The 45,524-nt window shown below is 67.9% G+C and carries 34 protein-coding genes, 1 tRNA gene and 1 rRNA gene (1 of these 36 cut by a window edge); 10 read left to right on the top strand and 26 right to left on the bottom strand.

What is annotated here, in order from left to right; all coding sequences use genetic code 11:
• A 16S ribosomal RNA gene (locus METUNV1_RS19865) occupies nt 1–243 on the bottom strand; the annotation flags it as partial.
• A 211-nt stretch (nt 244–454) separates the two neighbouring features.
• Nucleotides 455–531, bottom strand: a tRNA-Met gene (locus METUNV1_RS19860).
• A gap of 140 nt (nt 532–671) precedes the next feature.
• On the opposite strand from METUNV1_RS19860, the gene METUNV1_RS19855 reads away from it, so the two are divergent.
• From METUNV1_RS19855 to METUNV1_RS19845, 3 genes are all read left to right on the top strand, one after another.
• Nucleotides 672–1,697: a sensor histidine kinase gene (locus METUNV1_RS19855; RefSeq protein WP_232416286.1), complete on the top strand. Its 1,026-nt coding sequence runs from the start codon at nt 672–674 to the stop codon at nt 1,695–1,697.
• Complete coding sequence (locus METUNV1_RS19850) at nt 1,694–2,353, top strand: response regulator (RefSeq protein ID WP_008064960.1); 660 nt, start codon at nt 1,694–1,696, stop codon at nt 2,351–2,353. Before METUNV1_RS19855 ends, METUNV1_RS19850 begins: the two co-directional genes overlap by 4 nt.
• Nucleotides 2,354–2,531: 178 nt before the next feature.
• Nucleotides 2,532–4,784, top strand: coding sequence for a TonB-dependent receptor (locus METUNV1_RS19845; RefSeq protein WP_008064932.1), 2,253 nt, complete (start codon nt 2,532–2,534; stop codon nt 4,782–4,784).
• A 115-nt stretch (nt 4,785–4,899) separates the two neighbouring features.
• On the opposite strand, the gene METUNV1_RS19840 is transcribed toward METUNV1_RS19845, so the two are convergent.
• From METUNV1_RS19840 to METUNV1_RS19795, 10 genes are all read right to left on the bottom strand, one after another.
• On the bottom strand, nt 4,900–5,205 hold the full coding sequence (locus tag METUNV1_RS19840) for a hypothetical protein (protein ID WP_008064930.1): 306 nt from the start codon (nt 5,203–5,205) through the stop codon (nt 4,900–4,902).
• 12 nt (nt 5,206–5,217) lie between these two features.
• A complete protein-coding gene (locus METUNV1_RS19835; protein ID WP_008064929.1) occupies nt 5,218–6,255 on the bottom strand; it encodes a formate dehydrogenase subunit gamma in 1,038 nt (345 codons plus the stop codon).
• A 10-nt stretch (nt 6,256–6,265) separates the two neighbouring features.
• Nucleotides 6,266–6,490 carry a lipoprotein gene (locus METUNV1_RS19830; RefSeq protein WP_008064927.1) on the bottom strand — a complete coding sequence of 75 codons (225 nt, stop codon included), beginning with the start codon at nt 6,488–6,490 and terminating at the stop codon, nt 6,266–6,268.
• The gene (gene fdh3B, locus METUNV1_RS19825) at nt 6,487–7,116 is read right to left on the bottom strand and encodes a formate dehydrogenase FDH3 subunit beta (RefSeq protein ID WP_008064925.1); all 630 of its coding nucleotides are present in this window, start codon (nt 7,114–7,116) and stop codon (nt 6,487–6,489) included. The genes METUNV1_RS19830 and fdh3B overlap by 4 nt, the downstream gene beginning before the upstream one ends.
• Before the next feature lie 28 nt (nt 7,117–7,144).
• Nucleotides 7,145–10,066, bottom strand: coding sequence for a formate dehydrogenase subunit alpha (locus METUNV1_RS19820; protein WP_043360384.1), 2,922 nt, complete (start codon nt 10,064–10,066; stop codon nt 7,145–7,147).
• Between the two features lie 16 nt (nt 10,067–10,082).
• Nucleotides 10,083–10,283 carry a formate dehydrogenase gene (locus METUNV1_RS19815; RefSeq protein WP_008064921.1) on the bottom strand — a complete coding sequence of 67 codons (201 nt, stop codon included), beginning with the start codon at nt 10,281–10,283 and terminating at the stop codon, nt 10,083–10,085.
• Nucleotides 10,284–10,347: 64 nt separating this feature from the next.
• Nucleotides 10,348–11,004 carry a TorD/DmsD family molecular chaperone gene (locus tag METUNV1_RS19810; RefSeq protein ID WP_008064919.1) on the bottom strand — a complete coding sequence of 219 codons (657 nt, stop codon included), beginning with the start codon at nt 11,002–11,004 and terminating at the stop codon, nt 10,348–10,350.
• Complete coding sequence (locus METUNV1_RS19805; protein ID WP_008064918.1) at nt 11,001–13,097, bottom strand: 4Fe-4S binding protein; 2,097 nt, start codon at nt 13,095–13,097, stop codon at nt 11,001–11,003. The genes METUNV1_RS19810 and METUNV1_RS19805 overlap by 4 nt, the downstream gene beginning before the upstream one ends.
• Before the next feature lie 65 nt (nt 13,098–13,162).
• On the bottom strand, nt 13,163–13,885 hold the full coding sequence (locus METUNV1_RS20065) for a DUF3306 domain-containing protein (protein WP_232416287.1): 723 nt from the start codon (nt 13,883–13,885) through the stop codon (nt 13,163–13,165).
• Nucleotides 13,824–14,354 carry a DUF3305 domain-containing protein gene (locus tag METUNV1_RS19795; RefSeq protein WP_232416288.1) on the bottom strand — a complete coding sequence of 177 codons (531 nt, stop codon included), beginning with the start codon at nt 14,352–14,354 and terminating at the stop codon, nt 13,824–13,826. Before METUNV1_RS19795 ends, METUNV1_RS20065 begins: the two co-directional genes overlap by 62 nt.
• Nucleotides 14,355–14,420: 66 nt before the next feature.
• Between METUNV1_RS19795 and moaA the strand changes: the two genes are divergently transcribed.
• The 5 genes from moaA to METUNV1_RS19770 all read left to right on the top strand — a co-directional run bounded on the left by moaA (nt 14,421) and on the right by METUNV1_RS19770 (nt 19,130).
• Nucleotides 14,421–15,509 carry a GTP 3',8-cyclase MoaA gene (gene moaA, locus METUNV1_RS19790; protein WP_008064915.1) on the top strand — a complete coding sequence of 363 codons (1,089 nt, stop codon included), beginning with the start codon at nt 14,421–14,423 and terminating at the stop codon, nt 15,507–15,509.
• Between the two features lie 61 nt (nt 15,510–15,570).
• Nucleotides 15,571–16,389 (top strand): formate dehydrogenase accessory sulfurtransferase FdhD, encoded by an 819-nt coding sequence (locus METUNV1_RS19785; protein WP_043360473.1) that lies wholly within the window; start codon nt 15,571–15,573, stop codon nt 16,387–16,389.
• On the top strand, nt 16,386–16,979 hold the full coding sequence (gene mobA, locus METUNV1_RS19780) for a molybdenum cofactor guanylyltransferase MobA (protein ID WP_008064913.1): 594 nt from the start codon (nt 16,386–16,388) through the stop codon (nt 16,977–16,979). Before METUNV1_RS19785 ends, mobA begins: the two co-directional genes overlap by 4 nt.
• Entirely contained in the window at nt 16,976–18,211 is a 1,236-nt protein-coding gene (moeA, locus tag METUNV1_RS19775) for a molybdopterin molybdotransferase MoeA (RefSeq protein ID WP_008064912.1), read from the top strand. The genes mobA and moeA overlap by 4 nt, the downstream gene beginning before the upstream one ends.
• A 1-nt stretch (nt 18,212) precedes the next feature.
• The gene (locus METUNV1_RS19770) at nt 18,213–19,130 is read left to right on the top strand and encodes a helix-turn-helix transcriptional regulator (RefSeq protein ID WP_008064909.1); all 918 of its coding nucleotides are present in this window, start codon (nt 18,213–18,215) and stop codon (nt 19,128–19,130) included.
• 22 nt (nt 19,131–19,152) lie between these two features.
• Here METUNV1_RS19770 and METUNV1_RS19765 read toward each other — a convergent pair whose 3' ends face one another.
• From METUNV1_RS19765 to METUNV1_RS19705, 13 genes are all read right to left on the bottom strand, one after another.
• Nucleotides 19,153–19,389 (bottom strand): thioredoxin family protein, encoded by a 237-nt coding sequence (locus tag METUNV1_RS19765; protein ID WP_008064906.1) that lies wholly within the window; start codon nt 19,387–19,389, stop codon nt 19,153–19,155.
• A gap of 17 nt (nt 19,390–19,406) precedes the next feature.
• On the bottom strand, nt 19,407–20,990 hold the full coding sequence (locus METUNV1_RS19760; RefSeq protein WP_197315226.1) for a permease: 1,584 nt from the start codon (nt 20,988–20,990) through the stop codon (nt 19,407–19,409).
• 117 nt (nt 20,991–21,107) lie between these two features.
• Nucleotides 21,108–31,688, bottom strand: a complete 10,581-nt coding sequence (locus METUNV1_RS19755) for a two-partner secretion domain-containing protein (protein ID WP_008064903.1) — start codon at nt 31,686–31,688, stop codon at nt 21,108–21,110.
• A 118-nt stretch (nt 31,689–31,806) separates the two neighbouring features.
• A complete protein-coding gene (locus METUNV1_RS19750) occupies nt 31,807–33,414 on the bottom strand; it encodes a ShlB/FhaC/HecB family hemolysin secretion/activation protein (protein WP_008064901.1) in 1,608 nt (535 codons plus the stop codon).
• Nucleotides 33,415–33,532: 118 nt separating this feature from the next.
• The gene (locus tag METUNV1_RS19745; protein WP_008064899.1) at nt 33,533–35,089 is read right to left on the bottom strand and encodes a hypothetical protein; all 1,557 of its coding nucleotides are present in this window, start codon (nt 35,087–35,089) and stop codon (nt 33,533–33,535) included.
• A gap of 65 nt (nt 35,090–35,154) precedes the next feature.
• Nucleotides 35,155–35,994, bottom strand: a complete 840-nt coding sequence (locus tag METUNV1_RS19740; protein WP_043360381.1) for a PEP-CTERM sorting domain-containing protein — start codon at nt 35,992–35,994, stop codon at nt 35,155–35,157.
• 336 nt (nt 35,995–36,330) lie between these two features.
• Nucleotides 36,331–36,990, bottom strand: a complete 660-nt coding sequence (locus METUNV1_RS19735; RefSeq protein WP_008064897.1) for a hypothetical protein — start codon at nt 36,988–36,990, stop codon at nt 36,331–36,333.
• Nucleotides 36,991–36,992: 2 nt separating this feature from the next.
• Entirely contained in the window at nt 36,993–38,642 is a 1,650-nt protein-coding gene (locus tag METUNV1_RS19730) for a putative porin (protein ID WP_008064896.1), read from the bottom strand.
• A gap of 33 nt (nt 38,643–38,675) precedes the next feature.
• Complete coding sequence (locus METUNV1_RS19725; RefSeq protein ID WP_008064895.1) at nt 38,676–39,380, bottom strand: TonB family protein; 705 nt, start codon at nt 39,378–39,380, stop codon at nt 38,676–38,678.
• Nucleotides 39,380–39,784: an ExbD/TolR family protein gene (locus METUNV1_RS19720; RefSeq protein ID WP_008064893.1), complete on the bottom strand. Its 405-nt coding sequence runs from the start codon at nt 39,782–39,784 to the stop codon at nt 39,380–39,382. The genes METUNV1_RS19725 and METUNV1_RS19720 overlap by 1 nt, the downstream gene beginning before the upstream one ends.
• Before the next feature lie 23 nt (nt 39,785–39,807).
• Nucleotides 39,808–40,218: an ExbD/TolR family protein gene (locus tag METUNV1_RS19715; protein ID WP_008064891.1), complete on the bottom strand. Its 411-nt coding sequence runs from the start codon at nt 40,216–40,218 to the stop codon at nt 39,808–39,810.
• A 15-nt stretch (nt 40,219–40,233) separates the two neighbouring features.
• The gene (locus tag METUNV1_RS19710; protein ID WP_008064889.1) at nt 40,234–41,913 is read right to left on the bottom strand and encodes a DUF2341 domain-containing protein; all 1,680 of its coding nucleotides are present in this window, start codon (nt 41,911–41,913) and stop codon (nt 40,234–40,236) included.
• A gap of 459 nt (nt 41,914–42,372) precedes the next feature.
• Nucleotides 42,373–43,116, bottom strand: a complete 744-nt coding sequence (locus tag METUNV1_RS19705; protein WP_008064888.1) for a pseudouridine synthase — start codon at nt 43,114–43,116, stop codon at nt 42,373–42,375.
• 291 nt (nt 43,117–43,407) lie between these two features.
• On the opposite strand from METUNV1_RS19705, the gene METUNV1_RS19700 reads away from it, so the two are divergent.
• Nucleotides 43,408–44,748, top strand: coding sequence for a sensor histidine kinase (locus METUNV1_RS19700; protein ID WP_008064887.1), 1,341 nt, complete (start codon nt 43,408–43,410; stop codon nt 44,746–44,748).
• A 149-nt stretch (nt 44,749–44,897) separates the two neighbouring features.
• On the top strand, nt 44,898–45,170 hold the full coding sequence (locus METUNV1_RS19695; RefSeq protein WP_008064886.1) for a hypothetical protein: 273 nt from the start codon (nt 44,898–44,900) through the stop codon (nt 45,168–45,170).
• A 24-nt stretch (nt 45,171–45,194) separates the two neighbouring features.
• Here the strand turns inward: METUNV1_RS19695 and METUNV1_RS19690 are convergent, their stop codons facing one another.
• Nucleotides 45,195–45,524, bottom strand: partial view of a DUF1415 domain-containing protein gene (locus tag METUNV1_RS19690; RefSeq protein ID WP_008064885.1) — the 3' portion only. Its footprint extends 231 nt past the window's final position; 330 of the gene's 561 nt are visible here — the last part of the coding sequence; its start codon lies off the right edge, out of view; it ends in the stop codon at nt 45,195–45,197.

Raw genomic sequence — 45,524 nt, 5'->3', positions numbered from 1 at the left:
AGCTAATCTGACATCGGCCACTCCAATCGCGCGAGGTCTTGCGATCCCCCGCTTTCTCCCTCAGGACGTATGCGGTATTAGCACTTCTTTCGAAGTGTTATCCCCCACGACTGGGCATGTTCCGATGTATTACTCACCCGTTCGCCGCTCGCCACCAGGGTTACCCCCGTGCTGCCGCTCGACTTGCATGTGTAAAGCATTCCGCCAGCGTTCAATCTGAGCCAGGATCAAACTCTTCAGTTTAATTCCCAAAACTCGTCAGAATTCACAGGTATAAGCTTTCGCTTAAAACCTTTGATTCGTATGAGCACTTCAATTTAGTTGTCATGCGATCAACCACCGCCCCAAGTTACCCTGAAACGACAGCTGCTCGCCATCTCAACTACAACGTGCCCACACCTATCGGCTGTTTGTTTTGTTAAAGAGCGCACTTCAAACCAGACCAGCTCATCGCTGGTTGCGGGGACAGGATTTGAACCTGTGACCTTCGGGTTATGAGCCCGACGAGCTGCCAGACTGCTCCACCCCGCGTCAGGGAGAAAAAGATTATGGCAGGGCGAAGGGGGCCGGTCAACACCTTTCTTCAAATTCTTTTCATCGGCCCTGTTCACCCCCTGCATCCGATAGCCGCCCTTGTGGCAGCATCGACGCTCCACAAGCAGGGAGCGTCGTTGTCGCTCGACACCATGCATATATATAGAGAGGCGTTGCCCAGTCCCCGGGCGACAATCCGACGCCGGCAGCTCGAGCTGCTGATGATTGCAGCCGCGGCGGTGCTCACCTTTCTGGTCAGTTCCCGTACCGAGCTGTACGAAAGTCTGCATACGGCGCTGGAACAATACGAGGGCTTCCAGGCCGACGAGCTGGTATTCGTCCTGCTCAGCCTGCTGGCAGGCCTGTCAGTGTTTTCGCTGCTGCGCTGGCGCGAGGCCCGGCGCGAGCTGCTGTCGCGCATTTCCGCCGAACGCGCTTTGCAGCGCCTGGCGGCCCGCAATCGTGAACTGGCGCAGACGCTGATCGGTCTGCAGGAGGCAGAGCGCCGTCGCATCGCGCACGAACTTCACGACCATTTCGGCCAGAGCTGCAACGCGATCCGGATCGATGCGGTGTTCCTGTGCAAGGCACTGCCCGAGGGAAACGGCGAGCAGGCAGCTGCCCTTCGAATTGCAGACACCGCGGACGAGCTTTACCAGACGGTACGCGGTCTGCTGTATGAACTCCGGCCGGCGGCGCTGGACAGCCTCGGTCTGGTCGGCGCACTGCAGTCGCTGTGCGAAGCGTGGGAGGAGCGCACCGAAGTGAGCTGTGCGCTGCTGCCATCCGGGAATCTGTCGGACCTGGGAGAGCAGATCAATATTGCGCTGTTCCGCATCGCACAGGAGTCGCTGTCCAATGTGGTCAAGCACGCCCGCGCCAGCCACGTGCGGATATCGTTGCGCCGGGAGAGCGACGCGGGCTCGATCGAACTGGATATCGAGGATGACGGCGTCGGGCATGATGCGGCGAGCGTGCGGGCCGGCCTCGGGTGGCTCGGCATGAAGGAACGCGCGTCCATGCTGGGTGGAGAACTGACGATAGGCCAGAGCCGTCTGGGCGGCGTCTTGGTGTGCTGCCGGGTTCCCCCGGCAGCACATCATCCGCTCGCACCCCATATATACATAGATACAGAGATGGCGACCGAGGAGGAAAACCGATGATCGATGTGCTTCTGGTAGATGACCACCCGGTGGTGCGATCCGGCTACGCGCGCCTGCTGGAAACCGGCGGCGACATCCGGGTCACGGCCGAGGCAGCGGATGCGGATGCCGGCTACGCCGCTTACATCCAGCACGCCCCCGGCGTCACGGTGACCGATCTGTCCCTGCCCGGATCCAGCGGCATCGACCTGATCCGTCGCATCCGCGCCCGCGACCCGGGCGCACGGGTACTGGTGTTCAGCGTGCATGACGAGGCAGTGGTCGTGGACAAGGCGATACAGGGCGGTGCCTGTGGCTTCATCAGCAAGCGCAGCGCACCGGAAGTACTGCTGGAAGCGGTCCGTGCGGTCGCCCGTGGGGAACGCTACTTCAGCGAAGACGTGCGCAAGGTGGTCGAAATGCGGGCGCCGGATTCCGAGCGGGCGGTGATCAACGCCCTGTCGCCGCGGGAATTCGAGGTTTTCCGCCTGCTGGCGCGGGGCCTGTCCGCCGCCGAATGTGCCACCACGCTGAATCTGAGCCAGAAGACGGTCGCCAACTACCAGGCGCTGATCAAGGAAAAGCTCAACGTAAGCACTTCGGCCGCTCTGGTGCACCTTGCGCTGCGCCTGGGCATCGTCTCCGGGACCCCGGACAGGCTGGTTTCCGAGGACTGATTTCCGGTCGGTTCGCGCCCGAAACACAGCCTTATCGCCCCCGGACGCATCTCGGGAAAATTTCCCGAGATGCGTCCCCTCCTCTCCGCTATCGTCCATCGCGACTTCCGGTCAGCCGTGTCGTCACTGCGAGCACGCCATCAGAACGTGCAGCCCCCGAAACGAGAGGAGTGAAAACGTGAGCACCCACCACGGCGCAGCCGCACTGCGCCTGACGCCGATAGCCGCACTGATCGGTACCGCCTTCGCCCTGGCGCCGCTTTCCGCGGCCAACGCCCAGACCGTCGCCCCCGCAGTCGAAATCGTCGGTACCTCGCCGGTGCCCGGTCTAGATCGCCCGAAGGACGAAATTCCGTCCAACGTGCAGTCGATCCGCCGTGACGCGCTGCGTGACACCGGTGCCGCCGGCCTGCCGGAACTGCTGGGCAGCCAGCTCATGAGCGTCAACGTCAATGAAATCCAGGGCAACCCCTACCAGGCCGACGTCAATTACCGCGGCTTCACCGCCAGCCCGCTGCTCGGCACGCCGCAGGGCCTGTCGGTGTACCAGGACGGCGTGCGGATAAACGAACCTTTCGGCGACATCGTGAACTGGGATCTGATCCCGCGTAACGCGATCGCCTCGATCGATCTCATCCCCGGCTCGAACCCGCTGTTCGGTCTGAATACGCTGGGCGGCGCACTGTCGATCCGCACCAAGGACGGCTTCAGCCACGCCGGTACCGGCATCGAGGCGTACGCCGGCAGCTTCGGCCGGCACGCGGTCACCGCCGAGCACGGCGGCAACAACGGCGAACTGGGCTGGTACTTCACCGCCACCCGCTTCAAGGAAGACGGCTGGCGCGACCTGTCACCGTCGGACGTGAACCAGTTCTTCGGCAAGATTTCGCACCGCTCGGCCAAGCACGAGCTCGATCTGAACATCACCCACGCCAACAGCGACCTGATCGGCAACGGCCTCACGCCGCTGTCCTTCTACGAACAGCGCAAGCGCTCGATCTTCACGTCGCCGGACAACACCCGGAACCAGATGACCATGGTGTCGCTGACCGGCGGCTACTGGCTGGACGACGAACAGAAGCTGTCGGGTACCGTCTATGTGCGCAAGAACAATGTGCGCACGCTGAACGGCGACGTGAATGACGAGTTCGCGGCGCCGGGCGACCCGCAGGGCGTGCTGAACCGCACCCGCACCCGCCAGACCGGCTACGGCTTCAGCGCGCAGTGGGCGCAGATCCGCGACGACCGCCAGCTGGCGGTGGGCACGACCTTCGATCACAGCCGCACCAAGTTCCAGCAGACCGAACAGGAGGGCGATTTCCTGCCGGACCGTTCGGTCACGCCGACCGCTGCCGAAGAGGATCCTGATCCGAAGCTGCGTGGCCGCAGCCAGACCTGGAGCCTGTTCGCCACCGGCACCTGGAAACCGATCACCGACGCCACGGTTTCGCTGTCCGGTCGCTACAACCACACCAGCGTGCGGACGATGGACCAGCTGGACGCCACCTCCAGCCTGAACAGCGATTACACCTACAGCAAGATCAATCCGGCCCTCGGCGCCACCTATGCGCTTTCGCCGGCCGTCACGCTGTACGCGAACGCCCAGCAGGGCAACCGCGCGCCCAGCCCGATCGAACTGGGCTGTTCCGACCCGGCCCAGCCCTGCAAGCTGCCCAACGCGATGCAGGCGGACCCGCGCCTCGACCAGGTGGTCACCCGCAGCATCGAAATCGGTGCTCGCGGCATTGCAGGGCCGGTGCGCTGGAACGTGGCCGCCTTTGGCGCGATCAACCGCGACGACATCCTGTTCGTGGCCAGCAACACCGTCGGTCAGGGCTATTTCAAGAACTTCGGCAAGACCCAGCGCAACGGCGTCGAGCTCGGCCTCTCCGGCGACTACGGCCGCTTCGGCTGGCACGCAGGCTACACCTGGGTCGATGCCACCTACCGCTCCAGCGAGTGCATCGTTTCGGCAGAAAACTCCGCTGCAGGCACTCAGGGCTGCGGAGTGGACAACATCCGGGTCGAATCCGGCGACCGCATTCCGGGCATCGCCGAGCACTCGTTCAAGCTGGGTCTGAACTGGCGCGCCACCGAGTGGCTCACGCTGGGCTCGGACGTGGTCAGCCACTCCGGCGTCTACGCCCGCGGCAACGAAAACAACGAGCACGACGAGAACGGCAAGACCTCCGGCTTCACCGTGGTCAACATGGTGGCGGATGCCCGTCTCGGCGGCGGCTGGTCGGTGTTCGCGCGGGTGAACAACGTGTTCGACAAGCGCTACTTCACCGCCGGCCAGATCGGCGAGAACCCCTTCGTCGGGCCGAACAACAGCTTCGACACGACCGGCGGTTCGCGTGACGAAACCTTCTACGCACCGGGCGCCCCGCGCGCCGGCTGGGTGGGCGTGCGCTACCGCTTCGGCGGCTGACCTGAGGCCACGGTGTATCGCCTCGCGCGATACACCGTCCGCAGAAAGACAGAAGGCACCGCAAGGTGCCTTCTGTCTTTTCAGGAACCCGATCGGTGATCGGGCCTTAATCCATCTACTTCGCTGCAGGCGCCGCGGCCGGTGCGGCCGGAGCCGGTACGGGCGCGGCCGCCGGCGGCGCCGGGGGCACGACCGGCGTGGGCGTCACGGTGACGCCCTTCGCCTTCATCTGCTCGATGTACTTGCCGGCCACCCTGTCCTGCGCCACGGCGAGCTGCTCATTCGCCTTCTTGGTCGCTTCGTCGGCCTTCGCCTTCTTCTCCGCCGCGGCCGCCTTCTGTTCCTCGGTCAGCTCAGGCAGCTTGGCCCAGGCCGCCGAAGTCAGCACTGCGCCCAGCAGCAGCACGATCAGTCTGTTCATTCGATCTCTCCTCTAGGTCCTGACGGCCGCCGGCGCCGACAGGCCGCCCGGCGTCTGTTCCATGCCCTGGTTCTGACGGGCGGCGTCGTACCACAGCTCGTGGTGCTCCTTCGCCCAGGTCTCATCGACATAGCCGGTCTGCATGCCTTCGAGCGCGCCTTCCATGCCCAGCGTACCAATGTAGATGTGCGCCAGCGACAGCGTCATCACGATCAGTCCGCCGATCAGATGCACCAGATTCGCGGTCTGCATCACCGCCCGACCCTGTTCGAAGTTCGGGAAGTTCAGCACCAGTCCGCTGGCGCCGACGGTGAGCGACAGGAACACCACGCCCAGCCAGAACCAGGTTTTCTCGCCGAAATTGAAACGGTGCGAGGGCACATGCTCGCCGCTGAGCAGACCGCCCGCCTTGCGTATCCACAGCGCGTCGATGGCCTGCCACACGTTGTCCTTCACGAACAGCACGATGAACAGCAGCACCGACAGGATGAATACAGGGCCGACGAAGTTGTGGATGTTCTTGCACACCATGGCGACCACCGCGAACAGCGAATAGCCGAACACCGGCAGCAGCACGTGCTTGCCGAACAGCATGATCAGCCCGCTCACCATCAGCACGCAGAACGAGATCGCCATGGTCCAGTGCGACATGCGCTCCAGCGTCGTGAAACGCTGGATCAGCCGGCCGGTCTTCGGCTCGCTGAGCCGGATCTGGCCACGCAGCTTGAAGAACAGCGCCAGCAGCACCAGCATGGCCGAGAAGGCGATGCCGCCGTACAGCGTAATCGGGCCGTTGCGCAGCGCCCGCCAGGTCTGTCCGCCGGACTGGATCAGCACACCTGTCTCCACACCCTTCACCGTAGTGAAGTGCGCTTCACCGGAGCGTACTTCGCGCCAGACCGGGGCGTTGTTCAGCGGCTGCACCTGCTGGCGCAGCGCCTGGTCGGTGGGCGGCGGCGGATCGGCCGCAAAGACCGGTCCCGCGGCCAGCGCGCACAGCGTGAGCAGCGCACACAGCAGTCGCCGCCATACCGTCATGTCGTAAGCCATGAACGCTCTCCTAACCGTTGATGCGGCGATATTCGTTCTGGCTCTGGTTGCGCGCCTTGATGGCGGTTTCCCAGTTGCCCTTGTCGCCGGAGAAGGCCTCGTTGTCCCAGGGCTTGCCGTCCGCCTTGCCCTGGTACTGGCCCTGCTTGTACACCACCACCTGCGACTTCTCGCCGCAGCCGGCCAGGCCGGCGGCGAGCGCGATCACACAGGCCGTCGCGATCAGCGGCTTCATGATTTGCCTCCTGCTGACGGTGCCGGGGCAGCGGGTGCGTCCGGCTTTCCGTAGGCGGTGGACCAGCCCCAGATTTCGGCGCCCTTGCCGCGGGTGAGCACACGCTGGCGGTAGATGTCGGCCAGCACGTCTGCGTCGCCGCCGAGCAGCGCCTTGGTCGAGCAGACCTCGGCGCACAGCGGCAGCTTGCCTTCCGCCAGCCGGTTGCGGCCGTACTTGCGGAACTCCTCTTCCGAGCTGTTCGCTTCCGGGCCGCCGGCACAGAAGGTGCACTTGTCCATCTTGCCGCGCAGGCCGAAAGCCCCCGCCTGCGGGAACTGCGGCGCGCCGAACGGACAGGCGTAGAAGCAGTAGCCGCAGCCGATGCACAGGTCCTTGTCGTGCAGCACCACGCCCTCGTCGGTGCGGTAGAAGCAGTCGACCGGGCACACCGCCATGCAGGGCGCGTCCGAACAGTGCATGCAGGCGACCGACATCGAGCGCTCGCCCGGCACGCCGTCGTTGATGGTCACGACGCGCCGCCGGTTCACGCCCCAGGGCACTTCGTGTTCGTTCTTGCAGGCCGTGACGCAGCCGTTGCACTCGATGCAGCGCTCGGCGTCACAGATGAATTTCATTCTTGCCATGGTGTTCTCCTGTGTCTGCGTTGCGCCGTCAGGCCTTCATGATCTGGCAGACCGTGGTCTTGGTTTCCTGCATCATCGTCACCGAGTCGTAGCCGTAGGTGGTCGCGGTATTGACCGCCTCGCCCCGCACTACAGGTGCCGCGCCTTCCGGATAGCTGTCGATCAGGTCCTTGCCCATCCAGTGACCGGCGAAGTGGAAGGGCAGGAACACGGTGTCCGGCCCGACCCGCTCGGTCACCATGGCCTGCACCTTGATCTGCGCGCCGCTCGGCGACTTCACCCACACCATGTCCTTGTCGCGGATGCCCCGGTCGTTGGCGGCCTTCGGGTTGATCTCGACGAACATGTTCTGCTGCAGTTCGGCCAGCCAGGGGTTGGAACGCGTCTCATCGCCACCGCCCTCGTACTCGACCAGACGGCCCGAGGTCATGATGAGCGGGTAGTCCTTGCCGACGTTGGCGAACTGGTCCTGCACGCTCTTGTACAGCGTGGGCAGGCGCCAGAAGGCCTTCTTGTCCTCGTGCGTGGGGTACTTGGCGACCAGATCGGCACGCGGCGAGAAGATGGGTTCGCGATGCACCGGCACCGGGTCCGGGAAGTTCCACACCACCGCGCGCGCCTTGGCGTTGCCGAAGGGGTGGCAGCCGTGGTTCTTCATCGCGACGCGGATGATGCCGCCCGAGGGGTCGGTCTTCCAATTCTTGCCTTCGGCCTTCTTCTTCTCGTCCTCGCTCAGTTCTTCCCACCAGCCCAGCTTCTTCAGCAGCACGTGGTCGAACTCGGGGTAGCCGAACTGCAGGTCGGCCCCCTTCGACGCCGAGCCGTCGGCCGCCAGCAGGCTGGCGCCGTCCTTCTCCACGCCGAAGTTGGCGCGGAAGTTGCCGCCGCCATCCATCACGTGCTTCGAGGTGTCGTACAGATTGGGCGAGCCCGGATGCTTCATTTCCGGCGTGCCGTAGCACGGCCACGGCAGGCCGAAATACTCGCCATCGAGCACGTAGCCGGTTTCCTTGTCGATGCCGCCCTTGGCCTTCAGCGTCTTCGGATCGAACACCTGCATGTTGCGCATGTGGATCTTCAGCCGCTCCGGCGACTGGCCGGTGTAGCCGATGGTCCAGGTGCCGCGGTTGATTTCGCGCAGGATGTCTTCGACGCTGGGCTCGTTGTTGGTCACCTTCACGTTCTTGGTCAGCTGCTCGGCAAAGCCGAACTTCTGCGCGAACAGGTACATGATGGTGTGGTCCGGCTTGGATTCCCACAGCGGCTCGATCACCTTCTCGCGCCACTGGATGGAGCGGTTCGACGCGGTGCAGGAGCCTTCGGTCTCGAACTGGGTCGCCGCCGGCAGCAGATAGACGCCGTCCTTGCGGGCGCTGGCCGCCATCGCCGCGGTGGCCGACGGATAGGGATCGATCACCACCAGGGTGTCGAGCGCCTTCATCGCCTCCAGCATGTCCTTGCCGCGGGTCTGCGAGTTCGGGGCGTGGCCCCAGAACACCACTGCGCGCAGGTTCGGGTCCTGGTCGATCAGTTCGTTCTTCTCGGTCACGCCGTCGATCCAGCGCGACACCGTGATGCCCGACTTCTCCATCAGCGCCTGCGACGCGTAGCGACCCTTCAGCCACTCGTAATCGACGCCCCACACGTTCGCCCAGTGCTTCCACGAGCCGGTCGCGATGCCGTAGTAGCCGGGCAGCGAATCCGGGTTCGGGCCGACGTCGGTCGCGCCCTGCACGTTGTCGTGGCCGCGGAAAATGTTGGTGCCACCGCCGGCCACACCGACGTTGCCGAGCGCCAGCTGCAGGTTGCACATCATGCGCACGATGGCGTTGCCGGTGGTGTGCTGGGTCTGGCCCATGCACCACACCACGGTGGACGGCTTGTTCTTGGCCATCGTCTCGGCGATCAGCTTCACCTGGTCATCCGGCACGCCGCTCACTTCCTCGACCTTGTCGGCGGTCCACTTCATCGCCTCGTCGCGGATCTTGTCCATGCCATAGACGCGATCCTCGATGTACTTCTTGTCTTCCCAGCCGTTCTCGAAGATGTGGCGCAGCACGCCGTACAGGATGGCAATGTCGGAACCCGAGCGGATGCGCACGAAGTGGTCCGCCTTGGCCGCGGTGCGGGTGAAGCGCGGGTCGGCCACGATGATCTTCGCGCCGTTCTCCTTCGCGTGCAGGATGTGCAGCAGCGACACCGGGTGCGCCTCGGCGGCGTTCGACCCCATGAAGAAGATCGCCTTCGAGTTCTGCATGTCGTTGTAGGAGTTGGTCATCGCGCCATACCCCCAGGTATTCGCGACGCCGGCCACCGTGGTCGAGTGGCAGATGCGCGCCTGGTGGTCGCAGTTGTTGGTGCCCCACATCGACACGAACTTGCGCAGCAGGTAGGCCTGCTCGTTGTTGTGCTTGGACGAGCCGATCCAGTACACACTGTCCGGACCGCTTTCCTCACGCAGTTTCAGCAGGCGGGCCGACACCTCGTTGAGCGCGTCGTCCCAGGACATGCGCACCCACTTGCCGTCGACCAGCTTCATCGGATAGCGCAGCCGGTGCTCACCGTGGCCGTGCTCGCGGATGGAGGCGCCCTTGGCGCAGTGCGCGCCCATGTTGATCGGGCTGTCGAACACCGGCTCCTGGCCCACCCACACGCCATTCACCACTTCGGCGTCGATGGCACAGCCAACCGAACAGTGGGTACAGACGGTGCGCTTCACTTCCACCTTGGCGCCGGCCGCAGAGGCGGTCGAGGCCTCGGCGCGGCCAACCATCGAGAACGGAAGCGCGGACGCGAAGGCGCCGGCGCCGGCGGTCATGCCGGAGCGCTTCAGGAAGGCGCGGCGGTCCATCGTGCGCGGCGCGGAGGTGGCCGTCTGGGCCGGACGGGCCAGGCGGGCAGCGCTGCGGCCGCCCCGTTCGGCCGCCGGGAGTTTGCGGGTCAATGTCATGTCGGCTCTCCTCGGATCAGACGCGGGCGGTGCGGTAGTAGGCCGCCACGTGCTCGGTCAGGCGGTATCCGCCCTGGTCGGCCTGCGCCGCGGTGTCGGTTTTCGCGGCATCGCTGCCGCCCGATTTCACCGCGACCACGGCCGCCGCGGCGCTCACGCCGCCGACGCCCGCGGTCAGCAGGAACTGACGTCGTTTCAGGTTGGCTTTGTCGGTCATTGCTCTGTCCTCCTGGTGATGACTGCCCGGTTTCGGGGTATGGCGCTCTTCAGTTGTTGTGAGGTCATGGTTCTATGCTCAGCGCCGCTTTCTCGACCTCGAAAAAGCAGCGTGCGTACTGCGAAACACGTCGATAGAAATTGGCGCCGGCGGCGGCCTCGACCGCATCGCACAGCGCGCCGTACCAGGGCTGAACATGGCGGGCGAAGAAGCGGTCCTGCAGCGCCGTACGGTCTGCGGCGGTGCGGCTGGCATCGCTCAGCAGCAGGCGCATCACGTCGCACACTGCGGCGATGTGGTCCTCCGGCAGCGCTTCGCCCGGCGCGCGGGCAAAGCCCAGTTCGGCCAGGTCGCCACGCAGCGCGGCCAGCGGCTTTTCATTGACGAAGCCGGCCAGATAGAAGGAGCCGAACACCGTGACCGCCGGCCGGCCGACGCCGCCGAACAGCGCGTCGAATTCCAGTCGGGCGGCTTCGGCGTCCATCGCGGAGCAGGCGCCGCACAGCGCATTCCACGCCTCGGCCATGCGCACCGCCTCGACGGCCGGCGCGTCCTCGTCGATCAGCCAGTCGCCGGACGCGGCCATCATGTCCAGCAACGCGTCGTCCGGCGCCGCATGGAACAGACGCGAAATCAGCGCGTAGTGGTTGGCGCGCGCCAGGTCCTCGTCGCTGACCGGGTCGCGCACGAACTGCAGCGGTTCGGTGGTGTGCGCGCTCATGTGTCGAACACCGTGGTTTCGCCGCCCTTCGCCTTCATCAGGTCGATGACGCGGCAGTCGGCGCACATCTGCAGGCGGCGCAGCGCATCACCGCCGGCGAACATCGAGTGCGCGGACAGGCGGCCGGTCATCGCGTCGATCATCTGCTTCGTGCCGAAGGGCGTGCCGCAGCTGATGCAGTGGAAGGGTTCGGCTTCGTTCAGGGTGCGCTCGCGCCGCACCGCGTCGCCGATCAGCAGACGCGGTTCGAGCGACAGCGCGTTCTCCGGACAGGTATTCACGCACAGGCCGCACTGCACGCAGTTGCGCTCGAGGAAACGCAGTGCCGGCCGCTCGCCGCCGTCCATCAGCGCCGAAGCCGGACAGGCGCCGACGCAGCTCATGCACAGCGTGCAGGCGTCCTTCCTGATGCTGACCGCGCCGAAGGGCGCACCGGCCGGCAGCGCGATGGCGTCTACCTTCAGCGGCGCGTGGCGGGCCAGGTGATCGATGCAGAACTCGAGCGCACCGCGCTTCTCGACCGGCAGCGCAAAACTGGCAGGCGGACAGGACCACTCCGGTGCGGCGACGCTTCCCAGCGCATGGGTGAGCACCGCCGGCTCGTCCGCCGTGATCGCGGCCAGTGCGGCCGCCGGATAACCGAGCGCGTCCAGCACGGTGCGGCCGAGCGCAATCTGGCCCGCAGTCGCTTCGCGATAGGCGTCCGGCTGATCGTCGTGCGACAGAATGACGCATTGTGCAGCGCCGTAACACAGCGCCGCGAGCATCAGCTCCAGCCCGACCGACGCGACGTCATGCACCGCCACCGGCAGCACGTCGGCGGGCAGGCCGCGCCGGCGTCCGGTCAGCGCAAGCAGCGCCTCACCCTGCTCGCCGCTGTGGAACAGCACGCGCGGGGCGTGGCCGCCTGCGGCACGCCATGCCTGCAGGCCTGCCTTCACGCGCACCGCAACATCGGACGCGGACGGATAGGCGTAGCGCATGGCTCCACTGGGACAAACTGTCGCACAGGCACCGCAACCCATGCACAGATGCGGCTCGACGAACACGCCGTCGCCGTCGGCGCGGATGGCCGCGGTCGAACAGGTGTCGATGCAGCGGTTGCAGCCCTGCTTGCTGTTGCGGCTGTGGGCGCACACCGACTTGCGGTAGGTGAAGAACTTCGGCTTTTCGAATTCGCCCACCAGGCCGGCGAGCCGCTGCAACGCCAGCGACTGGTCGAGCGGATCACGGCCGGGCGCGGCATAGCCCTGCGGCGGATGCGGCATGCGCAGCAGCGGCGGGTCATTGAGGTCCAGCACCAGGTCGTAGCGCTCGCTCTGCCCCGCACCGATGGCGGCGAAATCGATGGCGCCCACGTCGGCACAGGCCGTCACGCAGGCGCGATGGCCGGTGCAGCGGTCCGGATCGATCTGGTAGTCGTAGCCGATGGCGCCTTCGGGACAGGCGTCGATGCAGGCGTTGCAGCGCACGCAGCGGTCGAGGTCGATGGCATTGGCACGCGACCAGCTCACGTCGAAGGCGCCGAGCCAGCCGCTCACCGCCACGTCGCGCCCGCTCACGACCGGCCAGTCACGGCGCAGCGGCAGTTCGCTGCCGTCGCGCGCGGTGATCAGCACATTGACCGCGATGTCCTCGCCGTACTGACGCTGTGCTTCCGCCGCCCAGCCCAGCGCCGCACCGGCCGGGCCGATGATGAGCAGCTGGCCGCCCGAGACGTAGCTCACCGCAGGTACCGGCGCCGGCTCGGCCAGTCGCGCGATGGCCAGACGGGCAGCCATCGCCGGCGTGGCGTCGCTGCCGCGCGGGCTGCGGCCACCGATGTCGCGCAGATTGACGAAGGTGATGCCCGCCTTCGCCTCGGCATCGTCGGCCAGCGCGCGCAGCAGCGCTGCTTCCTGGGTACAGCCGACGATCACGTCGTCGCTGCCCAGCGAAGCGGCAAAGGCGTCAGCGTCGCGGCCGCACAGCTGTCGGGCGGGCTGGAATGCGGACGGGTCCGCGCCGTCCAGCGCGTCCCCCAGTCTTCTGATGTCGATCTCGACCGTGCCATTGCAATCGCACAGCCGGACCGACTTGTGTGTATGGGTCATTCAGTCGGGCTCCTCAGGCAAGGCTTCTGCAGCCTTCGTGCCAGAGCACCCGAGAAAGGAACGGACTATTCCGACCCTGAATGACTTCCCTCAACCCCGGGCGACACGACCCCCTGCGACACCTCTGCGGACGAGACGGGCTGAACCGCCCGGGCGTTGTCGTCCGTGCCGACCCGAGGCAGCGCTTCCGGGTCGTCCGCACCGGCTTCGCCGCCCTCCACCGCAGCCGTCGCCCCGGCAGCGTCGCTGTCGTCGGTCGGAGCGACCGGCAGTTCGGCGGCGTCCGCAGACGACCGGCTGTCCGGCGTGGCGGTGAGCCAGTCCGCCGGCAGCGTGGGATTCAGCGTTTCCTTCGCGTGCGCGAGCTGCGACACCATGGACGCCGGCAAGGGCTCGTACAGATTGAAGTCCTCGATGTAGACGTCCAGCCCGTCCATCGTGTTGAAGTGCGGCGTGTGGAACAGCTTCTTCAGCGCCGCGCGCTTCAGCCCCTCATCCACCTTCTGGCCGAGGAAGGCGCGATAGTCAGAGTCGAAGCCCAGCGATTCGAGCGGCGGGGGGGCGGCATCCTCGGTCAGCGCCGGCGCCGCGGACGGTAGCGGTGCCGCGGCATTCGCAGCGTCCGCCTCCGGCGGCTTTACCGCCGGAGGTACCGGCGTCACCGCATCGGCCGCCGCAGCTTCGCGTTTCAGCCGTGACCAGCGGCCGAGGAAGCCCTTGACCGGATCATCGCTCACGTTCAGCTCCACCCGCGCCTGCGCGCACGCCGCCATAGTGCGTGTTGCCATCGCCGGTCTTCGCGAAACGCTTAGGCTTGCGCGGTTCGGGTGGTTTCTGGAAGCGGCGCGCGAAATCCTCGACCCAGTCGCGCATGTCGGCCGGCATCGGCAAGCCATCGACCTTCTCGCCCGAATCCATCCAGCGCGCCGCCTCGCCGTAACTGGCGCTGATCTGCATCGGCCGCACCGGCGGATCGAAGTCCTCGTCCGGTCGCCACATGACGAAGATGCGCGGCTCGGCGGCGGTCACGTTGAGCAGGTAGTTGTCGGCCTCGTCGGTGTAGAGCGTGAGGTCGAGCGGCGGGAAAATCCACTGGGTCGATTCGGCGGACTGCGCAAAAACCCTTGGCGCATCAGGGCTTTCCGGACCTTCCGGAAGAAGGCCGCGCGCTTCCCATGCATGGTCTGTCCACTTGTTGTGCAGTACCCTGCGCTCCATAATCACGGCCAACCTGAGGGTGACGGGGCTGGTTTCCACGAAATCTTCCTCTGCCTTTCTGTCAAACGGAGCCGGAGCACGCAAACGGCTCACGCCGCACCGCCCATGAGCGAAAAGATCATACATCTGCTGGACATCCGCACCGCCGGCCGCGCCGCGGCGGTGGTGCCGGCCACGCCGATCCCCGCGACCGGCACGCTGCTCGACACGCGCGGCCGGCCGGTACGCGACCTGCGCATTTCGGTCACCGACCGCTGCAACTTCCGCTGCGTCTACTGCATGCCGAAAGAGGTGTTCGACAAGGACTACCCCTATCTGGCACGCCGCGAGCTGCTGAGTTTCGAGGAAATCGAACGCATCGCGCGCATCTTCGTCGCGCACGGCGTAAACAAGCTGCGCATCACCGGCGGCGAGCCGCTGCTGCGCAAGGACGTGGAAAAGCTGATCGAGCGTCTGGCGAAACTGCCGGTGGAGCTGACGCTGACCACCAATGGCGCGCTGCTGAAACAGAAAGCGCGTGCGCTGCGCGACGCCGGCCTCACCCGCGTTACGGTCAGTCTGGACGCGATCGACGACCCGACCTTCCGCATGATGAACGACGTCGATTTCCCGGTCGAGCGCGTGCTCGAGGGCATAGACGCCGCGCATGCCGCCGGCCTGACACCGGTCAAGGTGAACATGGTGGTCAAGCGCGGTACCAACGACCACGCCATCGTGCCGATGGCCCGCCATTTCAAGGGCAGTGGGCACATCGTGCGCTTCATCGAGTTCATGGATGTGGGCTCCAGCAACGGCTGGAAGATGGACGAAGTGCTGCCCAGCGCCGACGTGATCGCCCGCATCGACGCCGACATGCCGCTCGAGCCGATCGACCCGAACTACCCGGGCGAAGTCGCGCAGCGCTGGCGCTACCGCGACGGCAGCGGCGAGATCGGCGTCATTTCGTCGGTCACCCAGGCCTTCTGTTCGTCCTGTACCCGCGCACGGCTGTCGACCGAAGGCAAGATATTCACCTGTCTTTTCGCGACCGAAGGGCACGACCTGCGCGCGCTGCTGCGCGAAGGCCGCAGCGACGACGAACTGGCCTCGGCCATCGGCGCCATCTGGCAGCAGCGCGGCGACCGCTATTCTGAAATCCGCACCGCCGAAACCGCCGCGGCACGCAAGATCGAAATGTCCTACATCGGCGGCTGAGGCCCAGCCAAGGCCCATGCCGCCGCACAGCGAAGCACTGCGACAGAGCGCAGTCCACGACATGCACAGACCCGCCCTCACAGACGCCGCACGCCCGGCCACGATAGAGATTCCCGCGATCAACGAGCGCGGCGAAACCGTGCCCACCGCGATCGCCGGCGAGCACCCGCTGACCGTGTATCTCGACAAGCGCGAACTGGTCACGCTGATGACCCTGGGCGGCGCGCCGGAGGCGCTGGTGATCGGCTATCTGCGCAACCAGCGCCTGCTGCCGTCGATCGAGGACATCCTGTCGGTGCAGGTAGATTGGGACGTGAACGCCGCCGCCGTCACCACGCGCGCCGGTGTGGCCGACCTCGACGCGCGCATGGCGACCAAGACGGTCACCACCGGCTGTGGCCAGGGCACCGTGTTCGGTGACCTGATGGACGACATTGAACGCATCCGCCTGCCGGAAGACGCGCGCCTGACCGAATCGACGCTGTACGCGATGCTCGACGTCGTCCGCAAGCACGAAACCATCTACAAGCAGGCGGGCGCGGTGCACGGCTGCGCGCTGTTCCGCGGCGACGAACTGCTGTACTTCGTCGAGGACGTCGGCCGCCACAACGCGGTCGATGCGATCGCCGGCCACATGTGGCTGGATGGCGTCGAGGGCGGCGACAAGATCTTCTACACCACCGGCCGGCTCACCTCGGAAATGGTGATCAAGGCGGCGCAGATGGGCATCCCCTTCCTGGTGTCGCGCTCCGGGCTGACGAAGATGGGTTACGACATCGCGCAACAGGTGGGCATCACGATGATCGGTCGCTCGCAGGGCAGGCACTACCTGCTGCTGACCGGCATGCAGCGCTTCGTGCGCGATGGGGAAGGTGCATGACTGAGGCGATCACCGGGCTGGTGCTGGCCGGCGGCCTCGGCCGCCGCATGGGCGGCGTGGACAAGGGCCTGCAGGCCTTCCGTGACGAACCCATGGTGGCGCACGTGATCCGCCGGCTGGCGCCGCAGGTCGATGCGCTCATCATCAACGCCAACCAGAACATCGAGCGTTACGCCGCCTTCGGCCATCCGGTCGCTCCCGACGCGATAGCCGGCTTCGCCGGCCCGCTGGCCGGGCTGCACGCGGGCCTGAGCGCCTGCACGACGCCACTGCTGGTCACCAGCCCCTGCGACTCGCCCTTCCTGCCGCTCGATCTGGTCGCGCGGCTGCACGCGGCGCTGGCGCGCGAAGGCGCGGACCTCGCGGTGGCCATCACCGGCGACCAGCCGCATCCGGTATTCAGCCTGGTGCGCGCGCAGGTGCTGCCCGGTCTGACAGAATTTCTCGAAGGCGGCGGCCGCAAGGTCGACCTCTGGTACTCGGCGCTCAAGGTGGTCGAAGTGCCATTCGACGACAATCCGGATGCCTTCGCCAACATCAACACGCTCAACGAACTGGCCACGCTCGCCGCGCGGCCCGATGCCTCATGACTGATCGCTTCACTCCGGTCGCGGACGCCCGCGCCCACATCCTCGCCGCCTGCACGCGGGTCGCCGGTACGCAGCGCGTGCCGGTGCGCGACGCGCTGGGCCGTGTGCTCGCCGCAGACGTCATCTCGCCGGTCAGCGTCCCGCCGCACGACAACTCGGCGATGGACGGCTACGCCGTGCGCCACGCCGATCTTTCTGCAGATACCGAAACACGCCTGACCGTGGTCGGCACCGCCTACGCAGGCCACGCCTGGGACGGCGAAGTCGGCCTGGGACAGGCGGTGCGCATCATGACCGGCGCCGTCATGCCGCGTGGCGCCGACACCGTTGCGATCCAGGAAACCGCGAAGGTGGACGGCGACACGGTGATCATTCCGCCCGGCCAGAAAGCCGGTCAGAACCGTCGCCGCGCCGGCGAGGACCTGAAGGCGGGCGAAGCCGCGCTGCGCGCCGGCCGCCTGCTGCGCCCGGCCGACATCGGTCTGGCCGCCTCGCTCGGCGTGGCGGAACTGACCGTGGTGCGCCGCGTGCGGGTCGGCGTGCTGTCGACCGGCGACGAGGTCATGTCCATCGGTGACGCGCCGCGCGAAGGCGGCATCTACGACAGCAACCGCTACACGCTGACCGGCATGCTGACCCGCCTCGGCTGCGAGGTGGTGGATCTCGGCGTCGCGCGAGACACGCGCGAAGCGCTGTCCGCCGCGCTCGAATCGGCGGTCGGCGAGGTGGACGCCATCATCACCAGCGGCGGCGTGTCGGTGGGCGAAGCCGATTTCGTCCGCGAAATCCTCGCCGCGCTCGGCGAAGTCACCTTCTGGAAGATTGCGATGAAGCCCGGCCGGCCGATGGCTTTCGGCCGGCTGACCAAGGGCGGTCGCGACACGCTGCTGTTCGGCCTGCCGGGCAATCCGGTCGCGACGATGATCACCTTCTACTTCTTCGCGCGTGAGGCGCTGCTGACGCTGATGGGTGCCTCCCCGGTGCCGGCGCCGATCCGCTTCGACGCGATCAGCGGCAGCGCGATGAAGAAACAGCCGGGCCGCACCGAGTACCAGCGCGGCATCCTCGAACTGCGCGACGGCCGCTGGCACGCCACGGTCACCGGCGCCCAGGGCTCGGGCATCCTGCGCTCGATGTGCGACGCCAACTGCATCATCGTGCTCGACGATCACGTCGGCAATGTCGCGGTGGGCGACACGGTGGGCGTCATCCCCTTCGAAGGACTGGTCTGAAGTGAGTGCCGACGGCGAATCTCAGCAGGACGCGCCGTCGCCCTATCTCACGGTGCGCGAGGCCGCGGCCTACCTGCATCTGAACGAGAAGACGCTGTACGCGATGATCCAGGACAGCGGCATTCCGGCCACCAAGGTGACCGGCAAATGGCTGTTCCCGCGCAAGCTGCTCGACGACTGGCTGCTCGAATCCACCCACGGCGGCGTGCTGGCCGACCGCCTGCTGATCGCCGGCAGCGACGACCCCTGGCTGGCGCACAGCATCGCCCGGCTGGCACAGCGCGCCGACGACGGCACGCTGATCGCCTACAGCCCCTGCGGCACGCGCAAGGGCCTGGCGCTCCTCGCCCAGCGCCGCGCCAACGCCTGCCCCATCCACTGGGGCGAGGCGCAGCATGCCACGCGCCGGCACGCGCTGCTGCTGCGCGAATACACGGGCAGTGCGAACTGGGTCATGGTGCAGCTGGCGCTGCGCGAACAGGGCGTCATGCTGTCGCGCGCGCTGGCACCGGTGAGTGATCTGGCGGAACTGCTCGCGCGCCGGCCACTGCTGATACAGCGCGGACCGGGTGCCGGCTCGCAGCATTTCTTCACCCAGGCCTGTACCGCGGCCGGCATCGCCGCGCCGGACGCGACGCAGACCGCCGCCACCGAACGCGAAGCCGCCTTCATGGTTGCCAGTGGCGCCGGCGACTGCGCGCCCGGCACCCGCGCCGCGGCCGGTGAGTTCAACCTGCACTTCCTGCCGCTGGGCAGCGAGGCACTCGACCTCGTGATGCCGCGCACCCTCTACTTCCGCGCGCTGCTGCAGCAGCTGCTGGCCGAACTGGCCAGCGACGACAGCCGCGACCTCGCCGAGCGGCTGGGTGGCTACGATCTGGCGCCGCTGGGGCGGCTGCGCGAGGCGTCCACCGCCTAGAGAATCGCGGGCCGCCGCGGGATCAGGCCGACAGCCAGCCCTGTATCTCCGCCAGCGACGGAATGCGCCCGCTGCTCACCACCTTCTCATTCACCACCAGCGACGGCGAGGCCATCACTTCGTAGGCCAGGATGTCCTTCATGTCGGTCACTTTGACGAATTCGGCTTCGATGCCGGCCTTGTCGGCCGCCTCGCGCGCCACGGCTTCGAGCTTTCTGCAGTTGGCACAGCCGGAGCCGAGAATCTTGACGGTCAGCACGTTGAATCTCCTTTTCTTCAGACAAGCGGTGAGGCCGGGGATGAAGCGCAGCGGCGTCTGAACCGGACCAGCGCGGCCGCGAGCAGGCACAGACCGGCCAGAAGGCCGATCGACAGCATCCTTCTGTCCAGCCCGTCCACCCACGCCCCGTAGAGCAGGCCCGCGCACATGCTGAACACCGCCACCAGCGCCACATAGGCGCCGGTCTTCCTGCGGCCGATCACGACCGCCACCATGAGCATGCTCTGCAGACTGAGTTCCGGGTCGGCCATCAGATAGGCCAGCAGCGGTCCGGGGTGCATGCCCAGATCGAGGAACATGCGAGCGACCGGCACCTCGACCAGCGTCGGGAAATACATGAACACGCCGAACAGGACGGCCGCCGCGTTGGCCAGGACCGTATTGCTGCCGGCCAACGCCTCGATCCATTCCGGGCGGACGATCTGGCGCACCATGCCGACCACGAATACGCCCACCACCAGCAGCACGAAAATCTGTTTGACGAAGCGCCACGCCTCCCAGAGCCAGGCCCGCAGCGCGTCCAGCTCCAGCTGACGGGCGAAGTGGCCGACCGCGGCCATCGTGACCGCCACGGCGCAGGCGCGCCCGGTCAGTGCGATGCGTACACCGTCGCCGCTGGGCACGCACTGCAGGGCTGCGACCAGCAGCGTCGTGGCGGCCAGCGCAAGCGTGACCCAGGTCCAGCGGCTGGCCCCCTCGATGATGTTCTCGAAGCCCTTCCAGGCCGTGACGGCGATCAGCAGCAGCAATCCGATCAGTATCGAACCCTGAAAGGTCACGCCCTCCTCACCCCTTGTCGGGTCGAAGGGCACCCAGCGAAAAAGCGTGTCCTGCCAGTCCTGCGCCCAGGAGACGGGCAGGTCGGCACTCAGTACGGTGGCGGTCAGCGGCCACAGCTTGAGCGTGCCGGCGATCAGCAGGGCCGCCAGCGACAGCAGCAGCCCCAGTGCGGCCGGCGCGATTCCGGCTTCATCGGCGAACAGCATGTCGGTCTGTGCGTCGTGACGGGCATCGTCCCGCCAGAAGATCAGCGCCATCAGCATGCCGATGCCGACACCGAACAGCAGGCACAGCACGAAACGCGCGAACGCAAACTCAGGCCCGAGAACGCTTCCGGTATAGGCCAGCGCCATGATGTTGCCGGCCGGCGCGAAGAACAGAAAGGTAATGGCCGGGCCTATCCCCGCCCCCTTGCGGTAGATGCCCGCGAACAGCGGCACGATGGTGCAGGAACACACGGCGATCAGTGAGCCCGCCAGCGCGGCCGCGGGGTAGGACAGATGCGCTGGCGCGTTGCTGCCGAGCCAGCGGGTGACGCTCGACTTGGGAATCAGTGCCGCCATCGCCCCGGCGATGAAGAACGCGGGAAGCAGACAGAGCAGCACATGCGCGGCGAGATAGGACGCGAGACTTCCCGCGCCGCCCTCGATGAGTTTGAGGACAAATTCCATGCAGGTGCTTGCCTTGATCCGTGAGGTCCGGCCGGGTGAAAGGTGACGACCGGCATCGTCACCGGTTGCCGTCTGGATGATGCGACGCGCGCAACATCCGGGCAACCCTCTCACCTTGAGATAGCTCAAGCGCCCGCGCCACACCAACCGGCGTCAGGGACGCGGCTGGAGGGGCTTCGCGCGCCCATCCTGCACGGCGCGCCCGATCGGAACCCGCGGCGGGGGCTGCGCCGCGGATTCAGTCGATCAGTTCGCGCAGTCCTTGTCGCCTTCGCGGCACCCCGATCCGGTCGCGGTATCGCCCAGCCCGACCAGCTCGACGGTCAGGATGGAGTTGCGCTCGCGCTCGCTGCGCGCGCCCGATGCGCTCGGGCCCTGTGCGTCGGCGGCCGCCTTGTTGGACTCGGCCGGGGGTGCGGCGGCCGGCGCCGGTGCGGACGCCGGTGCCACCGTCACGCTGCCGCTGAGACCGCCCTTGAAGTTGTCGCCGACGATGCGCTCGGCCACCACGAACACGTTGGGTCCGCCGAAGCCGGCGTCCTGCGCGATCACAGCGCCGTCCGGCGCGAACACGTAGAGGTCGGTGTTGGTCAGGTCGATGTCCGGCGACTTCTGCAGCGTGCGCACGCCGGAGCCGGACACCGAGGCGCTGATGTCGAGCACCACCAGATCACCGCGGATGACCACCTGCGGCGGCGGCGTGGCCGACGCGGTGCTGGAGCCACGGCCGGCATCGATGTTGCCGGACGAGGACCAGATCTGGATGTCGCCGCCGCCCATCGAAAACACGCGTGACGGGCCGACCTGGAAGTCGTCGCGCGAAATCGCGTTGATTTCGCCCGCGCCGATGGCGAACACCCCCTGGCGTGACGGCGCCACCGCAGTCGCGCCCGAGCCGGCCACCCCGACGTTGATGGCCCCGCCGGGCGCCATCAGGTCGACGTTGCCGCCCTGTTCCGACTTCACCTGGCTGGCGAACAGATTGATGTCGCCGTGACCGCTGCCCGGGAAAGCGGCGGCGATGGCATCGTAGCCCGGCTTGAAACCGTCCTTGCCGGCGGACAGCAGGTCGCCCAGGCGGCCGGCGTAGCGGATGCCCTGGTTCAGCAGCGTCGACAGCAGCGGACGCTGCGCGTCGTAGAAGCCGTCGCGCACCGCGGCAGGCAATGCGTCAAAGCGCGCGATCAGCTGCGCGTCGGTGGCGTCACCGTTGCCCGGCTGTGTGCGCATCCAGCTCACGATGGCGCCGTCGAGGCGCTGCAGCGTATCCAGCATGCGCGCGCGTTCTTCGTTGCGCACCCGGATCACGTCCGCCTTCAGCGTCTGACGGGCGGTGTCGTCGCCGGCCGCGGCGGCGAGGAAGTCCTCGACCGACGCAGCGCCGGTTTCCTTCAGCAGTACCGCGTCGAACGGATCGTTGCCCGAGCCACCGCGCACCGACAGCATCAGCGCCCGCAGCGCAGCACCGTCGAAACGGCGTGCGCCGGCCTGCACCAGGATGGATGCCCCCTCTTCCGGCAGCGCCGGGTTGTCGTAGTTGCCACGGGTGACGATGCCGAATGAATTGGCCAGTTCGACGCTGCCGCCTGCAATCACTTCCAGCTTGCCGCGGCCACCGACCTGTATGCCTTCCGACACGTCGCCGCTCGGCACGCCGGCGGTCTCCACCGCGCTGAACCGGATATTGCCGCCGGCGCGGATGCGGGTGAGATCGCTGGTCGAGAAGTGCTGTGCCCGCAGCGTCAGGTTGGTGATGTCGCCACCCGCTTCGGCCAGCACCGGCTGCGGCGAATACAGCGCCAGCAGCAGGTCCGAACCGCCGAACGGCACGGTGATGTCGCCGTCCTCCGCCACCAGCCGTACCGGCGTCACCACGCGCGCCTCGTTCAGCGTCGCGTCGTGCGCGAGGCTGCCGGCCACCAGCGCGGTGCCGAGCAGGCGGTCCAGCGCACGGTCGTTCACGCTGACCGCCGGATTGAGCGCGGAGGGCACCGCGGACGGCGCCATGTCGGCAATCTTGATCTGGCTCGCGCCGCCGTCGGCGGTCGCCAGCGTCAGGCTGCCGCGCGCGGCGAGCAGCACGTCGTTACGGGTGGAGGGCATGAGCACCATGCCGTTGCCCACCGACGCGTCGCCACCCATGGCGACCAGCGACAGCGAGGCCGGCAGCAGCGGCCGCGTGCCCACCCACAGATCCAGCGCACCCCACGGCTTCTGGGTATTGCCCAGCGTCGCGCTGCCGCCGTAGCTCAGCACATCGACCCGGTTGTCGCTGGCATAGCGCGAGAAATAGCTTTCGCGGCTGCCGGTGGTGCTGGCGGCCAGCTGACGGCCCATCGTGGCCGAGGCCACGGTTTCGAGCTGGATGTCGCCGGCGGAACGCAGCGTCGCCGAGGCATCGCCCAGCACCAGCACCGACCCTGCGCCATTGTTGCGTGCGCTGCCGAAGCCGCCGGCGGCCTGCGCCAGCAGCGTGCCGCGGTCGACATAGAAGCTGGCGCTGCCGATGTCGCCACCCGCCGCCACCGCGATGTCGCCGCCGCCCAGCACCTTCAGGTTCGCCGGATCGGGCACCGTACCGCCTTCGCCGAACAGCCGGCCGCTGGTCGCGGTCGATACGCCGACGTTGCGGATGTCGGCGCCGGCGCGCAGCGAAATGTCGCCGCCACCGAAAGTCGCGATGCCCTGGTCGAACAGGTCTATCCGCGCGTACCAGGTCGGGTTGCGCAGCGAACCGGCGCTGCCCGACACCAGCGTGCCGGAGCCGTCGTCGGCCAGGCGGCCCTGACGGAACAGCCAGCTGCCGACCGACTGCGTGCTTTCCGGCGCGCTCACGCTGCCCTGCGCCTGGATGCGGATGTCGCCGCCGTTGGTGGCGTACTCGGCGCGCCGGTTGCCCGAGCCGGCCACATTGAGCTGGGTGGACACGTCGAAGGCGGCGCCGCGCGCGTCCTGATAACCGGCGGTGTAGATGGCCGATTTCGCGCCCGCCAGTTTCAGGTTGCGGCCGGTAGCGATGTCTATCGTGCCGGCGCCGGTCCGCACCTGGGCGTTGGCCGCCACGGTCAGATCGCCCTTGCCGGTGGCGTCGAGCACGGCGCCCTCCTGCAGCGACAGCGCGTGCGCGGCCGCGGTATCCGCGCCGGAGGCCAGGCGGAAGGACCACGCGGTATCGCGGGTGCCGAGATTGAAACGGCTGGCGGTGAGGCCGCTGCTGGTCAACGCACCCAGCACCGGCGTCGTGCTGCCGGTCGCCAGCGCACCGAAGCCGTCCGACAGCGTGCCATTCACGTTCAGGTTGCCGCCGGCCCGCACGGTCAGGGTGCCCGCTTCGGTGCCGCCCAGATAGGTGCGGGTGGCCAGGTCGGTGGCGGCGATCGCGAAATCGCCGCCGGTGCGGAACTCGACTGCCGGCCGCACATGGAACTGGGTGCCGGACGCCGGGTTCGCCGCCGGCAGGCCGAGTGCGCTGCGCAGGGCCGACACGTTGCCGCTGCTCATGAAGCTGTTCGAATGCGTGTGGGCGGTCGCCATGTCCAGCGTGCTGCCGGCGTAGATGCGCGTGCCCTCGATGAATACGTTGCGTGCCCCGCTCACCGCGGCACCGACATTGCCCTGCACCGCCACGGTGGTGTTGCCGACTCGCTCGCCGCGCAGCGTCACTTCGCCCTGGCGCGCGGCACTGTCGGTGACCACGCCATCCACGGTTTTCGAGGAGGTGCCGACGTCGATGCGCGCACCGTCGGCAATCCGCACGACGCCGCCCTTCGCGGTGCCGGTTTCGCCGCCGGCGCTGAACGGACTGGCTTCAATGATGACGGTACCGCCCTCGCCCGCCGAACCTTGGGCGGCAGCCACCCAGGCGGTGGCCCGGGCATCGAGGCGCGCGTTCGAAGTGAGCACCACATTGCCTGCGCCTTCGCTCGCGCCAGCCACGTAAGACGCGACCGGTCGGGCCGTCAGTTCGATGCGGCCGCCCTTGTCGACGCCCGACGCGTCCAGCGTTCCCCCTACGGTGATCGAACCGGCGTCGGCCGACAGCGCAATCTCGCGCGCGGTCAGGGTGCGGTCGATCCGGGTGTCGCCAGTGCGCACGCGTGCCGACCAGCTGCGGGTGAAGTCGCCGGTTACCGCCACCATGCCGTCAAGCGAGGCCGCGTCGTGCGTATCCAGCGAGAACTCGCCACCGGCGCTGCCGCCGGCCGACGCCGCCTTCAGTGCGCCGGTGGCGACACGCACCTCGCCCTGAGGCGCCGACAGCGACACCGAGCCGGCCTCGCCGCCGCTGGCCGCGGATACGTCGATCAGCGCGCCGGTGCGCAGGTCCACATCGCCGGTGCGCGACGCCAGCGACACGCTGCCGCCGGGGGTCGCCACGTTGCGGCCGAGATAGTCCTTCGCCACGCCGGCGGCGATGATGCGGCCGCCGACGCTGACATCCTGTTCCGCCTGCAGCGACACGCGACCGGACGGCAGGTCGATCAGCGTATCGACCACGATGTCGCGCGCGGTCACGGCCAGCGATGCGCCCACGCCACCGCCGCCCGGGGTCGCGGCCACGCCGCCGCTGTCCATCGCCAGCCCGCCGGTGACGTCGATGCGCACCTCGGCACCGGTCCGGGCCGCGACGCGCGGCGTCGTCAGGTCGAGCCGCGCGGCATCGACCGTGTACTGACCCTGGCCGGCAAGCATGACTGCGCCGCTCGCATCGACCTTCACCGCATCGTAACCGCGTATCGCAAAGCCGCTCGTGCCTGCGCCGGCCGCCGGCGTGTCGCCCAGCGACAGGGTGCCGGCGCTGATCTGCAGCGTGCCGCCATCGAGGCCGGCCGCGAACGCGTCCGCGCCGCGTGCGCTGCCCGCGCTGTTCGACAGCACCACGTTCTGCGCCACGATGCGCTGGCTGCCCCCGTTGTCCCGGTAGCCGCCGATGCCCACCGCGTCCAGCGTGAGGGTCTGCAGCGCCGATGAACCCAGCGTGACGTCGCCATACAGATTGAGACTGCCGTAGGACTTCAGCGTCAGACTGGCCGGGTTGCCCAGCGCCGCGAGCGCGGCGGTGTCGAACACCAGTCCGCCGACACCGGCGTCGACCTCGCCCACGCTGATGGTGGAGCCGGTCATGGCAAGCGCACCGCCGTTCTCGGGCAGCCTGATCACCGCGCCGCGGTTCTCGGTGCCCAGCGTGCTGTCGAGCACCACGCTGCGTCCCTCGATGCGGGCATCGCGGCCCAGCGTGAGCGTGCCACGCTGTCCCGCCGGCGCGTCGCGCAGCGGCAGTGCCACGTCACCGTTGCTCACGCGCAGCAGGGCGCCATCGGCGTCGGCGCCGCTGCCGACCACGGCCAGCACCTCCGGCCGCGCGGCACCGCTGGCGGCGATGCGGCTGCCGTCTTCCAGCGTCACCGCGTCGCGTGCGGCGACCACCACATCGGGGGCGGACAGCACGCTGCCGCGGGTGTCGATGCGCACGCTGGACGCACCGTACTGCGCCAGTCCGCTGTCGTTGCGGTCGCGCAGATCCAGACGACTCGCGCCGGTGGCCGGGTCGCGACCGGTACGGGTGCCGCCCAGCACAAGGCTTTCGGCATTGAGCGCATTGAGCTGGGCCACATCGATGCCGACCTCGCCGGCGCGCGCCTGCGCGCCGCCGCCGAGCACGGCCAGCGCATGCGCGGCGATATCGACCTGTGCGCCGCGCGCGCTGGCGGCGTGCGCGGTATCGAGCACGCCGGCCAGCTGCAGCGCACTGCCCACCTGCAGCGACAGGCGCGCGGCGTCATGCGTGCTGCGGCCGTCATCGAACACGTCGCCGGTTTTCGACAGCGTGTATTCGGCCAGCTTGCCCACCTGTTCCGAGGTGTACAGGCGGGCCACGTAGTTCTTTCCGCCGGAGGCGTTGCCGGTGGCGGTGATGCGTGCATCACGCGCCGCCACCTGCACCGATCCGTCCGCGGTCACGACGCTGCGGCCGGCCACCACGTCCTGGCTGTCGCGCGACACCTTCACCAGCAGGGCGCCCGGCAGCAGCGCATAGCGCGCCGGCAGCAGGCTGTAGGTGCCGGCGGGTACGCCGTCGATGCCGCCCAGCAGCGTGATCGCGTCGCCGGCGCGCAGACCGTTCGCGTCATCGGCGTAGATCGCCGCGTCATGCGGCGCCCAGCCGCTGCCCAGCGACGGCAGGATGGCGTAGGTGTCCTTCGTTTCGGCCGCCGACAGCACGTCGCGCGAGCCGCCGGTACCCGGAATCCACTCCCAGGCCTGCAGGTCACCGCCACCGGACAGATCGACCCGCGCCGCCGGCGCATCGCCGCTGGCGCCCGCCACGTTCACGCGGTCACCGTTGAGCGTGATCGCCGCCTGCGGTGTCGCGTCCAGCGCCAGCGGGTCCATGCCGCTGATCAGATAGATCCACTCCTGTCCGCTCAGCGTGGTCTGGCCGTAGGGCAGCAGCAGACCGGCCGCCGACACCGAGGTCACGCTGCCGGCACTCAGGTCCACGGTGCCGCCCGCGGCACCGGTGCGGGTGGCCGACGCCATGCTGCCGCCGGTGCGGGTGATGTTCTGCGACAGCAGGCGGATCTGCCCCATCGGCGCCACCACGCGGCCGGCCTGCACGATGTGCGGCGCGGCCAGCGTCAGGTCGCCCAGCGCCGAATAGACCACGCCCGGCGTACGGCCCGACGGGCGCACGGTGAGCACGCCCTGGGCATTGTTCTGGATTTCGAAGGCGTACTTCGAGGCGGTGGTCGGATAGACCTGGGCCGCGGTCAGCGTGAGATTGCCGCTGGTGGCCAGCGTGCCGCCCTCGGCGAAGTAGGCGGGCGCAGCACCGGCGCGCAGATCGCCGGCCGCATTCAGATCCACCGCACTGAAGCCGCTGGCCGCCAGATTGCCGGTGACCGAAATGAGGTCGGCATTGAGCGACAGCGCACCGTCGCCGGCCGCCCGCGACGTGGCCTGCGCGTGGTCCTTCTGGTCGCGTCCGCGGTTGTGCCAGTCGATCACCGCGGCGGACAGCGCCACGTCGGCACCGTTGCGGCCGACGATGTTGGCGGCATCGATGTCCAGGCGGCCGGCGATGTCGAGACGGGTGTCGCCGTCGAACGCCACCGAGCCATGCGCGCTGGTGCCGACCGCCCCCAGTTCGACGTCGATGATGCCGCTGCCGGCCAGGCTGCTCAGCACGAAGGTGCCGCGACCGGCGAAACGCGACGCATCGGGCGCCACGCCCGGCAGGAAGGCATCGGCGCCGCTGGCGCCGGACTGGCGCACGGTCAGCGTGCGCGGCCCGGTCAGCGCCGGATCGATGGACAGCGGATCCAGCCAGGCGTAGCCGGCCTGCTCCAGACGCACCGACAGCGAACCGCCGGCCGCGGCCGCACCGCCGGCGCGCGCCGACAGCAGCGGATCGAGATACAGGCCTTCACGCGCGCTCAGCGCGATGTGGCCGCCGTTGCTGTCGATGACCGTGCCGGTCAGTCCGCCCAGGCTGCGCTGCATCAGCGTGGCCCGGGTGCCGTCGGCACGCAGCTGCGCGCCGGACTGCACCGCCAGGTAACCGCGGCGGGCGGCGAGCGTGATGCGGCCGCCATCCAGCACCTCGCCGTCGGCGTAGGGCAGATCCGGCGTGCGCACGAAGGTGCCGCTCACATCCAGTTTCGCGCTGCCGGCGAGCACCACCGACGCGCCGGTGTAGTAGTCGCCCTCGGCGGTATCGACCGTGCCCGGCGCCACCTGGTCCAGCGTGATCGAGCCGCCGGGCGCGGTGATCGTGCCGGCCACTTCGATGCTGCGGTTGCCGGTGAGCGTGACCGAACCGCCGGCATCGACCGCGACCCGGGCACCGGCCAGCACGCGGACCGCGCCGCTGGTGTTGGACAGCGCACGGACCGTCAGGTCCACGCCGTCATCGCGGCGCTCGCGTTCGAGCACTGCGGTGCGCCCGACGCCGGCAAGCGAATCGCGCGACACGGCGGGCAGGCTGTCCAGCCGGCGGGTGGCCACCTGAGGCGTCAGACTGACCGCGCTGCCATCGGCGCGGCCGATGGTGACGCCGTTGCCGCCATCGATCGTGAAGTCGTCGAAACCGTACTGCGTAAACAGCGCGTCTGACAGGTAGAGCGTGCCGTCGCGCTGACCCGAGGTCTGCCCGTCGTAGGCGATGCGAGCGCTGCGCAGCGCCAGCGATCCGCTGCCGCCGGAACGATCCAGCCAGCTCACGCCGTAGCCGCCGAGCGCGCCGCCCAGCGTAAGCGTACCGAAGTAGTCACCCAGCGTGCCGCTCTCGCCGGACGCGCTGGTGAGGCGGGAACCGGCCAGCAGCGAGATGCTGCCGGCGTCGCCGAGATGGACCTTGCCGTCCAGCGTGCGTCCGCCACCGGCCGATACGTCGATGCGGGCGCCGTCCGGAAACACCAGATTGCCGCGCGCGTCGACCGTGACGCTGCCACCGTCGTAGGCGAGGTACTGCGGCACGCCATCGCGCGTATCGCGCGTCCAGCGGCCGGCGGTGGAGATCGACGCGTGCTGGCCGAAGCGCACGCTGCGTTCCGACAGGCGCAGACCTTCGTCCGGCGCGTCGGTGGTGAGCTTCACGTCACCGCCGGCGGCCGTGATCGTGCCGTCGATGTCGAACGCGGTCGCATGCAGATCGAACAGGCTGCCGTCGGTCCACTTCCCGCTCGCGGCATCGCGCCGCGCGGTGGGACCGATGTACAGCGTCACGTCCTGCGGCAGCGTGACGCGACCGGCCCCCTGCAGGCTGAACACGCCGATGCCGCCGGCGAACAGGTCGCTGCGCAGCCACAGTTCGTCCGGCAGCGGCGACGTCGCGCTCACCGTGCGCGAGGCCGTGCCATTGACGAAGCGCACGTTCTGCGGCGCGTCGCCATTGGTCAGCGTGAGCAGCAGCTGACCGGCCTGCGGCACGCCGACGGTCTGGCTCACGCCGGGCGCCACCCAGCGCGTGCCCAGCTCGCGCTGGGTCAGGCCGATGGTGCGGGTGGCGGTGATGCGGCCATCCAGCACCATGCCGGACGCGCTCACGTCCATGCGACCGGCGTCGCGTCCTTCGACCACGCTGGCGACGGTCCGGGTGCGGTCAGCCACGCCGGTGTAGATGCGGTCCGCCTTCGCGTCCTCGACCGACTGGCTGCGCCCGTCCGCCGAGCGCACCACGCTGTAGCCCACGGTGCCCGCGCGATAGGTGACGGTGCCGCCGGACAGGTCCACGCTGCTGCCGCCGTTCATGCGCACGTCGCCATCGGAGGCGAGCACGAAGTGGCCGCCGGCCACGCTCTTTTCGTCGATGGTGCGCTCGATGCCGCCGATGTAGCCGGACACGTCGAACAGCTGGGTGCCCTTGCGGGTGTCCACCCACATTTCCTTGCCGAACAGCGCCTTGCCGTACTCCGCGTCGCGCAGCAGCGGCGCGTCCTTCACCTCGTCGCCACGCAGTTCGACCCGCACGATTTCGCGGTCGGCGTCCGCCACCGCATCGACACCGGACAGGTCGATGCGCGCACCGGCGCCCACGTACACCGACGGCGTCACCGCAGGATTGCTGTCCACGCCGCGATCGCGGTGAGCGGTCATGCGCAGCGTGCCGGACGGCGCGTGGATGGTGGCGCCGGCGGCGCCGGGCGCGGCATCCTCGAGCACGATCTGGCGGCCGTACAGATTCACTTCCGAAGGCCGGAACAGCGCGTCGTCGCGCACGGTGGCGTAGCGGGTCGCTTTGTCCGGACTGACGTCGATCACGCTGCCGGCCGCCAGTTCGATGCGGCCGGTCCGCTGACCCACCGGCACCGATTCGCCGTCGGCCAGCCGTGCCGCGTCCGGGAACATGGCGTCGCTGTCGAGCGCGGCCACGTTGTCGCGCGCCTTCAGATACACCGTGCCGTTGAGGGTGACCGAGGTGGTGGCCCGGGCGGCGCCGGCATGACGGATGTTCAGGCCGACCAGCGTGACATTGCCGCGATCGGACAGCAGTTCGCTGGCGGCTTCGGTGGTGACCTTGCCACCGTTGTCGACCTCGACCAGGAAGCCGCGCAGCCGGCTGTCAAGCGGATCGGCGATGTACACCTTCTCGCCCGCAGCCAGCACGACCTGGCCCTCTTCCGCCTCGATGCGGCCGCCATTGCTCACGTTCGGTGCCGCCAGCAGCACGCGGCCGTTCTTCGCCGCGACGATGCGCGCACCGGGCGCGACCGCAATGTCACCGGTCGGCAGGCCGACGCGGTTCGCGTCGTCCCACAGCGCGAAGGCCGGCGACTGCGCGCCGAGCGAATTCAGCGCACGCGCCAGCAGTTCGTCATTCAGCTTCAGCGTGGAGCCGACCAGGCCGCCGACGTCCACCTGCGCGTTGGCGCCGAACAGGATGCCGGCCTGGTTGAAGATGAACACCTGTCCCTTCGCGGTCAGCGCGCCATCAATCTCGCTGCGCGGACCGCCCGGCGCCACCACGTTGATCGCCCGCATGGCGGCGCTCGACTGGTCGAAGTGCACCGAATTGCCGCGACCGATATTGAAGCTCTGCCAGTTCAGCATGACCGCGTTGCCAGTCTGGTGAATCACCATATTGTTCGCGGTCTGCGATACGGTGGCCGAACCGGGCAGCCGCGCGTCAACGAAGTTCTGCGCCGCCACCGGCAGCGCGCCGGCGGCGAAGGCCTGCGGCGCGAACGCGAGCGACAGCGCGGCCGCGAGCGCGGCGCGACGGACACGACCCGCACTGCGCTTGCCGCGCGCGGACACGTTCTCGGCCACCGGCACCCAGGCGCCGGTCAGTTCGTTGAACACCAGACGGTAGCGATCTCGATTCATTGCGGACTCCTGCGGCCCTCGGAACGGGCCCTTGCATCCAGTTTCGGCGTCATGCATGACGCAACGGTGACGGGCAGCGGCCACCCGGCCGCCTGCCGTGAACGGCGTCGCGCAGCGCTCAGAATTCGTAGGCCAGCTTCAGCAGCAGGCGGTGGTCGCCTTCGCGGGTGCGGCCGTTGCCCACCGCGCCGTCGCGCAGCGCGTAGGCCCAGTCGGCGTGCAGCTTGAAGCCACGCGGCGTGAGCAGGCGCAGGCCAAGACCGGCGCTTTCCAGCGCCGAGCGCGGGTCCTGACCGGCAAAGGCCTCGCGTATGCGCACACCGGCCCAGTCGTAGAACATCAGCGCGTTCAGCGCGAATGCCGCGTCGAAGAAGGGGCGCGTCGGCGTGGCCAGTTCCAGCCGCAGCCGCTCGCCCTCGTCGCCCATGCGTTCCGACTCCAGATAGCCGCGGACCGAGTCGACGCCGCCGGCCGAGAACTGTTCGCTGTTGATCAGCGGATCGCTGGTGCGCTGCGCGTCGGCGCGGGCCGACACCAGCCAGCCGCCGGCGAACGGATAGCTGCCTTCCAGCTCGAAGCGGCTGACGAAGAAGGACGGCGTGGCGCCCGCGCGGCGGCAGGCGAACTGTTCGGCGCGCACACCGTTGCAGTCGATGTAGCGCTCGTTCAGGCCGGTCGAACCGGCGGACAGGGTGGTGCCCAGCCGCAGGCGCGCGCCGGATTCGAAGGGCAGCGTGATGCCGTACTGGGCCGACATGACCCAGTAGCGCACCGGCTGGCTGATGACGAAAGCGGTGCCGCCGATGCCGCGGGTGTCCTGATCGTTGTCCTTGTAATCCAGCCCCAGACTGATGGAATGGAAGAAGCCGCGACCGCGGTCCGGCAGCGGGCGCACGTAGCGCGCGCCCAGGGTGTCGCCGCGACCCAGCGAGGCGGTATCGAACTGGGTCGGCACATTGCTGTTGGAGCGCGCGAAGAAGGCGGCCAGGATGCCGTCGCCCACCGGCGCCGCGTAGTTGAGGCCGAACACCTCGACCTCGTCGCGGTTGCGCGGCGACGAGAAATAGGTCAGGCCGATGGAATGGCGGCGCTGCCACAGATTGTCATAGCGCAGCGTCGCCTCCAGACGGCCGGTTTCGGTGTCAGCGCTGCGCTTGTTGTTCAGTTCGATCGAACCGTGCAGCGGCGAACTGTCTTCCATCCGCAGTTCGACATTGACCGAGCCCGGTATCCGGCCCGGCTGCAGCAGCGGCGTCACGCGCAGGTCGGCGTTGCGCCCGAGCCGGCCAAGATCTTCCTGCACGTCCGGAAAGTGGGGCACGCCGCCTTCGGCCAGCGACGGCGCGGCGTCGCGCACCGCGCTCGGCAGCGTGTATTCGGCGCCGGTCACGCGCAGACGCTCGATGCGCCCTTCGGTCACCTCCAGCGTGATCACGCCGGAATCGGTCGCCTGCTCCGGAATGCCGACCGCCACCGTCATGTAGCCGGCGTCCTGGTAAGCCTTCTCCAGCGCGGCGGCCGCGGCATTCACGTCGGCCGCGTTGCGGCGCGGGCCCAGATGCGGATACACCGCACGCTCGACCGCCTCGGGCGGGAGCACGGTATTGCCCTCGACCACGAATTCGAGAATGTCGAAACGGCCGGCGTCCTGCGCCGACGCGGAGTGTATGCACAGTGCGAACAGCGTCGCGCACAGGCGGATGCAGCGGGAAATCGGACCGGACATGCGTGCCCTGAAGAATATGACGGCCGGAAGCCTGACAAACGAACGGCCCGCCGGAGGGCGGGCCGCGGATCCACTGACGGTGCGACGGCCGGACAGCGCCGTCACACGGTCATCCAGCTCAGTTGCCGACGTACTGCAGCGGCGAGCAGGTGTTGGCGTTGCGGGTGTACTTCGACACGTACAGGTCGGCGAAGCGCTTGCCCGCAGCGTTGGTGGCCGCACCGGCTGCGTTGGTCAGGCCCGCGTAGTACTGCGGCAGCGACGCGAAAGCTTCCGGGGTCGACACCTGGGTACCGGTGTTCTCGAAGTTGCCAGTGAACTTCGGCGAACCGGCGCGCTTCACGAACTCGTCGGCCACCGCCTTGGTCAGGCCGGCGATCGGGGCAACGGTGTCGCCCTGTTCGTTGGTGACTGCCTGGGCGCGCGACTGGGCGGAGATTTCAACCACGAAGTCGTACTTGCCGGCCAGCAGGTTGGCCTTGGACGGGGCGACACCGGTGGCGCCGGCCGACGACGAGAAGGTCTTGGTGACCGAGTCGTAGTTGTAGCTGCCCGCGCCGTCGAGGTGACGGAAGCTGAACTTCGCACCGGCGGCATTGGTGTAGGAGTCGAGCGACACCACGCCGATCGCCTTCTTCGGACCCGATTCGGCGAAGTTCACGCGGAAGACGTTATTCTTCTGCTCGGCGGAATCCCAGGTGGTGAAGGTGTAGTTGGTGCCGTCGTTGGCAGCCTGCAGGCAGCTGCGGACGTTGCCGGACGAAGCGTTCTCGATCACGGTGTAGCCGGCGCTCGCGTCGATGATGTACGGATCGGCGGTCGTGCCCGAACCGGACACCTTGTAGCCGAAGCTGTCGCTCATGCGGGCCGGAGAAACGGATCCGTTCTCATTAGTCGAGCACGGGAAGTTGCCGAAGAACCAGTTGTACGAGGTCTGGGTGCCCGAACCTTCCGAGCGGCGGCACACGACCACGTCACCGTCCAGCGACGGATCAACCTGATCCCAGGTCTGCACCTGGCCGTTCAGCATGGCGCCATACACGGCGCGCGACAGGTGGGTCGAGGCCGGCAGCGTGTTGGTGGCGGCCAGACCCATCATCAGCTGGTTCACCGGTTGCACCGCGAGGCGGGCAACTTCGTCGGATGCCAGCGGCTCGGTATCGTTCTCGGTGTTGAGCGGGCCCTGGAACATGGCCGGTTCGACGTCGGAAATCCCGAAATCGGGTACGAGACCGGCATTGGTGGTCAGTGCATGGTTCGCTTCACCCGGATCCGCGCCGGTGATCGCGCAGACGAAGGGGCTGGCCTTGGTGCCGGCGCCGCTGGTGCAGTTGGTCACGTCGATGGTCTTGACGCGCTGGGCACGGGCCACCGGGCCGACGCCGAAGGCCGAACCGCCAGCCGAACGCTTGATGAACAGCACCTTGGTGCCGTTGGTCACGCCCGGAATGCCATTGGCCGAACCGGCAAAAGCCTTGTAGTTGCTGGCGCTGTAGTGGGTGACGCCGGTCATCATGCCTTCGGCGATGTCGGCCAGGAAGTTGTCGGGGGCGGAAGCGCCGGACAGATAGACGACGTTGTGCGGCACGCCACCGATGCTGACGGTGCCGGCGGCCTGAGCGGCAAAGCCGGTCGCCATGGCGGCGACGGCGAAAGCGATCTTCTTCAGTTGCATGAGTTTCTCCAGGAATTCAGGCAGGGGCGGCCGCATCCGCTGCGACCGCCGGGAAAGGAAAACAATCAGGCGTTCTTGCGACGGGCGGCGAAACCCAGCAGGCCCAGACCGGCCAGCAGCATCGCGTAGGTTTCGGGTTCCGGCACTGCGGAAATCTGCAGGTGGTAACCGTCAGCGCCCTGGTAGATCCGGGCAACGACTGCCTGGCCATCAGCACTCTTCAGCTGCGCAACGCGGCCAGCGTTTTGGTTGGAGGTGGTCGAGGTCGAACCGAAGACGTAGAGCGACAGCGCATCGTTGATGCCGCCGGTGGAGGCGTAGCCGGCGTTGCCGAAGTTGGCACCCAGAGTGCCAGCGTAAGCCGTGCCGTCAGCGGCAACAGTCTCCGCGAAACCATCAATCAGCACGCCGCCCGGATGGGTGCCCTTCGAACCAACCGCCGAAGTGTAGTTGTCGAAGTTATTGACCGCGGTAATGATCTTGGCGTTCGTCAGTGCAGCCGTAGGCGCAGTGGAAACAGTTTGCACGATACGACGGAGGCCTTCGCTCTCTGCAGACACGACGTTCCACTGGAGGTTGGCGGCGTTGGTACCAGCCAGAAAACTCGAGAAGGACGGCAGCGCGATATCAAACAGGACACCAGTCGCGGGCTTATTGACCAGGTTCATGACACCCGAGGTACCCGGATTGACGTTACCGATCAGGCTATTCATCCTGACGTCGCTACCGTAGACGTCGTCCCAACCAAGGTCAGACAGATCGTAGGTGTAGCCCTTGCCTGCCAAAGTATTGAAAGCTGAGAAAACGAACTCGGTGTTGCCGGTCCCGGCGCCCGTGATGGTCGCGTTCGCGAAACCCGAAACGCCCAGCGCAATTGCCGCAGCAATCAGTTTGGTCTTGAACATGAATATCTCCAGAAGAAGTGTGTCGTGGGTGGATTCCGGAATGCGCTCCGAACCTCCCTGCTCCACGAGGAAGCGATCGAAGCGTGACGGCTGCGCGTTACATCAACCGCTGCATCGCAGCCGCATTGAATGAGCCGAACGGACCATGCGCTGTAAGAAATTCCGTCCGATATTCGTCCGGCAAGTTATCGGCGGACGATGACAACCCTGTTTCACAGCCGGGGTCTTGCAATGAGCCGAACGGCTCATGCGGAAATGAGCCGTGGCGCGGAGCGCCGCGCGGAGCGGGCGTTTCCGGAATGAGCCGCGCGACACCCCGGACATCCGCGCCGGTCGTCAGCGTGACGGCGCAGTGACCAGGCGCGCTTCGTCCAGACGGTCACGCCAGGTTTCGATCAGGTTCTCGAGCTTCACCCGCGCGGTCTGCGCGAACGGCTCGGACTGGCCGATGCGTTCACCCAGCGTGCGATTGCGGTAGTGGTCGAGCACCTCGATGCCGGTGCCGTAGAGCGCGCGGTTGTCCTTCTCGCACTGGGCGAGACGGGTGGCCGACTGCTCCGCCTTCACCCGCGACTGTTCGAGATCGCGGCCGGTGCCGGCCAGCGTGTTGCGCGCCTCGTTCAGTTCGCGTTCACGCTCGGTCAGACGCTGGCCCAGCTGTTCGGCCTGACGGGCCGACTGTTCGCGCGCCTGCCGCTCGGCCGCCAGATCCTTTTCCAGCTGTTCGATCTGCCGGCGAGAGGCCTGAGCGCTGCCGCGCGCGGCCCGCGCTTCCGCGCCGATCTTCTCGATCTCCGCCGCCTGCGCGCCCTTGAGCGCCTTCAGTTCGGCCTCGGCGCTCTGGCGCGCCTGCTGTTCGGCTGCCAGCGACTGCTGAAGCTGCTGCGCCTGGGCGCGCAGCCGGCGCAGCTGTTCCTGCTCGCGGGACGGTTTTTCCTGCGCGGCCACCGCGCCTGCGGTCAGCAGCAGCGACAGCATCAGTACGAAGCGCTTCATGCTCAGAACCTCACGTTCATGTCGAGCATGACGGTGTCGACCTCGTAGCGCTGACCGGCAATCACGGTCGGGTCGTAGGTCATGCCGTGGATGTTGCGGGCCGAGTACCAGCGCAGGCCGACCGCGGTATCGCGATACAGGCCGTAGCTGCCGCCGATGACGAAGCCCTTCAGGTTGGTGCCGCCAAGACCGAAGTCGGAATCGGTGAAGCCATCGACCACCGAATCGGAGCCTATGTACTTGTAGGACGCGAACACCTGCCAGTCTTCGGCCAGACGGACCGAAGGCATGCCGACCGCCAGTCGCACGTGCCAGGCTGTGTCCTTGCCGTCGGTCAGGTTGAGGCCGGTTCGACGCAGGATGTCGGCACGGTCGAAGCCGGTGTTCTTCACGTATTCGGCGGACAGCAGCACATGCACCGGGTCGAAATGAGCCAGATCCGCGGTGGCGGTGATCACCCACGGCTCGAACTTCGACGCCAGGCCGTAGATCGGCGCGCCATTCGCGTCCAGCGGGCTGTTGGTGCGCACCAGGGTGTTGCCCTTCTGGCGCAGCGCGGACGAATGTTCGTAACCGCCGTAGCCCGGCAGCGCGCCGGTCAGGTCGAAGCGGGTGTCGGTACGGGCTTCGAGCCGGCTGTAGTGATACTTGGCCAGACCCACGCGCAGACGGGTGCTGCCGTTGAGGTCGTACTCGGCGCCGATCTGCGCGCCGGCCAGCCACTGCTTGTCGGCGTTCGGCGGGTTGTCGGCGCGCAGCGGAAACCAGCCGGCGGTGGCGAAGGGGCGCAGCGCCTGGGTCATCGTGACGTTGCGCAGGTTCACCGCGATGCCGTCGAAGTTCAGGTCCTCGTCCCACACCAGATCGGTCGCGAACCAGGGGTTGGGAATGCGGCCGCCGCTGAAGGACGCCCACTCCACCGGATCGAACTTCATGTAGGCGCGGTCGACCAGGAAGCTGTACTTGTTGAAATTGCTGCCCAGGGTCTGGTTGGTCGATACCCGGTCGGTCACGTTGCCGGTGGTGAAGCGGAAGCCGGCGCTGACCGTGTCGTTGATCTTGGCCAGCACGCCGAGCCGGGCACGCAGGCGCAGGCGGTTCACGTCGTCCGACGCATTGCCGGTCGGGAAGCCGTTGTCATCAAGGCCGACACCGGCCGGAAAGCGCGTGCCGAGCGGAAAGTCCGGATTGGTCGCCGCCGGATTGCCGGCCGCACCCGGCGCATAGCTGGCGATCGGGCTGTTGCCCTTGGGGAAGCTGTCTTCCTGCATGCGCACGCGCAGATCGCCCTCGATCCGGATGCGCTCGGTCCATTCGGGAATCGCGTTCGGCGTGGCCCAGCCTTCGGTGCGTGCCTGGGCCAGCACTTCCTGCTTCAGCTGCTCGCGGATTTCGGCCTTCACCGATTCCGGCACGTACTGCACCCGCACCGTGCTGTCCTTCTTCGCCCTGGCCGCGGTTTTCGCGGCCTTGGCTTCGGCGGCCTTGATCAGTTCGTCCGCCTTGTCACGGGTGAGCACGCCGGTATCGACCAGCGCGTCGATCAGGTTCAGCGTGGTCTGGCGCAGCGTGTCGATGGACGCGCCTTCGTCCGCCTGTGCGGGCAGTGCGCACAGCGAGGCGAGCGCGAGCGGGAGCAGTGCTTTCTTCATCACTTCGGTCCGGAGTGTCGTGTATGGGGGTGTTCAACCGGTCATGCGGTTGCTGATGCGCAGGCGCACCGGCTGGGGCATGTCGGCGGGCGGCGCTTCCCGGAAGGGCCGCATCTGGGCCAGCGCTGCAGTGAGCGCGGCGTCGGTCCTGTCGTCGCCGGTGGAACCGGCCAGCTCGGCGCGCTGCACGCTGCCGTCGCGCGCCAGCCAGATGGCGACCGGCACGCGGTAGTCGAGCTGCTTGATGTCCTTGTTGCGGGCCAGTTCGTCCTGGATGTGCCGCTGCAGCGCACTGGTGAAGAAGGCGAACTGCATGCGGTTGGACTTCACCTGCGGCGCACCGCCGACCGTGGTGCCGACGTCGCCGCCCTTGTACTCGTTGGCCACGCTGCCGGCAGCGAACGGACTGGGGCCGTCGCCGGCCGCGCCTTCCATCTTCAGCTGTTCGGCCTGCTGCGGCGGCGCCTCGACCGGCTTGGGCTGCTCGACCTTCACTTCCTTGGTTTCCTTCGGCTCCGGCCGCTTCTCCTCCTTCGGCGGCGGAGGCGGGGGCGGCGGCGTGTCCGGAATGATGGAAATCTTCGTCACCTGGCGCGTCGGCGCCGACGGCTTCGAGAACAGATCCTTCAGCCACATGCCGGCCGCCACCAGCAGCGCCACGCCCACCGCCAGCGCGACGAAGCGCAGTGCGCGCGCGCCGCGCGACAGCTCGACCGAATCTTCCGCGAGCGCGCCCATCAGGTGCCGATCCGCGATGTGATGAGGCCGACGTTGGCGATGCCCATGCGATTGACCAGGTCGACCACCTGGATGACACCGTTATAGGGCGCGCGTGCCTCGCCGCGGATCATCACGCTGAACTTCGGGTCGCGCGCCCGGGCGGCGTCGAGCTGCACTTCGAGCTGGTCCAGCGTCACGCCGACACCATTGACCATCAGTGCGCCGCTTTCCATCACCTGCACGATCTTCACTTCGTGCTGTTCGGTGCTCGGCTTGTTCGACGGCTTGGGCAGATTCATCGTCAGACCCTGCACGCCGGCGGTGGTCATCAGGATGAACACGACGAGCAGCACGTAGGCCAGGTCCAGCATCGGCGTGACGTTGATCGAGTCGTAGGGTTTGGCTTCGGTATTGATCTGCATGGCTGTGTGTCATCCGCGCGGCATCAGCCGGCCACCTTCTTGGTCACCAGCCCGACTTCGGTGATGTCCAGCCGCTTGCAGATTTCCAGCACCGCGGACACCTTCTCGTAGTGCGCGGCGGCGTCGCCCTTGAGCACCACCGGCAGCGCCGGGTTGGCGCCCTTGTACTGCGCAAGCCGGGCTTCCAGCGTGGCCATGTCGACCGGATAGGCGTCGAGATAGACGTCGCCGGCGGCGGTGATGGTGATGGCCTTGGTCTGGGGCTTGGCCAGCGAGGCGGTGGTGCGCGTCTGCGGCGCATCGACCTTGATGCCCTGCACCGAGGCGGTGGTCATGATGATGAACACCACCAGCAGCACGTAGGCGAGATCAAGCATCGGGGTGACGTTGATCTCGTCGTAGGGCTGGTTCTCTCCCTTTACGTCGGCGGACATGGCGTGCGTCTGCCGTCAGCGGCCGTGCACTTCGGCGACGCGGGTGATGAACTCGTCGACGAAGATCTGCATGTCGGCGCTGATGTTCTTGATGCGCGCCGCGAGGTAGTTGTAGCCGAACAGCGCCGGAATCGCGACCGCGAGACCGGCCACGGTGGCCAGCAGCGCGGCGGCGATGCCCGGGGCGATGGCGTTCACGTTCACGTCACCCGCGGCAGCGATCGCGGCGAAGGTGATCATGACGCCGACCACGGTGCCGAGCAGGCCGAGGAAGGGACCGCCGGAAATGGCGATGGTGAGCAGCACCATCTGCGCGTTGAGCTTGTGCGATTCGCGTACCAGGTCGGCGTCGATCGACGCCTTGATCGCGTCCATCGAGGCACCGGTCAGACCGGCGGCTTCGCCCTGCGCGTCGAAGCGCTTGCGGATTTCGCGCAGGCCGGCGCCGTACAGGCGGAACAGCGACGAACTCTTGTGGGAGGCACCCTGGTCCAGCTTCAGGAAATCGTTGCTGGCGCTGCGGAAGCGCTGCAGGAAGGCGCGGTTGTCGCCGTCGATGCGGCCGACCAGCAGGGCCTTGGCAATCATCACCCAGCAGCTGATGACGAACATGACCGCGAGGATGACGATGACCACCCAGGCGTCGACCGTGAGGTTGTCGATCAGGATGCCGAAGTAGTTGTGGCCGCCCTCTTCGCCGCCCGCCGCGTCCTCGCGCACGCTGACAAAGGGGCTGTCCGCCCCCTGTCCAACGGCGGCCAGCCTGATCCAGTCGGCGCTGCGCACCGTGTTGGCGAGCTGCAGCTCGTCCAGTTCGCCGTTGTAGGCATCGCCGATCACGACCTCGGCCTGCACCGCCGGCAGTGCCGCGTCAGCGCTGCCGACCGGCTGGCCGTCGACATACAGCGTGGCCTTACCACCACCGACCGTGGCCGCGACGTGCTGCCAGGCACCCGCCTTCAGCGTGCCACCGGCCACCCGGGTGCCGGCCACATCGAGCGCGAACGCGCTGCCGTCGACCTTCACCGTCAGCGCACCCTGCGCATAAAGCGTCGCCTGCTGCGCGCCGGCCGGCTTGACCCAGGCCGACATCGTCCACGCACCGCCCGCGGTGGTCGCAAGCGCCGGCGAGGCCGGCACGCGCAGCGGGCTGCCGGCGAAGATGGCGGCGTCGCCCAGCAGCGCGGCCTTCTGGATGTTCCCGCTGCCGGTAGCGCTCAGCGCGCTGGCGGATGCATCGGCCAGCGGCGCCGGCTCGGCGAAATGCCAGACACCGACGGTCGATGCGTCGTAGCTCGCCTTGCTGTCCTGCGCACCGCCCGCCGCGGCATTGCCGAAATAGGCATAGACCGTGGTGCGTTCCTGACCGGGCGCCACCAGCGGCACCTGTACCCACACGACCGCGAGTTCGTTCAGGCTGTCGTAGCGCTCGACATGGTGCTTGAGCACCGTCTTGTCGTCGCCGGCGACGAAGCGCAGATCCGAGCCGTCCTCCTTCGCCGCGGTGAAATCGAAATTGCCGCTGTGCAGGCGCACCGCGACCGGCACCGAAGACTGCGGCGCGGCAATCGCGACGCCGGTGGCGGAGGTGTCCAGCGTGACGGTGCGACGGGCGGTCCACGCCTCGTCCCACCAGGCGTTGGCAAAGGAAGGTGCAAGCGCCGCAAGGGCGCCGAGGGCAATGATTTTTTTCATGGCAGGGCGGGAAAAATTCAGGCCGGATTCTCCGGACCGAACGTGTCCCTGCCATGACATGAAATATTCGCGCGGATAGTCCGAACGGACTATTCAGGCGCGCACCGGTCAGGCGGATCCGCGCCACCCGTTACAGGATCGTGGCCGTGGCGCTTCCGCCACGATGGCAGCTTCCATCTCCCGTCGCGCTTCATTCAACGGCCGTATCGCGGCGAGGCGCCGCTCCCACAGACGCCGCCTCAGCCTTCGCGACAGAGGGAGTGGCGCCCTGGCGGCGGTGAAGCCTTCACCCCTCATCGCGCTTCATTCACCGCCCAATCACGGCCGGGCGCCGCTCCGCCCGACGCGAATTTCGTGGGAGCGGCGCCCCCGCCGCGATGCAGCCTTCATCCCCCGCCGCACTTCATTCAACCGCTCGATCGCGACAGAGCGCCGCGCCCACAGGACTCCGCCCCCCCGTCATGCCGGATCCAGCAGCGCGGCGTCCCAGCCGAACACCTGCGCCAGCCGGTTGAAGGCGCTGCCCGGCCGGCAGCGCAGTTCGATGTCCTCGCCACTCACCGGATGGCGGATATGCATATGTATACAGGCGAGCAGCAGCCGCGGCTCGCCGCACAACGTGGCGACATAGCGGTTGTGCGGCCCCTTGCCGTAGGTGGCGTCGCCGATGATGGGGTGGGCGATGTGCTTCAGGTGGCGGCGGATCTGGTGGGTGCGGCCGGTCAGCGGCATCGCTTCGACCAGCGCGTAGCGGCTGGCCGGATAGCGGTCGATGGCCACCGGCATTTCGGCCACCGCCAGCCGGCGGTAGCGGGTGAGCGCCGGCTGCGCCACGACCGGCTCGGCGCCCTCGCGCGCCGCACGCGGGTCGATTGCGTCGTCGATGCGGCGCAGCGGGTGATCGATGTCGCCGGCCTCAGGCGGATGCCCGCGCACCACCGCCAGATAGCGCTTGGCCGGCCGATGCGCCGCGAACTGCTGCGCCAGCACGTGGGCCGCCTCCGGGTTCAGCGCGAACACCAGCACGCCGGAGGTACCCCGGTCCAGCCGGTGCACCGGCCACACCCGCTGCCCGATCTGGTCACGCAGCCGCTGCACCGCGAATTCGGTTTCATGGCGGTCGAGCGCGGTGCGATGCACCAGCAGGCCGGAAGGCTTGTCGATGGCGACCACATAGTCGTCACGGAAGAGAATGTCCAGCATGGGATGTCCGGCACGGCGGTCCGGCAGAGGCGGTTGCGAAGGCGGTTGCGAAGGCGATTGCAAAGGCCGGCAGAGCGGCCCGCCCGCATGATGCCGCATTTGCGGGTCCGGGCACGCACTGGCGGAATGAGAGGCACTCGCGAAAGAGACTGCTTACACCAACCTTGTCCGCGATCAAGAACAAGTCCAAACGGCCACTGCATCATGCGCCCCCGTCGCTTGTCGACCCGGTGTCCGGCCCGAGAACCCGGCTGCGCACCGGCACCGAATGCCTGGAACCCGCCCCCTGCCATGACCTATCTGCCTGCCCCCGCCCTGCCCGACGAGGCGGCCCGCCTCGCCGCGCTGGCCGAATACGCCATCCTGGATACCGACCGCGAACCGCTGTACGACGATTTCGTGCTGCTGGCCACGCAGCTGTGCGGTACGCCGCTGGCGTACATCAGTCTGGTGGACCGCGACCGCCAGTGGTTCAAGGCCCGCAGCGACCGCGGCCCGCACGAAACGCCGCGCGACATCGCGCTGTGCGGCCACGCCATCGCGCAGCGCGACGTGTTCGTGATCGAGGACACCTTCGCCGATCCGCGTTTCGCCGAAAACCCGCTGGTGACCGGCGCACCGCACATCCGCTTCTACGCCGGCGCGCCGCTGATCACGCCGGAAGGCCATGCGGTCGGCGCGCTGTGCGTGGCCGACCGGGTCGCCCGTACGCTGAGCGCGGCGCAGCGCGATGCGCTGGCCGCGCTGGCGCGCCATGTCGTGTCGCAGCTGGAACTGCGCCGCGCCACGATGAAACAGGCCCGCACGCTGGCGGCGCTCGAAGCGTCGGAACGGCGGCTGCTGGAAGCGAACGAACACCTAGAGGAAAGGGTGGCCGCGCGCACGCTGGAACTGCGTCAGCTCAACGACGACCTGTCGGCTTTCGGCTATTCCTGCGCGCACGACCTGCGCACCCCGCTGCGCGCCATCGACGGCTTTTCGCGCATCCTGCTCGAAGAGGCCGGCGAAGCGCTGCCGCCGGACCAGCGCGTGTGCCTGGACCGCATCCTCGCCAATACCCAGCGCATGGGCGAACTGATCGACGCGGTGCTCGATTTCTCGCGCATCGGCAGCAAGTCGCCCGAAGTGCAGCGCATCAATCCGGGTCTGCTGGTGCGCGACGTGGTCAATGCCCATCCGGGCTATCGCGACGACAGGCAGGTGCGGGTGGACATTGCCCCGCTGCCGGAAACGCTGGCCGATCCGGTGCTGTTCAGGCAGGTGTGGCAGAACCTGATCGACAACGCGCTGAAGTTCTCGCGCAGCCAGCCGGTCAGCGAAATCCGCGTGGAGGGCTGGGTCGAGGGCAACCGTGCCTGCTACGCGGTGAGCGACAACGGTCCGGGCTTCGACCCCGCCCAGGCGCACCGGATGTTCCGCGTGTTCGAGCGGCTGCACCCGACCAGCGACCATCCGGGCGTCGGCGCCGGGCTGGCCATCGTGGCCCGCATCGTGTCGCGCCACGGCGGTCGCATTCGCGCGGAATCGCCGCCGGGCACCGGCGCGCGCTTCGTGATCGACATGCCGCTGGCGCGCACCGCCTCGCCGGGCCGCACACCGGCCGCCGGCAAGCTCAAGTCCATGGCGGCCTGACGCCGTGCCCACGACGGGCGCGGACAGTGCTAGATTGGACGCATCGCTGCACGGTTTCCGCTTGCCTTGTCAGGAACGCGTCAACCCTGACCTTTGTGCCCAGTCCGGATCGCTGCACCCGGACGGCCCATGCTGAACGGGAGAACGTCATGAGCACCGCCTGCACCACCGACTACATCGTCGATCTGAGCAACCACTCCAATCGTCTGCGTCTCGAATCCGCGGTGCCGGGCCGCCCGCTGAAGGTGGTGGTGCGCGATCCGGCGCAGCCGGACGGCCCGGCGCTGCACGGCACCGGCCTGCTGAGCGCAGACCGCACGGTGTTCGCGATCGACATTCCGGTCGCCGGCGGCATGCATCACCAGACCTGCGACTGGGCGACGCTCAGCGCGGCGCTGGACGCGGAGTCGGAATTCGACTGATCGCCCCGGCCCGGCCGGCCAGGTTCAGCCGGGACGGCGGCGACCGTCCGGCAGGCCGAGCGCGCGCCAGCCGTCCAGCCCGATCCGGTTCAGCGTTTCGATATTGCGCTCGTAGATGCTTTCCGCTTCCGGGAAGGCATCGACCGCGCGCGTGACGCTGGCTTCGCGCAGCAGATGGATGGTCGGGAAGGGCGCGCGGTTGGTGTAGTTGCCGATGTCGTCCGGCTCGGTATCGGCGAACTGCCACTGCGGGTGGAAGGCGGCCACCTGGATGACGCCTTCGTGCCCCTGTTCGCTGACCGCCTCGTCCACGATGTCGAGGAAGTCATTGAAATCGAGGAAGTCCTCCAGCAG

The organism is Methyloversatilis universalis FAM5 (genome assembly GCF_000214035.2).
GTDB classification, from domain to species: Bacteria; Pseudomonadota; Gammaproteobacteria; order Burkholderiales; family Rhodocyclaceae; genus Methyloversatilis; species Methyloversatilis universalis.
This window is presented reverse-complemented; position numbering and strand designations above follow the sequence as displayed.

Bases quoted from the DNA above. Each gene is read 5' to 3' on its own strand.
- METUNV1_RS19850 (WP_008064960.1), top strand. From the start codon at position 1,694: ATGATCGATGTGCTTCTGGTAGATGACCACCCGGTGGTGCGATCCGGC.
- METUNV1_RS19840 (WP_008064930.1), bottom strand. From the start codon at position 5,205: ATGAACAGACTGATCGTGCTGCTGCTGGGCGCAGTGCTGACTTCGGCG.
- METUNV1_RS19835 (WP_008064929.1), bottom strand. From the start codon at position 6,255: ATGGCTTACGACATGACGGTATGGCGGCGACTGCTGTGTGCGCTGCTC.
- METUNV1_RS19830 (WP_008064927.1), bottom strand. From the start codon at position 6,490: ATGAAGCCGCTGATCGCGACGGCCTGTGTGATCGCGCTCGCCGCCGGC.
- fdh3B (WP_008064925.1), bottom strand. From the start codon at position 7,116: ATGGCAAGAATGAAATTCATCTGTGACGCCGAGCGCTGCATCGAGTGC.
- METUNV1_RS19820 (WP_043360384.1), bottom strand. From the start codon at position 10,066: ATGACATTGACCCGCAAACTCCCGGCGGCCGAACGGGGCGGCCGCAGC.
- METUNV1_RS19815 (WP_008064921.1), bottom strand. From the start codon at position 10,283: ATGACCGACAAAGCCAACCTGAAACGACGTCAGTTCCTGCTGACCGCG.
- METUNV1_RS19810 (WP_008064919.1), bottom strand. From the start codon at position 11,004: ATGAGCGCGCACACCACCGAACCGCTGCAGTTCGTGCGCGACCCGGTC.
- METUNV1_RS19805 (WP_008064918.1), bottom strand. From the start codon at position 13,097: ATGACCCATACACACAAGTCGGTCCGGCTGTGCGATTGCAATGGCACG.
- METUNV1_RS20065 (WP_232416287.1), bottom strand. From the start codon at position 13,885: ATGGCAACACGCACTATGGCGGCGTGCGCGCAGGCGCGGGTGGAGCTG.
- moaA (WP_008064915.1), top strand. From the start codon at position 14,421: ATGAGCGAAAAGATCATACATCTGCTGGACATCCGCACCGCCGGCCGC.
- METUNV1_RS19785 (WP_043360473.1), top strand. From the start codon at position 15,571: ATGCACAGACCCGCCCTCACAGACGCCGCACGCCCGGCCACGATAGAG.
- mobA (WP_008064913.1), top strand. From the start codon at position 16,386: ATGACTGAGGCGATCACCGGGCTGGTGCTGGCCGGCGGCCTCGGCCGC.
- moeA (WP_008064912.1), top strand. From the start codon at position 16,976: ATGACTGATCGCTTCACTCCGGTCGCGGACGCCCGCGCCCACATCCTC.
- METUNV1_RS19755 (WP_008064903.1), bottom strand. From the start codon at position 31,688: ATGAATCGAGATCGCTACCGTCTGGTGTTCAACGAACTGACCGGCGCC.
- METUNV1_RS19750 (WP_008064901.1), bottom strand. From the start codon at position 33,414: ATGTCCGGTCCGATTTCCCGCTGCATCCGCCTGTGCGCGACGCTGTTC.
- METUNV1_RS19745 (WP_008064899.1), bottom strand. From the start codon at position 35,089: ATGCAACTGAAGAAGATCGCTTTCGCCGTCGCCGCCATGGCGACCGGC.
- METUNV1_RS19740 (WP_043360381.1), bottom strand. From the start codon at position 35,994: ATGTTCAAGACCAAACTGATTGCTGCGGCAATTGCGCTGGGCGTTTCG.
- METUNV1_RS19735 (WP_008064897.1), bottom strand. From the start codon at position 36,990: ATGAAGCGCTTCGTACTGATGCTGTCGCTGCTGCTGACCGCAGGCGCG.
- METUNV1_RS19730 (WP_008064896.1), bottom strand. From the start codon at position 38,642: ATGAAGAAAGCACTGCTCCCGCTCGCGCTCGCCTCGCTGTGCGCACTG.
- METUNV1_RS19725 (WP_008064895.1), bottom strand. From the start codon at position 39,380: ATGGGCGCGCTCGCGGAAGATTCGGTCGAGCTGTCGCGCGGCGCGCGC.
- METUNV1_RS19720 (WP_008064893.1), bottom strand. From the start codon at position 39,784: ATGCAGATCAATACCGAAGCCAAACCCTACGACTCGATCAACGTCACG.
- METUNV1_RS19715 (WP_008064891.1), bottom strand. From the start codon at position 40,218: ATGTCCGCCGACGTAAAGGGAGAGAACCAGCCCTACGACGAGATCAAC.
- METUNV1_RS19710 (WP_008064889.1), bottom strand. From the start codon at position 41,913: ATGAAAAAAATCATTGCCCTCGGCGCCCTTGCGGCGCTTGCACCTTCC.
- METUNV1_RS19705 (WP_008064888.1), bottom strand. From the start codon at position 43,116: ATGCTGGACATTCTCTTCCGTGACGACTATGTGGTCGCCATCGACAAG.
- METUNV1_RS19700 (WP_008064887.1), top strand. From the start codon at position 43,408: ATGACCTATCTGCCTGCCCCCGCCCTGCCCGACGAGGCGGCCCGCCTC.
- METUNV1_RS19695 (WP_008064886.1), top strand. From the start codon at position 44,898: ATGAGCACCGCCTGCACCACCGACTACATCGTCGATCTGAGCAACCAC.